The 56934-nt window shown below is 68.0% G+C and carries 55 protein-coding genes and 2 pseudogenes (1 of these 57 only partly in view); 44 read left to right on the top strand and 13 right to left on the bottom strand.

Annotated features, from left to right (window positions below):
• Positions 1-202: 202 nt before the first annotated feature.
• Both DMB80_RS15400 and dprA read left to right on the top strand, forming a co-directional pair.
• Positions 203-1525: pseudogene (locus tag DMB80_RS15400) on the top strand (YifB family Mg chelatase-like AAA ATPase); the annotation flags it as partial.
• On the top strand, positions 1522-2670 hold the full coding sequence (gene dprA / locus DMB80_RS15405) for a DNA-processing protein DprA (protein ID WP_111510654.1): 1149 nt from the start codon (positions 1522-1524) through the stop codon (positions 2668-2670). The pseudogene DMB80_RS15400 and the gene dprA, both read left to right, overlap by 4 nt.
• Before the next feature lie 21 nt (positions 2671-2691).
• Here the strand turns inward: dprA and DMB80_RS15410 are convergent.
• Positions 2692-3233 (bottom strand): annotated as a pseudogene (locus DMB80_RS15410) (glycine-rich domain-containing protein).
• Between the two features lie 660 nt (positions 3234-3893).
• On the opposite strand from DMB80_RS15410, the gene DMB80_RS15420 reads away from it, so the two are divergent.
• From DMB80_RS15420 to DMB80_RS15445, 6 genes are all read left to right on the top strand, one after another.
• The gene (locus tag DMB80_RS15420) at positions 3894-4280 is read left to right on the top strand and encodes a hypothetical protein (RefSeq protein ID WP_162938546.1); all 387 of its coding nucleotides are present in this window, start codon (positions 3894-3896) and stop codon (positions 4278-4280) included.
• Positions 4281-4319: 39 nt separating this feature from the next.
• Positions 4320-4652, top strand: coding sequence for an MGMT family protein (locus tag DMB80_RS15425; RefSeq protein ID WP_111510657.1), 333 nt, complete (start codon positions 4320-4322; stop codon positions 4650-4652).
• A 104-nt stretch (positions 4653-4756) separates the two neighbouring features.
• Positions 4757-5221: a VOC family protein gene (locus DMB80_RS15430; protein ID WP_111510658.1), complete on the top strand. Its 465-nt coding sequence runs from the start codon at positions 4757-4759 to the stop codon at positions 5219-5221.
• 206 nt (positions 5222-5427) lie between these two features.
• On the top strand, positions 5428-6273 hold the full coding sequence (locus DMB80_RS15435; RefSeq protein ID WP_111510659.1) for a siderophore-interacting protein: 846 nt from the start codon (positions 5428-5430) through the stop codon (positions 6271-6273).
• A 72-nt stretch (positions 6274-6345) separates the two neighbouring features.
• Positions 6346-7506 carry a lactate 2-monooxygenase gene (locus tag DMB80_RS15440; protein WP_111510660.1) on the top strand — a complete coding sequence of 387 codons (1161 nt, stop codon included), beginning with the start codon at positions 6346-6348 and terminating at the stop codon, positions 7504-7506.
• 33 nt (positions 7507-7539) lie between these two features.
• Positions 7540-8442, top strand: a complete 903-nt coding sequence (locus DMB80_RS15445; RefSeq protein ID WP_111510661.1) for a tyrosine recombinase XerC — start codon at positions 7540-7542, stop codon at positions 8440-8442.
• A 3-nt stretch (positions 8443-8445) separates the two neighbouring features.
• Here the strand turns inward: DMB80_RS15445 and DMB80_RS15450 are convergent, their stop codons facing one another.
• Positions 8446-8949 (bottom strand): M23 family metallopeptidase, encoded by a 504-nt coding sequence (locus DMB80_RS15450; protein WP_111510662.1) that lies wholly within the window; start codon positions 8947-8949, stop codon positions 8446-8448.
• A gap of 290 nt (positions 8950-9239) precedes the next feature.
• Here DMB80_RS15450 and rpsB point away from each other — a divergent pair, with 290 nt between their 5' ends.
• The 9 genes from rpsB (at position 9240) to DMB80_RS15495 (ending at position 20354) form a co-directional block, all read left to right on the top strand.
• Entirely contained in the window at positions 9240-10097 is an 858-nt protein-coding gene (gene rpsB, locus DMB80_RS15455) for a 30S ribosomal protein S2 (protein ID WP_048425327.1), read from the top strand.
• A gap of 10 nt (positions 10098-10107) precedes the next feature.
• A complete protein-coding gene (gene tsf, locus DMB80_RS15460; protein WP_046363452.1) occupies positions 10108-10923 on the top strand; it encodes a translation elongation factor Ts in 816 nt (271 codons plus the stop codon).
• Positions 10924-11313: 390 nt separating this feature from the next.
• The gene (locus DMB80_RS15465) at positions 11314-12804 is read left to right on the top strand and encodes a sugar transferase (protein ID WP_240431213.1); all 1491 of its coding nucleotides are present in this window, start codon (positions 11314-11316) and stop codon (positions 12802-12804) included.
• A 51-nt stretch (positions 12805-12855) separates the two neighbouring features.
• Positions 12856-14262, top strand: a complete 1407-nt coding sequence (locus DMB80_RS15470; RefSeq protein WP_111510663.1) for an amidase — start codon at positions 12856-12858, stop codon at positions 14260-14262.
• A 123-nt stretch (positions 14263-14385) separates the two neighbouring features.
• On the top strand, positions 14386-15561 hold the full coding sequence (locus DMB80_RS15475; RefSeq protein ID WP_240431214.1) for an ABC transporter permease: 1176 nt from the start codon (positions 14386-14388) through the stop codon (positions 15559-15561).
• The gene (locus tag DMB80_RS15480) at positions 15558-16124 is read left to right on the top strand and encodes an FtsX-like permease family protein (RefSeq protein ID WP_111510664.1); all 567 of its coding nucleotides are present in this window, start codon (positions 15558-15560) and stop codon (positions 16122-16124) included. The genes DMB80_RS15475 and DMB80_RS15480 overlap by 4 nt, the downstream gene beginning before the upstream one ends.
• Before the next feature lies 1 nt (position 16125).
• On the top strand, positions 16126-16815 hold the full coding sequence (locus DMB80_RS15485; RefSeq protein ID WP_111510665.1) for an ABC transporter ATP-binding protein: 690 nt from the start codon (positions 16126-16128) through the stop codon (positions 16813-16815).
• 15 nt (positions 16816-16830) lie between these two features.
• Positions 16831-18342, top strand: coding sequence for an APC family permease (locus tag DMB80_RS15490; RefSeq protein WP_046363457.1), 1512 nt, complete (start codon positions 16831-16833; stop codon positions 18340-18342).
• Positions 18342-20354, top strand: coding sequence for a primary-amine oxidase (locus DMB80_RS15495; protein ID WP_111510666.1), 2013 nt, complete (start codon positions 18342-18344; stop codon positions 20352-20354). Before DMB80_RS15490 ends, DMB80_RS15495 begins: the two co-directional genes overlap by 1 nt.
• A gap of 17 nt (positions 20355-20371) precedes the next feature.
• Here the strand turns inward: DMB80_RS15495 and DMB80_RS15500 are convergent, their stop codons facing one another.
• On the bottom strand, positions 20372-20797 hold the full coding sequence (locus tag DMB80_RS15500) for a MarR family winged helix-turn-helix transcriptional regulator (RefSeq protein WP_111510667.1): 426 nt from the start codon (positions 20795-20797) through the stop codon (positions 20372-20374).
• A gap of 37 nt (positions 20798-20834) precedes the next feature.
• On the opposite strand from DMB80_RS15500, the gene DMB80_RS15505 reads away from it, so the two are divergent.
• From DMB80_RS15505 to rlmN, 5 genes are all read left to right on the top strand, one after another.
• Positions 20835-21521 carry a class I SAM-dependent methyltransferase gene (locus DMB80_RS15505; protein WP_111510668.1) on the top strand — a complete coding sequence of 229 codons (687 nt, stop codon included), beginning with the start codon at positions 20835-20837 and terminating at the stop codon, positions 21519-21521.
• Between the two features lie 107 nt (positions 21522-21628).
• Positions 21629-22381, top strand: a complete 753-nt coding sequence (gene pyrH, locus DMB80_RS15510; protein ID WP_111510669.1) for a UMP kinase — start codon at positions 21629-21631, stop codon at positions 22379-22381.
• A 55-nt stretch (positions 22382-22436) separates the two neighbouring features.
• Positions 22437-22994: a ribosome recycling factor gene (frr, locus tag DMB80_RS15515; RefSeq protein ID WP_046363462.1), complete on the top strand. Its 558-nt coding sequence runs from the start codon at positions 22437-22439 to the stop codon at positions 22992-22994.
• Between the two features lies 1 nt (position 22995).
• Complete coding sequence (locus DMB80_RS15520; RefSeq protein ID WP_111510670.1) at positions 22996-23877, top strand: phosphatidate cytidylyltransferase; 882 nt, start codon at positions 22996-22998, stop codon at positions 23875-23877.
• A 16-nt stretch (positions 23878-23893) separates the two neighbouring features.
• Positions 23894-25003 (top strand): dual-specificity RNA methyltransferase RlmN, encoded by a 1110-nt coding sequence (gene rlmN / locus DMB80_RS15525; protein ID WP_111510671.1) that lies wholly within the window; start codon positions 23894-23896, stop codon positions 25001-25003.
• Positions 25004-25005: 2 nt separating this feature from the next.
• Here the strand turns inward: rlmN and DMB80_RS15530 are convergent, their stop codons facing one another.
• Together DMB80_RS15530 and DMB80_RS15535 are read right to left on the bottom strand one after the other, a co-directional pair.
• Positions 25006-26019 carry an NADP-dependent oxidoreductase gene (locus DMB80_RS15530; RefSeq protein WP_111510672.1) on the bottom strand — a complete coding sequence of 338 codons (1014 nt, stop codon included), beginning with the start codon at positions 26017-26019 and terminating at the stop codon, positions 25006-25008.
• Between the two features lie 46 nt (positions 26020-26065).
• Positions 26066-26863: an acyl-CoA thioesterase gene (locus tag DMB80_RS15535; RefSeq protein WP_111510673.1), complete on the bottom strand. Its 798-nt coding sequence runs from the start codon at positions 26861-26863 to the stop codon at positions 26066-26068.
• 108 nt (positions 26864-26971) lie between these two features.
• Here DMB80_RS15535 and DMB80_RS15540 point away from each other — a divergent pair, with 108 nt between their 5' ends.
• Positions 26972-28396, top strand: coding sequence for a WS/DGAT/MGAT family O-acyltransferase (locus tag DMB80_RS15540; RefSeq protein ID WP_111510674.1), 1425 nt, complete (start codon positions 26972-26974; stop codon positions 28394-28396).
• Between the two features lie 21 nt (positions 28397-28417).
• On the opposite strand, the gene DMB80_RS15545 is transcribed toward DMB80_RS15540, so the two are convergent.
• Positions 28418-28672, bottom strand: a complete 255-nt coding sequence (locus DMB80_RS15545; protein ID WP_046363468.1) for a DUF2631 domain-containing protein — start codon at positions 28670-28672, stop codon at positions 28418-28420.
• 61 nt (positions 28673-28733) lie between these two features.
• Here DMB80_RS15545 and DMB80_RS15550 point away from each other — a divergent pair, with 61 nt between their 5' ends.
• Positions 28734-29582 (top strand): mycofactocin-coupled SDR family oxidoreductase, encoded by an 849-nt coding sequence (locus DMB80_RS15550; RefSeq protein ID WP_111510675.1) that lies wholly within the window; start codon positions 28734-28736, stop codon positions 29580-29582.
• An 8-nt stretch (positions 29583-29590) separates the two neighbouring features.
• Here DMB80_RS15550 and DMB80_RS15555 read toward each other — a convergent pair whose 3' ends face one another.
• The 5 genes from DMB80_RS15555 to DMB80_RS15575 form a co-directional block, all read right to left on the bottom strand.
• Positions 29591-30934, bottom strand: a complete 1344-nt coding sequence (locus DMB80_RS15555; protein WP_111510676.1) for a cryptochrome/photolyase family protein — start codon at positions 30932-30934, stop codon at positions 29591-29593.
• Positions 30935-31042: 108 nt separating this feature from the next.
• Positions 31043-31621, bottom strand: a complete 579-nt coding sequence (locus DMB80_RS15560; protein WP_111510677.1) for a fasciclin domain-containing protein — start codon at positions 31619-31621, stop codon at positions 31043-31045.
• Positions 31622-31659: 38 nt separating this feature from the next.
• Positions 31660-32343, bottom strand: coding sequence for a fasciclin domain-containing protein (locus tag DMB80_RS15565; protein WP_111510678.1), 684 nt, complete (start codon positions 32341-32343; stop codon positions 31660-31662).
• A gap of 120 nt (positions 32344-32463) precedes the next feature.
• The gene (locus DMB80_RS15570; RefSeq protein WP_240431215.1) at positions 32464-32868 is read right to left on the bottom strand and encodes a nitroreductase family deazaflavin-dependent oxidoreductase; all 405 of its coding nucleotides are present in this window, start codon (positions 32866-32868) and stop codon (positions 32464-32466) included.
• A 53-nt stretch (positions 32869-32921) separates the two neighbouring features.
• The gene (locus DMB80_RS15575) at positions 32922-33752 is read right to left on the bottom strand and encodes an NAD(P)H-binding protein (RefSeq protein ID WP_111510680.1); all 831 of its coding nucleotides are present in this window, start codon (positions 33750-33752) and stop codon (positions 32922-32924) included.
• Positions 33753-33841: 89 nt separating this feature from the next.
• Between DMB80_RS15575 and sigI the strand changes: the two genes are divergently transcribed.
• From sigI to DMB80_RS15630, 11 genes are all read left to right on the top strand, one after another.
• Positions 33842-34717 carry an RNA polymerase sigma factor SigI gene (gene sigI, locus DMB80_RS15580; protein ID WP_111510681.1) on the top strand — a complete coding sequence of 292 codons (876 nt, stop codon included), beginning with the start codon at positions 33842-33844 and terminating at the stop codon, positions 34715-34717.
• A gap of 4 nt (positions 34718-34721) precedes the next feature.
• The gene (gene dxr, locus DMB80_RS15585; protein ID WP_205538704.1) at positions 34722-35876 is read left to right on the top strand and encodes a 1-deoxy-D-xylulose-5-phosphate reductoisomerase; all 1155 of its coding nucleotides are present in this window, start codon (positions 34722-34724) and stop codon (positions 35874-35876) included.
• A gap of 29 nt (positions 35877-35905) precedes the next feature.
• Positions 35906-37150 (top strand): M50 family metallopeptidase, encoded by a 1245-nt coding sequence (locus DMB80_RS15590; RefSeq protein WP_111510683.1) that lies wholly within the window; start codon positions 35906-35908, stop codon positions 37148-37150.
• A 10-nt stretch (positions 37151-37160) separates the two neighbouring features.
• Positions 37161-38330, top strand: coding sequence for a flavodoxin-dependent (E)-4-hydroxy-3-methylbut-2-enyl-diphosphate synthase (gene ispG, locus DMB80_RS15595; protein WP_111510684.1), 1170 nt, complete (start codon positions 37161-37163; stop codon positions 38328-38330).
• 50 nt (positions 38331-38380) lie between these two features.
• On the top strand, positions 38381-39244 hold the full coding sequence (locus tag DMB80_RS15600) for a GNAT family N-acetyltransferase (RefSeq protein ID WP_046363476.1): 864 nt from the start codon (positions 38381-38383) through the stop codon (positions 39242-39244).
• Positions 39244-39921: a GNAT family N-acetyltransferase gene (locus DMB80_RS15605; RefSeq protein WP_111510685.1), complete on the top strand. Its 678-nt coding sequence runs from the start codon at positions 39244-39246 to the stop codon at positions 39919-39921. The genes DMB80_RS15600 and DMB80_RS15605 overlap by 1 nt, the downstream gene beginning before the upstream one ends.
• Before the next feature lie 130 nt (positions 39922-40051).
• Positions 40052-41887, top strand: coding sequence for a penicillin-binding transpeptidase domain-containing protein (locus DMB80_RS15610; RefSeq protein WP_111510686.1), 1836 nt, complete (start codon positions 40052-40054; stop codon positions 41885-41887).
• A gap of 43 nt (positions 41888-41930) precedes the next feature.
• Positions 41931-42509, top strand: coding sequence for a DUF1707 SHOCT-like domain-containing protein (locus DMB80_RS15615; RefSeq protein WP_046364913.1), 579 nt, complete (start codon positions 41931-41933; stop codon positions 42507-42509).
• A 42-nt stretch (positions 42510-42551) separates the two neighbouring features.
• On the top strand, positions 42552-43409 hold the full coding sequence (gene map / locus DMB80_RS15620) for a type I methionyl aminopeptidase (RefSeq protein ID WP_111510687.1): 858 nt from the start codon (positions 42552-42554) through the stop codon (positions 43407-43409).
• 20 nt (positions 43410-43429) lie between these two features.
• Positions 43430-44086 (top strand): hypothetical protein, encoded by a 657-nt coding sequence (locus tag DMB80_RS15625; RefSeq protein ID WP_111510688.1) that lies wholly within the window; start codon positions 43430-43432, stop codon positions 44084-44086.
• Positions 44087-44148: 62 nt separating this feature from the next.
• On the top strand, positions 44149-44712 hold the full coding sequence (locus tag DMB80_RS15630; RefSeq protein ID WP_111510689.1) for an alpha/beta fold hydrolase: 564 nt from the start codon (positions 44149-44151) through the stop codon (positions 44710-44712).
• A 40-nt stretch (positions 44713-44752) separates the two neighbouring features.
• Here the strand turns inward: DMB80_RS15630 and DMB80_RS15635 are convergent, their stop codons facing one another.
• Both DMB80_RS15635 and DMB80_RS15640 read right to left on the bottom strand, forming a co-directional pair.
• Positions 44753-45520: an SDR family NAD(P)-dependent oxidoreductase gene (locus tag DMB80_RS15635; protein ID WP_240431216.1), complete on the bottom strand. Its 768-nt coding sequence runs from the start codon at positions 45518-45520 to the stop codon at positions 44753-44755.
• Complete coding sequence (locus DMB80_RS15640; RefSeq protein WP_111510690.1) at positions 45517-46290, bottom strand: IclR family transcriptional regulator; 774 nt, start codon at positions 46288-46290, stop codon at positions 45517-45519. The genes DMB80_RS15635 and DMB80_RS15640 overlap by 4 nt, the downstream gene beginning before the upstream one ends.
• A gap of 146 nt (positions 46291-46436) precedes the next feature.
• Between DMB80_RS15640 and DMB80_RS15645 the strand changes: the two genes are divergently transcribed.
• The 9 genes from DMB80_RS15645 to DMB80_RS15685 all read left to right on the top strand — a co-directional run.
• A complete protein-coding gene (locus DMB80_RS15645) occupies positions 46437-47399 on the top strand; it encodes a radical SAM protein (protein ID WP_111510691.1) in 963 nt (320 codons plus the stop codon).
• 21 nt (positions 47400-47420) lie between these two features.
• Positions 47421-48362: an acetaldehyde dehydrogenase (acetylating) gene (locus tag DMB80_RS15650; protein WP_111510692.1), complete on the top strand. Its 942-nt coding sequence runs from the start codon at positions 47421-47423 to the stop codon at positions 48360-48362.
• Entirely contained in the window at positions 48359-49375 is a 1017-nt protein-coding gene (gene dmpG, locus DMB80_RS15655) for a 4-hydroxy-2-oxovalerate aldolase (protein ID WP_111510693.1), read from the top strand. Before DMB80_RS15650 ends, dmpG begins: the two co-directional genes overlap by 4 nt.
• 95 nt (positions 49376-49470) lie before the next feature.
• Positions 49471-51024, top strand: coding sequence for an APC family permease (locus DMB80_RS15660; RefSeq protein ID WP_162938547.1), 1554 nt, complete (start codon positions 49471-49473; stop codon positions 51022-51024).
• 94 nt (positions 51025-51118) lie between these two features.
• Positions 51119-51691, top strand: a complete 573-nt coding sequence (locus tag DMB80_RS15665; RefSeq protein WP_111510695.1) for a TetR/AcrR family transcriptional regulator — start codon at positions 51119-51121, stop codon at positions 51689-51691.
• 35 nt (positions 51692-51726) lie between these two features.
• Positions 51727-53163, top strand: coding sequence for an aminobutyraldehyde dehydrogenase (locus DMB80_RS15670; RefSeq protein ID WP_111510722.1), 1437 nt, complete (start codon positions 51727-51729; stop codon positions 53161-53163).
• Position 53164: 1 nt separating this feature from the next.
• Positions 53165-53491 carry a hypothetical protein gene (locus tag DMB80_RS15675; RefSeq protein ID WP_111510696.1) on the top strand — a complete coding sequence of 109 codons (327 nt, stop codon included), beginning with the start codon at positions 53165-53167 and terminating at the stop codon, positions 53489-53491.
• A 1-nt stretch (position 53492) separates the two neighbouring features.
• Positions 53493-55223 (top strand): phytoene desaturase family protein, encoded by a 1731-nt coding sequence (locus DMB80_RS15680; RefSeq protein WP_111510697.1) that lies wholly within the window; start codon positions 53493-53495, stop codon positions 55221-55223.
• Positions 55220-56934 carry the 5' portion of a dihydroxy-acid dehydratase gene (locus DMB80_RS15685; RefSeq protein WP_111510698.1) on the top strand. Its footprint extends 25 nt past the window's final position, so 1715 of the gene's 1740 nt are visible here — the first part of the coding sequence; its start codon is at positions 55220-55222; the stop codon falls past the right edge of the window. The genes DMB80_RS15680 and DMB80_RS15685 overlap by 4 nt, the downstream gene beginning before the upstream one ends.

Here is a 56934-nt window from a genome sequence, read left to right on the forward strand (position 1 = left end):
CGTGCGGGGGTCTGTGGGGGCGGGGCGGCGGTGGGGTGTGGTTTGGTTGTGTAGCGTGTGGCGTCCGGTGGCCGGGGGCGTGCGCGCGGCGGCGTGACGCGGGCGGCAGGCGCCCGCACGGGCGCCGGGCGTCGGAGGCGGTGGTGCGCGAGCGGCCGGGGCGGGGGCGGTCGCGCGAGGGGCGCGGCCGCGGCGTTGGGGCCGGCTGACGCTGGCGCTGTCACCGGCGACGCTGCCGAAGATGGGATCGGTCTATGACCTGGCGCTGGCGACAGCGGTGCTCGCGGCCGAAGGCAAGAAGGGATGGCCGAAGTTGGAGAAGGCGGTCCTGCTGGGGGAGTTGGCGCTCGACGGTCGCGTGCGGCCGGTCAAAGGGGTGCTGCCTGCCGTGCTGGCGGCGCAGCGTCACGGCTGGCCGACGGTGGTGGTGCCGGTGGAGAACCTCGCGGAGGCCAGCCTGATCGACGGTGTCGACGTGTGGGGTGTGAGCACGCTGGGCCAGCTGCACGCGTGGCTGGCCGGCAAAGGTGATTTGCACGCCCGCATCGACCACCCCGATCAAGCGCCGGAAGTGTCGATCGACCTGGCCGACGTCGTCGGGCAACCGCAGGCGCGCCGGGCCGTCGAGGTGGCCGCGGCGGGTGGCCACAACCTGGTGATGACGGGTCCGCCCGGGGTGGGCAAGACCATGCTCGCGCAGCGGCTGCCCGGGCTGTTGCCGCCGCTGTCGCAGCCCGAGGCTCTGGAAGTCACCGCGATCCACTCGGTCGCCGGGCTGCTGACCGGAGAGGCTCCGTTGATCACGCGACCACCGTTCGTCGCGCCGCACCACACCTCCAGCGTGGCCGCGCTCGTCGGCGGCGGCTCGGGAATGGCGCGGCCAGGTGCTGTCAGCCGGGCCCACCGCGGCGTCCTGTTCCTCGACGAATTCGCCGAGATCAACAGCTCCGCGCTCGAAGCGTTGCGAACACCGTTGGAAGACGGCGTGATTCGGTTGGCTCGCCGCGAGGGCGTGGCGAGCTATCCGTGTCGGTTCCAGCTCGTGCTGGCCGCCAACCTGTGCCCCTGCGCACCGCCCGATCCCCGCGACTGCGTGTGCGCGTCGGCCGACCGGCGTCGCTACCGCAGCAGGCTGTCGGGTCCGCTGCTGGACCGCGTGGATCTGCGGGTCGAGATGCATGCGTCGCGGGCTGGGACGTTCGCCGACGACGCCGGCGAGTCGACGTCGGCGGTGCGGGAGCGGGTGTGGGCGGCCCGGGCGGCGGCGCAAGAGCGGTGGCGCCCACACGGGGTCAGTACCAACGCCGACGTGAGCGGCTCTCTGCTGCGCCGGAAGTTCCGCTTGGGCGCCGATGCGATGAAGCCGGTCAAGACCGCAGTCGACCGCGGGTTGCTGAGCATTCGGGGCATGGATCGCACGCTGAGAGTTGCGTGGACTCTGTGTGATCTGGCGGGTGGGGTGTCGCCGACGCGGGAGCACGTGGTGTCGGCGTTGTCGTACCGGCAGGTGGGGGAGCGGTCATGACCGAGGAGGAGAGACGGGCCTGGGCGTATCTGTCTCGGGTGGCCGAGGCGCCGAATCCGCGGGTCGCTGTTCTGGTGGAGACGGTGGGGGTGCTGGAGGCTGCTGAGCGGGTGCGCCGCCGGGACCTGCCGGATGCGAAGTTGCTGTCGGCCACCGAGGCTCGGCACGGTATCGACTGTGCACGTGAAGATTTGGAGGTGCTGGATCGGCTCGGCGGGCGGTTGGTGACTTTTCTCGACGAGGAATGGCCGGGCACGGCGTTCGGCAGCTTCGACGGGGTGGACAAGGCCAAGAGGCCGCAGGGGTATGCGCCGCTGGCACTGTGGGTGGTGGGCCCGTCGTCATTGGTCGATGTTGCTGCGCGGGCGGCGGCGTTGGTCGGTACCCGGGCGGCGAGCGATTACGGCGAATTCGCGGCCGCGGATCTGGCGGCGGGTCTGGTGGAGCGGGATGTGGCTGTGGTGTCGGGTGGGGCGTACGGCATCGACGGTGCCGCGCATCGGGCAGCGCTGTCGTGCGACGGGGTGACGGTGGCGGTGGTGGCCTCCGGTGTCGATGTGCCGTATCCGTCCGGGCATTCGGCGCTGTTGCATCGGGTGGCCCGTCATGGGGTGGTGGTCAGTGAGTATCCGCCGGGTAGTCGCCCCTGCCGGCGTCACTTTCTGGCGCGCAACCGGTTGATCGCTGCGCTGTCGGGGGCGACCGTGGTGGTCGAGGCGGGGATTCGCAGTGGTGCGGCGAACACGGCGGCGTGGGCGAAAGCGTTGGGTCGCAATGTGTGTGCGGTTCCCGGACCGATCACGTCGGCGGCGTCGGTGGGGTGCCACGAGCTGCTCAAGAACGACAAAGGGGCACATCTCGTCACCCGGGCCGACGAGATCGTCGAGTTGGTGGGCAATTACGGGGAGCTTGCCGCCGAGCCGCCGCGGCCGCGCAGCGAGGTGGACGGGTTGAGTCCGGAGGAGCTCACCGTGTACGAGGCGCTGCCTGGTCGCGGATCGCGGTCGGTGGATCAGATCGCGGTTGCGGCCGGAATGCCCGAGACCGACGTCATCGGACAGCTCACCATGCTCGACATTCGCGGATTGGTCACGCAGCAGGATGGTGAGTGGAAGCTGCTGCGACGTAACTCTTCTGGTTGCTGATGAGCGCCAATGCCACGCAGATCACCGGTAACCCGTGCGGATCGAGGGCGAGGCTTTACGTCGACCGTCCGCGATGAGTCTCGTCATGGTGGCCTGGATGGCGGCGACTCGGTCGGAGTCGATACCCCAGGGGTCGTCAACACCCACGACGTGGTCGAGGTCCCACAGCACGCAATGCTCGTCAGGCATGGCAACCAGTGACCATGCGACCACGGTTCGTCCGAGCTGATCCTCGATGGCATCGTTGGCTCCCGGCATGTCGGCGGGTGCTGCGCCATCGGGATGGTGGTGGAGATACCGACCGTAGGCGTTGGCGCAGAATGCGGAATACCTAGTTGTGCAAAGGATGAAGCCGTGCCACGCTTCGTCGACCGCCCGCGAAGGCATACCGATCACCTGGCTGTCCCGAAGCGCGGGTGCGCAGCAACGGAGCCACTGCCGCAGACCGGTATCGATGAGTGCAGCGGCTGCCACGGGCATGTCTTGAAGACGGCCGGGGGGAGCTCTACGCTCGCCGCCGCAGCACGTGCTCTTTCGATCCAATCTGCGTGCCTGCGCCGCACGATGTCACTCTATGCGGCGTGACGGAAGCGGCGTAGCCTGATCGGATGATGGCCGCGATCGTGGTGGTCGGAGTTGTACTGGCGACAATCGTCGGGATTGCCGCATTCATTCGGGTGCGCCGCCGATCGGCCGGGGACCCGTGGGACGACTGTGGTCAAAGCCTCCGCGACCTCAAAGCGTTGCAGGCGTCGAGGAAGGCCCGTGGCTCGAGGTATTGGGCCGCAGGAACAGCGGGCGCGACCGGTTTCTGGGGCGTCGGGGCCAACGGCGGCGGAGGAAATTTCGGCGGCGGAGATCCCGGCAGCGGAGACTTCGGCTGCGGAGGCGGAAGTGGTTGCGGCGGAGGCGGTTGCGGCGGCGGTTGATCCACCCGCCTTCGATCTCAGATCAGCGTTTGACGCAGACGCATTGTCAGCCGGAACAACTGTGGCCCGGTGATTTCGCGTCATCTGCATCAGGGAAAGCGAGCCTTTCCCCGCCTCACCAGCGTGCGATCCGATAGGCACATTCGGCAGTTCTCCTGACGAGGTCCGACGTTTTAGAGACCATGGGGGTAATGCGGCCGACGGCGGCCACGACGTTGGGATCGGTAGCGCCATGCCGATCCGAACATGGACGACATCGGTGCCACAGCGTGGCAGGGCAGAAGAGGACCACTGATGACACGAACATTCACAGCGGTGGCGTCGGCCGCGGTGCTCTCCGGCGGGTTCGGCCTGGCAGCACTCGGCTTCGCAGTGGCGCTGAGCGCTCCTGCGGCACAGGCCGATTCCACCTGCTCACCCGGAGAAGCCACGACGCCGGAATGCGCACCACCCGAGGGTATGCCTGCCTGCAACGGTTTGGGTCAGTGCGGTCAGATCTGGTGCCCCGCATCCGGCATGACCCCCGTGGCGGGGTGGGATCTGTCGCGGTGCCACACGTTCTACTTCGACCCCAACTCGCCGGACACCAAGCCCGTGATGATCTCGGGCAATCCTCCGGGGCCGCCACCACCTCCTCCGCCGCCGTGCATTCCGCTGATCAACTGCCTGCCCGGCTTGTGACGCACCCCTGACGTCGCGACGCGGCAGTAAAATTCTGCGGTGAACGACGCCCAGGAGCAGTTCGCCGCCGAGGTACTCGAGGTCGTCGACCACATCCCCGCCGGCCGCGTGATGACCTACGGCGACATCGCCGAATACCTGCAGCGGGGCGGACCGCGAGGCGTAGGCGGCGTAATGGCCCGCGACGGGGCGGCGGTCACCTGGTGGCGAGTCGTTCGCGCCAACGGGACGCTGCCGACGCATTTGATGATCGAAGCGCAGACGAAATGGCACCACGAGGGGACTCCGCTGCGGCGGGGGATCGTGGACGTCGCCGCGGCGCGGTGGTGGCCGGATGCGACGACGCGGGGTGAGACTCCTCCACCGAGTTGACCCAGGTCGACACGGTGGGCTACCCCGCCAGCAGGGAGGATCCTCCTGCACGCAGCGTCGACTTGTGGCGGTGAGTTTCGTGCCGTCTGGAAGTCGGAACCGTCATGTCCGACCAACCCGCACCCGTCACCGAAGTCCCCACCGATCACTCGCAGATCCCTGCGCGTCCTGAGGATTCGTCGGTGCCGGCCGGCGCGCTACTTTTGGAGCTAGTGCCGATACCGGTGTCTGACGTCGACCGCGCACTGAGTTTCTACCGCGATCGTCTCGGCTTCAGGCTCGACGTCGACGTGACTCCGGCTCCGGGCGTCCGGTTCGTTCAGCTCACCCCGCCCGGGTCTGCATGTTCCATCATGCTTTCCGTCGGCGTCGCCCCGGCAGACTCGCCCGCGGGCACGATCCGGGGATTGCACCTCGTGACCCGCGATATCGTCGCGGCGCGCGCCGAACTAGTCGAGCGGGGAGTCCCGGCGGGAGAGATCGAGGACGTCGGAGGTGGCGTTCTCTACTCCCACTTCGCAGACCCCGACGGCAACACCTGGTGCCTGCAGCACATGCCGTGGCGGTGAGCGCGAACTAAGGGAGCGGATCGCCGAGATCGGCGACGGTGAACTGGCGGCGGGTAGTCGACCTGATCATCACGACGGTGCTGCGGCACCGCTGCGCCGTTATGGAGCTGCTGGCGGGAGGAGCACCCCTGCCCGCCGCGTAACGCTCGTATAGTCGGTTCTCGGAGACGGGAGCGCCCACAGCGCGCGGAACGGAAGGCGGTCAGGTGGCAGGACGTCCGGTACACACCTTCGAAGTCGTGCGGACCGAGCAGCTCAGCCCGCACGTAGTGCGAGTCGTACTCGGCGGCAAGGGTTTCGACACATTCTCGCCGAACGACTACACCGACGCCTACGTCAAGCTCGTGTTCGTCGACGACGATGTGGACGCCGAAGCGCTCGAGCAACCCCTGACACTGGACAGCTTCTCGGCGCTGCCGCCCGCGCAGCGGCCGACGGTCCGCACGTACACCGTGCGCCGCGCCGACGCTGAGAAGCGCGAGATCACCATCGACTTCGTCGTCCACGGCGAGCACGGCGTCGCGGGACCCTGGGCGGCATCGGCCCGACCCGGCCAACGGCTGTTCGTGATGGGACCCAGTGGCGCTTACGCTCCGGACCCGGCCGCCGACTGGTACCTGTTCGCCGGCGACGAGGCCGGGCTGCCGGCAATCGCCGCGGCGCTGGAAGCGTTGCCCGACAACGCGATTGGCCAGGCGGTCATCGAGGTGGCGGGCCCTGAGGACATGATCGAACTCACTGCGCCCGAGAGCGTGGACATCCGATGGGTGTTCCGCGGCGGGCGGGCCGACCTCGTGCTCGAGGACCAGGCCGGCGATCACGCTCCACTGATCACCGCCGTCAAGGAAGCGCCGTGGCTACCCGGACAGGTGCAGGTGTTCATCCACGGCGAGGCGCAGGCCGTCATGCACAACCTCCGGCCCTACATCCGCAAGGAACGTGGCATCGACGCCAAGTGGGCGTCGTCGATCTCGGGATACTGGCGCCGCGGCCGCACCGAGGAGACCTTCCGCGAGTGGAAGCGCGAGCTGGCCGCCTCAGAAGCTGGGTAGCCGAGGTGGCGGCCGGGTGACCGGTTGGCCAAACACCGCTACCGGCCCGGACGCCGATGGCAGGGTGGGGCCATGACTTTCGGTAACTACCAGTACGAGATCTATCTGCAGGGCCTCTCGGGCGTGCAGCCCACCCTGCCCATGGACTACGCCGGCTGGGAAGCCAAAGCCGAAGTCGCCATGCCGCCGTCGATCTGGTCCTACGTCGCCGGCGGTGCCGGTGACGAGAACACCCAGCGGGCCAACCGCACCGCCTTCGACCGCTGGGGTCTGATGCCGCGCATGCTCGTCGGTGCGACGGAGCGCGACCTCTCGGTCGACCTGTTCGGGCTGAGCCTGCCCTCGCCGCTGTTCATGGCGCCCGTCGGCGTCATCGGCATCTGCGCCCAAGACGGGCACGGCGATCTCGCCGCCGCCCGCGCCGCGGCGCGAACCGGCGTACCGATGGCGGTGTCCACCCTGACCGAGGACCCCCTCGAAGACGTCGCCGCCGAGTTCGGCGACACCCCCGGGTTCTTTCAGCTCTACACCCCGACCGACCGGGACCTGGCCGCCAGCCTGGTCCAGCGTGCAGAGAAGGCCGGATACAAGGCGATCATCGTCACCCTCGACACCTGGATTCCCGGGTGGCGGCCGCGTGACCTGTCGACGTCGAACTTCCCGCAACTGCGTGGCCGCTGCCTGGCCAACTACATGAGCGACCCGGTGTTCCGCGCCGGCCTGGCCCAGCCGCCCGAGGAGAACATGCAGGCCGCGGTGCTCAAGTGGGTCGGGTTGTTCGGTAACCCGCTGACCTGGGACGACCTGCCCTGGCTGCGCTCGCTGACCGATCTTCCGCTGGTGCTCAAGGGGATCTGTCACCCCGACGACGTGCGCCGAGCCAAGGACGGCGGCGTGGACGGCATCTACTGCTCGACCCACGGCGGCCGCCAGGCCAACGGCGGGCTGCCCGCCATCGATTGCCTGCCCGACGTCGTGGCCGCCGCCGATGGCCTGCCGGTGCTGTTCGATTCGGGCATCCGCAGCGGCACCGACATCGTCAAGGCGCTCGCGCTGGGCGCCACCGCGGTCGGGGTCGGGCGGCCCTATGCCTACGGGCTGGCCATCGGTGGAGAGGAGGGCTTGGTGCACGTTCTGCGTTCGCTGCTGGCCGAGACCGACCTGACGATGGCCGTCGACGGTTATCCGACACGGGCTGATCTCACTCCGGACACATTGCGGCGCGTCCTGTAGAGCCAGAACCCCTTCGATGTCACCGTGACGTGCGTGGAGGCGATTCTCGAGGAGTTCGACACCTACCTCGCGCTGGAACGTGGCCGCTCCGAGCACACCCGGCGCGCCTACCTGGGTGATCTGCGCTCACTGTTCGACTTCCTTTCCCGGCGTCACTCCGACGCGGGTCTGCGCGGGCTGACCCTGCCGGTGCTGCGCTCGTGGTTGGCCGCGCAGGCGTCGGCGGGGGCAGCGCGGACCACGCTGGCGCGGCGCGCATCGGCGGTCAAGACGTTCACGGCGTGGGCCGCCCGCCGCGGCCTGCTCGACGAGGACCCCTCGGTGCGGTTGCAGGCGCCCAAGGCACGTCGCACGCTGCCGTCGGTGCTGCGTCAGGACCAGGCCGTCGACGCGATGGACGCCGCCAGCTCCGGCGCCGAGCAGGGTGATCCCGTCGCCCTGCGTGACCGGTTGATTGTCGAGATGCTCTACGCCACCGGTATGCGAGTCAGCGAGCTGTGTGGGCTCGACATCGACGACATCGACACCTCCCGGCGGGTGCTGCGGGTCCTCGGCAAGGGCAACAAGCAGCGCACCGTCCCCTACGGACGTCCGGCGCACACGGCGCTGATGTCCTGGCTGACCGACGGGCGGCCGGCGTTGGCGACGTCGGCCTCGGGCCCGGCATTGCTGCTCGGGGCCCGCGGCGGTCGCCTCGACCCCCGGCAGGCGCGCACCGTCGTCCACCAGACGGTGGCCGCCGTCAGCGGCGCCCCCGACATCGGCCCGCACGGGCTGCGGCACAGCGCGGCCACCCACCTTCTCGAAGGCGGCGCTGACCTGCGCGTCGTGCAGGAACTCCTCGGTCACTCCACGCTGGCCACCACGCAGCTCTACACCCACGTCACCGTCGCCCGGCTGCGCGCGGTACACGACCAGGCACATCCCCGGGCGTGACGCTCAGCGCAGCGGTTTGAGCCGGATCGGCGTCGTCACCACCAACGCCACCGGGTCCACGTAGTCAGCGCGCGCCGCCGGGCCCCACATGGCGCCCCAGTGCAGGCAGGCCGGCGCCGCGCATCCCGCGTGCCCCGGCTGGAGCGCACCGATCACGGACCCGGCGCTGACCAGCTGCCCCGCCCGCACCGCGGCCTGCACCGGCTCGTAGCTGGTGCGCAGCCCACCCGGATGCGCGATCGAGACCACCGGCCGGCCGGCGAGTTCCCCGGCGAACACCACCGTGCCGGCCGCCGCAGCCTGGACGGCCTGGCCCACGGAGCCGGCGAGATCGACACCGCGGTGTCCGCGCTGCCAGTTCCGCTCCGGAGCATCGAACGCCCGAACCACCGCCGGGCGCGGCCGCAACGGCCATTCCAGCCGGGTACCGTCGGCCGCTGCGGGTACCTGGGCAGACGCGCCCACAACCACGGCGCAGAGAAGTAGTAGTACGGCCAGGATGCGCATCGCAGCCAGTGCACCGCGACGCGGTGAACCGTTCCAGGCCCACTTCGGCGGCTGGGGATGGCTGCTCGGCGTCCTGATTAGCGTGGTCAAACCACCTCGGCCGGGCGTGTAAACTTCTCACCGCAGCTCGCTTGCGCGGGCTGACTTCGCGCGTCTGCACGAGCCCCTCGCGGTTCGTCACCTGTATGCCGGGCGGTCCCGATTTCCTCGGGTCCGGCATCGAAGCAGTCGCCAGGGTCCGGCTCACCCGATGCCGGACGACAACCGACAACTGAAGGTACGGAACAACCATGGCTGTTGTGACCATGAAGCAGCTGCTCGACAGCGGCACCCACTTCGGGCATCAGACCCGACGCTGGAACCCCAAGATGAAGCGGTTCATCTTCACCGACCGCAACGGCATCTACATCATCGATCTGCAGCAGACGCTGACCTACATCGACTCGGCCTACGAGTTCGTCAAGGAGACCGTCGCCCACGGCGGATCGATCATGTTCGTCGGCACCAAGAAGCAGGCGCAGGAATCCATCGCCGAAGAGGCGACCCGCGTCGGCATGCCGTACGTCAACCAGCGCTGGTTGGGCGGCATGCTCACCAACTTCTCCACCGTGCACAAGCGCCTTCAGCGGATGAAGGAGCTCGAGGCCATGGAGCAGACCGGTGGCTTCGAGGGTCGCACCAAGAAGGAAATCTTGATGCTGACCCGCGAGAAGAACAAGCTCGAGCGTTCGCTCGGCGGTATCCGCGACATGCAGAAGGTGCCGTCGGCGATCTGGGTCGTCGACACCAACAAGGAGCACCTCGCCGTCGCGGAGGCGCGCAAGCTCAACATCCCGATCATCGCGATCCTGGACACCAACTGCGATCCCGACGTCGTGGACTACCCGATCCCGGGTAACGACGACGCCATCCGCTCCGCCGCCCTGCTCACCAAGGTCGTTGCGGCCGCGGTGGCCGAGGGGCTGCAGGCCCGCTCGGGTGCCGGCAAGACCGAGGCCGGCCAGGACGGCGCGGCTGCCGAGCCGCTCGCCGAGTGGGAGCAGGAGCTGCTCGCCGGCGCCACCGCCTCGCCGACCGCTGCCGGTGCCGCGCCCGGGACGCCCGAGGCCGACATCCAGACCGAACCCACCCCCGCACAGAATCCCTAGGAACACATCTATGGCTAACTACACCGCTGCCGACGTCAAGCGCCTGCGGGAGCTGACCGGCGCCGGAATGATGGACAGCAAGAACGCGCTCGTCGACGCCGAAGGTGACTTCGACAAGGCCGTGGAGCTGCTGCGCATCAAGGGCGCCAAGGACGTCGGCAAGCGTGCCGAGCGTGCGACCGCCGAAGGTCTGGTGGCCGCCAAGGACGGTGCGCTGATCGAGCTCAACTCCGAGACCGACTTCGTCGCCAAGAACGCCGAGTTCCAGGCCGCGGCCGATCAGATCGTGGCCGCCGCCGCCGCGGCCAAGGCGACCGACGTGGATGCGCTCAAGGCCGCTCAGGCCGGTGACACCACGGTCGAGCAGGTCATCGCCGATCTGTCGGCGAAGATCGGCGAGAAGCTCGAACTGCGTCGCGTCGCGTACTTCGACGGTCAGGTGGAGACCTACCTGCACAAGCGCGCGGCCGACCTCCCGCCGGCCGTCGGTGTGCTGGTCGAGTACACCGGTGACGACAAGTCTGCTGCGCACGCGGTCGCACTCCAGATCGCCGCGCTGAAGGCGAAGTACCTCACCCGCGAGGACGTGCCCGAGGACATCGTCGCCAACGAGCGTCGTATCGCCGAGGAGACGGCCCGCAACGAGAACAAGCCGGAGCAGGCGCTGCCCAAGATCGTCGAAGGTCGCGTCACCGGGTTCTACAAGGACGTCGTGCTGCTCGACCAGCCGTCGGTGTCCGACAACAAGAAGACCGTCAAGGCTCTGCTCGATGAGGCCGGCGTGACCGTGACGCGGTTCGTCCGGTTCGAGGTCGGTCAGGCCTGACCCAGCACGACCCCAGCGCCACCACACGGCCCCCGGAACACTGTGTTCCGGGGGTCGCGTGCGTTGTGGGCGAGTTCCGGCGACGTCACAGCACGAGAACCGAAGCGACGACGGCAACCGCTCGCACCCCGCCGGATGTTTGCCACGATCGCAAAAATCAGTCAAGAAGTTGCGTTGGCGACAATAACGCGGTGCTCCACCCGTTGCCGGTAGCTGTGAGTCCGGACTTCGCTGCTTTGCCGCCGCCGCCGGCCGCCGTGGCGCAGCAAATTCTCCGATGGCATTGGCGAGGTTGTCTATACGCTGACGTTGACGCCAAATGCCGCGGTGGAACCGGTAAGAGAGTTAATCTCTACTCGTGGAGCACGGCGCAATCGGGGGAGGTCAGCGATGACCGGTGTGATGGATGCTCCACCAACGGCAAAGGCTGATGCCGGACTCCGCCAGTTGGAGCTGCCGATGCTGACCGAAGTGGTACCGGCTCGACGCCGCAAAGCATGGTCGCCTCTGATCGCCATGGCGATCGATCTGGCCACGGGGTCGGCGGCAGTCGCGATCGGCATGACGGTAGCCAACTACAGCCACAACCAGTTGCCGCCGTGGCAGATGATGTGCTTCTTCGCGCCGACGGTTGTGGCGCTGTTCGCCATCCGCGGCCTCTACAAGCGGTCACTTAACCGCTCGTTCCTCGACGAGTTGCCGAAGATCGAATCCCTCACCGCCGTTGCGGCGATGCTGCTGTTGAGCGGCCTGGTTCTCAACCCGACCATCGACGGCTCGCGCAGTAAGGCAGTCGCCCAGGTGTGGGTGTGCGCGGCGGTGCTGATCCCGCTGGGTCGCCTCGTCTGGTACGCCGTCCGGACGCGTATGTTCCACCGCGACAAGATGATCGCGCCGACACTCATCGTCGGCAACGGCAGGATCGCCGCCAAGGTGGTCGAGCGCCTCGAGGTCAGCCCCAACTACGGGCTGCGGCCCATCGGGCTGATCGACGACGATCTGCCCTCGATGGGGCTGGATCGCGACAAGCCGTCGACCATCCCGTATCTGGGCAAGCTGGACAACCTCGAGCAGGCCATCAACGCCACCCACGCGCAATGCTTGATCGTCGCGTTCTCCCGCACCCGCGACGAAGCCATGACCGCGGCCGTCAAGGTCGCCCACCGGCACGGGATGGCCGTGTGGATCGTGCCGCGCATCTTCGACACCATCGGCGTGCACGCCACCATCGACCACATCGGTGGCCTGCCACTGATCTCGGTACCGAGCACGGACCCGCGCGGCTGGCAGTTCGCGGTGAAGCACTTCTCGGATCGACTGTTCGCCTGCATCGGACTGGCGCTGATCTCGCCTCTGTTCCTGTCCCTGATGCTGGCGGTCCGCCTGAGCTCACCGGGACCCATTTTCTTCGGCCAGGCCCGGGTGGGTCGCGACGGCCGCGTGTTCGACTGCCTCAAGTTCCGTTCCATGCGACCGCCGAGTGTCACCGATGCGTCCTTCGAGCGGCGCTCAGACAGCGCGCCGGGCGGGGTCGAGGGGGAGGACCGCCGCACGGGGATCGGAAAGATCATGCGGGCCACCTCACTCGATGAGTTGCCACAGCTGATCAATGTGATCAGGGGTGAGATGAGCCTGGTCGGTCCACGCCCCGAGCGGCCGGAGTACGTCGACCTGTTCAACGCCCAGATCGCACGCTATGGCGACCGGCACCGGGTCAAGGCGGGCATGACCGGGTGGGCCCAGGTGCACGGCTTGCGCGGCCAGACCTCGATCGCCGACCGCGCCGAGTGGGACAACTTCTACATCGAGAACTGGTCGTTGTGGCTGGACTGGAGAATCCTGGCGATGACCGTGGGGGCGGTGCTGCAGCGCGCTGAATGAGGACGATGTGACCGTCCGAGCGGCGCCGGTACGCTCTGGTACCGTCGCGCCATGACCCGCATCGACGCCTTCACCGACGACGCCCTCGGCACGCTGGACGCGGTGGGCGCCGTGGCTGCCCTACGTGCGGGCACGGTCTCGGCGGCCGAACTCGTCGACGCGGCCATCGCGCGCACCGAGGCGGTCAACCCTGCGCTCAACGGCCTGGCCCATGAGGCGTTCGACCGGGCGCGCACGCGCGCGCGGCTCGCCTACCCCTACGGCGGTCATTTCGACGGCGTGCCCACGTTCATCAAGGACAACGTCGCCGTCGCCGGCATGCCCACCCGGGAGGGGACGGACGCCTGGCAGGCGCGCATTGAAGCGAACAACGGCGATTTTGCGCGACCGTACCTGGCCACCGGGCTGATCCCGATCGGCAAGACGCAGCTCTCGGAATTCGGCTTCAGCGCGTCGGCGGAGCATCCGCGGCTGGGAGCGGTGCGCAACCCCTGGCATACCGACCACACCGCGGGTGCGTCGTCGTCGGGTTCCGGCGCGTTCGTCGCCGCCGGTGTCGTCCCGATCGCCCACGCCAACGACGGCGGCGGCTCGATCCGCATCCCAGCCGCCTGCAACGGTCTGGTCGGCCTCAAACCCTCGCGGGGTCGGTTACCACTGGATCGCAACGTGCGTCAGATGCCGTTGCAGATCGTGCACAACGGGGTGCTCACCCGTTCGGTGCGCGACACCGCAGCCTTCTACCGCGAGATGGAGCGCACCGTCGCCCACCCGAAGCTGCCCCGCATCGGCGACATCCGGGGCCCGGGCGCCGCCCGCCTGCACATCGCGGTGTGCACGCAGTCGATCGCACGGGACTCCGCACCGGAGATCGCCGACCTCACGCTGCAGACTGCCGCGCTGCTCGAAGAGCTCGGTCATCGAGTCACCTTGGTGGACAACCCGATACCGCGACGGTTCATCGACGACTTCCTTCTGTACTGGTCGTTCCTCGCGTTCGCGCTGGTGCGCGGCGGCCGCCGCACGTTCGGTGAGACATTCGACCGCACCCGGCTGGACAGCCTCACCCTCGGGCTCGAACGGCACGCCGCGCGCAACCTCGTGCGTCTGCCCGCCGCACTGGTCAGGCTCGCCCGCACCCGTCGGATCACGGAGCGACTGCACTCCACCTACGACCTGCTGCTGACCCCCACCCTGGCCGACGTCACTCCGCGCATCGGACATCTGGATCCGACGGCTGACTATCAGCAGGTGATCGAGCGGCTCATCGACTGGGTCGCGTTCACGCCGCTGCAGAACGTGACCGGCGAGCCGGCGATGTCGTTGCCGCTGGCGCGCTCGGCGTCGGGGCTGCCGATCGGCATGATGTTCTCCGCACCTCTCGGTCGGGACGCGCGGCTGCTCGAGCTCGCCTACGAACTCGAGGCCGCGCGACCGTGGCCGACCATCTCTGGTTGACGGTTCGGCAACGAAATCCGTTGCGTCCGGTACACCCTGCCGTAACCGGGCCGCTGGCGTATTAACACCGACGACACCACCGGTGGCGCTGAGCGTTACGTACGGCTCCCACCATCTTGTCTCGTGGAGACCAGTCAGGTCGGCGAATCGTCGGCGGTGATGCGCTCCGAACGGCTGCCCGTCGGCTCGCAGAACACCGTGATGTGCCTCATCCGGTTCGCGCTGGCCAACATCCGGCGCCGGCCCGAACGCTTCATCCTGTCAGTGCTCGGGATCGCGCTGGCGATCGCGTGCGTCACGGTGGTGCGTACCGTGTCGGCGAGTTTCGCTATCACAGGCCAAGATTCGGTCACCGATGTGCTCGACGGCGGCGCCCTGTGGGTGGTGCCTGCGGCCGGTGTGCACTACGACCCCGACGTCGAAGCGCTCGTCGCCGACGGGCCTGCCCCCGACATCGACGTCCCGGTCGGATGGCCGGCCACCCGAACCTTGTCCGGCGTCACGGAGGTGAGCGGCCAACCGGTGTCGCTGCGCGGACGCGACGACATAGCCACCGGGGAGGCGGCGGTGTCGACCGGTGCGGCCGAGCGCCTCGGTCTGGCTGACGGTGACCGGGTCACCATCGGGGGGCAGGCTCTGCAGGCCCGCGTCGGGGGCGTCGGCGAATCCATCGTCGTGCCCACGTCGGTGGCAGAAAGCGTTGTCGGACAGAGTGGTTGGTGGATCGTGTCGGCGCCCGCCGGGTCCGAGAAGCGCCGCGATCTGGCGCAGACGTTCGCCGCGGAGGTGGGGTTGCCCGCCACCCCCGATCCGTCCGTGCGCCCCGATCCCCAGGGCAGGGGAGTCGTCTACGACACTGTCGGCGGTTCTGGTCCGCTGACCTTCGAGCAGAAGTTCTCGGCTCTGTTCTCCGGCAAGGTGACCGGGTCGACTCTCGGTCTCATCTCCACCATCGGCCTCGCGTTGGGTTTCGTCATCGCCGTGTCGTCGTTCCTGGCCTCGGTCACCGAGCGCCGTCGCGAGTTCGGCATCATGTCGAGTATCGGCTTGGCAGACGAAGTGCTGTACTTCTTCCTGGTCGAGTCGGCGATCGTGTTCCTGGCGGCCTACGTTGTGGGTATCACTGCTGCGGGAATCGCTGTGGCTCTGGTCATTCCGGGGATCGCCACGGTGACGGCCTGGCTGCAGGGCATCGCCATGACTGCGATGTTCCTACCCGCCATGGCCATCGTCGGCGCGCTGGTACCGGTACACCGGTTGCTCCAGCACCGGCCGGTCGAGCTCTTGGGTGCGCGATGATCACCAGGGGTCTGGCCTACGGATGGCTCGCCGCCCGCCGGCGCGTGCGGGACATGGTGCTCCCGGCCGTCACCACCGCCACCGGCGCCTTTCTCGTGGTTCTCGTCTTCGGGATGAGCGACGGAATCCGCAGGCAGTCAGCGGTGCTCGGGCACGCCGACGAGATCGGTCACGCGGTGACGCTGATCGCCGTGACCGTGCTGCTGGTCGGCGTCGCCGAGGTGGCGGTCGCGACCACCAGAACGGTCACGCAACGCACCCGGGAACTCGGCGTGCTGGGCGCCAACGGTGTTCCGCGCCCACCGGTCGTCGCCGCGCTCCTCGTCGAACCCGCGATCGCTGCGGTGGTGGGTGCTCTCGCCGGAGCGTCCCTGGCGGCCCTGACAGCCGTGGTCCTGGCGATGGCCGGGCTGGTCGGCACAGGTGTGTCGCTCGCGGGCACGGCGGTCGGTGCCGCGGTGGCGATCGGCGTCAGCATCGTGGCCGCCCTCGTCACCAGCATCGCGCCGACGTGGAAAGCGGCGTCACGCCCTCCGATTCGATCGCTGACCGAAGGAAGCTGACATGACCGCACCCGCGCCCGCCCCCGTCATCGAGATCTCGGATGTCTGGAAGCTGCACAAGCTCGGCGACGAAGTCGTCAAGGCGTTGATGGCGGCCGATCTCACCGTCATGCCGGGCGAGTTCGTGTGCCTGATGGGTCCGAGCGGAAGCGGTAAGTCCACGCTGCTCAACATCATCGGCGGGCTCGACAGGCCGACCAAGGGCACCGTGACCGTGGCCGGCAAAGACACCGCGACCCTGACGGAAAGCCAGTTCGCCGCGCTGCGCCACGACAAGGTCGGCTTCATCTTCCAGAGCTACAACCTGATCCCCTTCCTGTCGGCGGTCGAGAACGTCGAGCTGCCCCTGATGTTCGAGCCGTACGACCGCGACGCGTTGCGCCAGCGGGCCATCGAGCTTCTCGAACTCGTCGGCCTCGGCCACCGAATCCATCATCAACCGACCAAGATGTCTGGCGGCGAACAGCAGCGCACCGCGATCGCCCGGTCGTTGATCAGCAACCCTGCACTCGTACTGGCCGACGAGCCGACCGCGAACCTGGATCACCGCACCGGTGAGACCGTGGTGCGCCTGCTGCGCGAGCTCTGTTCGACGATGGGCGTGACCGTCGTCGCCAGCACCCATGACTCCACGGTGGCCGACGAAGCGAGCCGTGTCGTCCGGATGAAAGACGGACAGATCGTCAACTGAGTTGGGAGACAACGTATGACGCAGACCGAGCCGGCGCCGCCCGTGGGGCGCGACGCCTTGATGACCACCGAACTGGTTCCTGAACAGATTTTGCCCAAGGTGATGACGACGTTCGGGCTCACCGCGGCCTACGTGTTCATCATCTGCTGGGTCACCGGATCGTCGGTGATGGCCGCCGGCGGGTGGACCGCCATCCCGATGTGGGTGCTGGGCATCCTGACCTTCCTGATTCCGGCCGGCATGGCGGTCGTGGAGCTGGGCAACCTGTGGCCCGGTCAGGGCGGGGTGTACATCTGGGCCACCCGCACCATGGGCGAGACCTGGGGATTCATCGGCGGTTACCTGTCCTGGGTTCCCGTGATCCTGAACGCCGCATCCTCACCGGCGGTGGTGCTGCAATTCCTGCTGCTCGCCTTCCACACCGAACTCGGTCTGACCACGAGCATCATCCTGCAGCTGGTGATCCTGTGGACGGTGATCGGCCTCGCTCTCGCGAAACTGGCTGCCAATCAGAAGATCATGAACATCGTCTTCGTGGTGTACGGCGTCCTGACGCTGACGATCTTCGTCTGCGGACTGCTCTTCGCGGTCAACAACGGCTCGGGCACGCCGTTCAGCTGGGCCGAGGCCACCGTGCCGAACTTCGCGGTCGCCGGGTTCCTCTATGGCACGGTGCTGCTGTACCTGCTCGGAGTCGAGACGCCCTACAACATGGGCGCGGAGTTCCTGTCGGTGCGCAAGAGCGGGCCCAAGATGATCCTGTGGGGATCGGCCGCGCTCGTCGCGATCTATCTGCTCACCACGCTGGGCACCATGATGGCGCTGCCCAGCGACGAGATCGATCCGGTGACCGGCGTGATCGGCATGCTCGACGTGGCCGGATTCCCCGGCCTCATGGAGGTCTGCGCGGTCGTGCTCGCGTTCATCATCATCGTCGCGCTGATGACCTACCAGGTGGCGTACTCCCGGCTGATCTTCGTATCCGGTCTGGAACGGCATCTGCCGCGCCTGTTCACCCATCTCAACCCGCGCACCCGTAACCCGGTGACCGCGATCCTGATCCAGGGCGTCATCTCGTCGCTGATCCTGGTCGGGTTGTACTCGCAGAGCAGCATGGCCAACGTGACGATCTACCTGCAGGGCGGGCTGTCGACGGTGTGGTTGCTGTCGGGCTTCTTCTTCCTGTTCCCGGTGATCATCGCCCGCCGCAAGTACGCCGATCGCTATGCCAATGAACAGTTCTGGCGCATCCCCGGCGGCATGGTGGGTGTGTGGATCACCGTCGTGGTGGGCACGGTGGCCACGATCGGCGGCGTCTACTACTCGTTCGTCACCCCGTGGATCGACGTGCCGTCGGCGACGTGGATGACCTGGGTGGGCGGCATCAGCCTGGGTATGTTCGCGCTGGGCCTGATCGTCTACGTCTTCGGGCGGCGTTCGGCGCACAAGGTCTCCAAGGAGGATTCGCTGGCGCACCTCGCCGTCTTCGACCTCACCGACAAGGACAAAACAGAAGGGGCCGTCTGATGACGATGGAGGACACCCGCACGCGTGCCGACGATGGTGCCGCGGTCGGCCGTTATCCGCTCGATCCGCTCACCGGCGCCGAGATCGAGGCGGCCGCTGACATCGTGCGGTCGAGCGAATATGGCACGCCGACACTGAAATTCGTGATGATCTACCTCGCGGAACCGGCGAAGACGCCCACGCTGACCTTCGCGGACATCGAGGTTGCCCGGTGCGCGTTCGTCTCGATGTACGACGCCGCGGCCAAGATGGTGTACGAGGCGGTGGTCAATCTGGGCGCCCGTCTCATCGAATCGTGGACGCCTGTGCCCGGCCGGTTCCCGTCCTACCTCGTCGAGCACATGACGGGTGTCGAGGAGAAGGTCCGGGAGGATCCGCGCTGGCAGGACGCGATGCGCAAGCGTGGCGTCACCGACTTCAGCCTCGCGATGATCGATCCGTGGCCGGCCGGCTATTACGGCAGCGCAGACCATTACGACAACTCGGCGCTGATCTGCCGGCCGCTGACGTTCATGCGCGCCGCGCCCTCGGAACACGGATACGCCCGCCCGGTCGAGGGGTTGATCGTCACGTTCGACCTCGACGCCATGACGGTGCTCGACGTGGAGGACCACGGGGTGGTGCCCATGCCGCCGACGGCGGGCAACTACTCCGAGCAGTTCATGTTCGACGCCAACAACCGACCGGCGTTCACACAGTTCCGTGACGACGTGAAGCCGATCGAGATCACCCAGCCGGACGGGCCGAGCTTCACCGTCGACGGCTGGAACGTCACCTGGCAGAAATGGTCGCTGCGCATCGGCTTCAACCCGCGTGAGGGCGTCACACTGCACGAGGTGACCTATACCGACCGCGGCGTCACGCGGCCGATCCTCTACCGCGGATCGCTGTCGGAAATGGTTGTGCCCTATGGGGACACCTCGCCGACGCACTGGAACAAGAACGTCTTCGACATGGGTGAAGTGGGGATGGGGTTCTCCGCGAACCCGCTGACGCTGGGCTGCGACTGCCTGGGCGAGATCTTCTACTTCGACGGCACGGTCAACGATTCCGCCGGCAACGCGGTGACGATCCCGAATGCGATCTGCATGCACGAGGAGGACTACGGGATCTCCTGGAAGCACACCGACTTCCGCACCGAGGAGGTGGAGGTCCGGCGGTCGCGCCGGCTGGTGATCTCGATGATCTGTACCGTCGGCAACTACGAGTACGGGTTCTTCTGGTACCTGTACAACGACGCCTCGATCGAGGTCGAGGTGAAGCTGTCCGGGGTGCTGACGACCGGTGCCGTCGCCGAGGGCGAGACTCCCCGGTGGGGCAAGATGGTCGCTCCTGGCATCTACGGTCCGAATCACCAGCACTTCTTCAACTTCCGACTCGACATGAGTGTGGATGGCCCGAACAACAGCGTGTACGAGGTGGATTCGATCCCGGAGCCCGATCCGGAGCTCAATCCTCATCACAACGCGTGGATCGTGCGGGACACCCTGGTGGAGTCGGAAGCCGACGGTGCGCGGGACTGGAACTGGTCGACGGGCCGGTACTGGAAGGTGGCCAACCCGGAGAAGGTCAACGAACTCGGCAGCCCGGTGGCCTACAAGCTGGTGCCCAAGGACATCGTGCCGGTGATGGTGCAGGAGGGTTCCTACATCTACGACCGCGCGCGGTTCGTCCAGCACAACCTCTGGGTGACCCGCTACGACCCCAAGGAGATGTTCGCGGCGGGCGACTACATGTACCAGTCCGCGGACATGCAGGGCCTGCCGGAGTTCATTGCCGACGATGCCCCGCTGGAGAACACGGATGTGGTGCTCTGGTACACCCTCGGTGCCCATCACGTGGTGCGGCCGGAGGACTGGCCGGTGATGCCGTGTGCCTATGCGGGCTTCCACCTCAAGCCGATCGGCTTCTTCGACGGCAACCCCGCGTTGGACCTGCCGCCGTCACCACCCAAGGCGTGCCACATGAACCACAGCGGGCTGCCGGTGGCCGAGCGCGCGATGGAGTCCTGAGCCCGCCGGAGATGCCGTCAGCTCAGCGCCGAGAGGATGCGGCGCAGCTCACGCTGATCACGCTCTGACAGCGACCCCAGGACCCGCTGCTCGGCGTCCCGAATCCCGTCGTCGGTGCGCGCGAGCAGGGTCCGCCCGTCGCGGGTCAGCTCGGCGGGCAGCGCGCGGCCTGACGTGACCGCGGTCGGCCGCGAGACGAGGCCGCGTTCCTGCAGGCTGCGCACCACCATGTTCATCGCCTGTGGGGAGACCATCACGTCGCGGGCCAGATCGGCGTTGGACAGGCCGGGCTGCCGTGACAGGAGCCGCATGCAGATGTATTGCGGGAAGCTGAGATTCAGCGGCTCCAGCACAGCGGTCGTCACATCGGCGCGCAGCGCCGAGGCCAACCGGTGCAGCAGATAGCCCAGCGGGATGCCGTCGCGCTCGCCCATGTCAACCATCTTGACGCATATCAATCTAGTTGATACCAAGGATGGCATGACGAACCCCAGCGACAGGATGTTCGACGCCGCCTACCGCGGCGAAGCCGAGGAGATGGCCGGCGCCCGGCCACCGTGGAGCATCGGTGAGCCGCAGCCCGAGATCCGCGCGCTGATCGACGCCGGCATCTGTCATGGTGATGTGCTCGACGCCGGCTGTGGCGAAGCGGCGGTGTCGATGTACCTCGCCGAACGGGGCTTGCGCACCGTCGGTCTGGATCAGTCGCCGACGGCCATCGAGCTCGCGCGCGCCGAGGCGGCCCGCCGCGGCCTGCGTGACGCCACCTTCGACGTGGCCGACATCAGTGCGTTCACCGGCTATGACGGCCGGTTCGGCACGATCATCGACTCGACGCTGTTCCACTCGATGCCGGTGGAACTGCGCGACGGCTACCAGCAGTCGATCCTACGAGCCGCGGCCCCCGGGGCGACGTACGTCGTGCTCGTCTTCGATCGGGCCGCGATGCCCGCCGGCGGCCCGGTCAACGCGGTCACCGAGCCCGAGTTGCGCGAGGTGGTCGGCCGGTACTGGACAGTCGACGACATCCGCCCCGCCCGCATCCACGCCAACGTGCCGGAGTCTTTCGCCGCGCACTTCGCGGCGTTCGCCGGCGCGGACATCCGCGACGAGGCGTCAGGGCGCACGTCGGTGGGCGCCTGGCTGCTGACCGCGCACGCGGGCTGACACACCCGGGCGCCCCTGAACGACGCGCGCGGCCTGCGATGAGGCAGGATGGGGGAGCCGTCCGCGGCACTCTCGGGGGCGGCCAAGCGCGAGCGAGAAGGAGTCGGATGGCGGACGGTACAGCCAACGGGGGCCCGGCATCGGTCTACAGGCCCGCCTATACCCGCGTACTGCTCAAGCTGGGCGGTGAGATGTTCGGCGGCGGCCAGGTCGGTCTCGACCCCGACGTCGTCGCCCTGGTCGCGCGTCAGATCGCCGAAGTGGTCCGTAGTGGCGTTCAGGTGGCGGTCGTGATCGGCGGAGGAAACTTTTTCCGCGGCGCCCAGCTGCAGCAGCGGGGTATGGAGCGCACTCGCTCCGATTACATGGGCATGCTCGGTACCGTCATGAACAGCCTTGCGCTGCAGGACTTCCTGGAGAAGGAAGGCATTGCCACGCGCGTGCAGACGGCCATCACCATGGGGCAGGTGGCCGAGCCATACATCCCGTTGCGCGCACAGCGGCACCTGGAGAAGGGCCGCGTGGTGATCTTCGGCGCCGGCATGGGGTTGCCGTACTTCTCCACCGACACCACCGCTGCGCAGCGGGCGCTGGAGATCCGGGCGGAGGTCGTGTTGATGGCCAAGGCGGTCGACGGGGTGTTCACCGCCGACCCGCGCACCGATCCCGATGCCAAGCTGCTGACGACCATCACGCACCGCGAGGTCATCGACCGCGGCCTGGCGGTGGCCGACGCGACGGCGTTCAGCCTCTGCATGGACAACAAGATGCCGATCATGGTGTTCAACCTGCTCACCGACGGCAATATCGCCCGTGCCGTCGCAGGTGAGAAGATCGGCACATTGGTCACCACCTCGTGATCAGTGGTGTGATCAGTGATGTGATCGGCGAGCGACGCGACGGGAGAAGATTCAGGTGATCGACGAGACGCTCTTCGATGCCGAGGAGAAGATGGAGAAGGCGGTGTCGGTGGCCCGGGACGACCTGGCGGGCATCCGTACCGGTCGCGCCAACCCCGGCATGTTCAACCGGATCAGCATCGACTACTACGGCGCCGCCACCCCGATCACGCAGCTGTCGAGCATCAACGTCCCCGAGCCGCGGCTCGTCGTCATCAAGCCCTACGAAGCCAACCAGCTGCGCAACATCGAGGACGCGATCCGCAATTCGGATCTGGGCGTCAACCCGTCCAACGACGGCAACGTCATCCGCGTCTCGATCCCTCAGCTGACCGAGGAGCGCCGCCGCGATCTGGTCAAGCAGGCCAAGGCCAAGGGGGAGGACGCCAAGGTCTCCGTGCGCAACGTTCGCCGCAAGGCGATGGAGGAACTGAGCCGCATCAAGAAGGACGGCGACGCCGGCGAGGACGAGGTGACCCGGGCGGAGAAGGACCTCGACAAGACCACCGCCCAGTACACGAGCCAGATCGACGACCTGGTGAAACACAAAGAAGGCGAGCTGCTGGAGGTCTGAGGTGACCGATCAGCAACCGACTCCTGTGGCAGACCAGCCGACCGACGTTCCACCGACGCAGAAGAAATCCCGCGCCGGCCGTAACCTGCCCGCCGCCATCGCGGTGGGTGTGGTGCTCGGCGCGATGGCGATCGGCATCCTGCTGTTCGCCCCGATCTGGTGGTTGCCGCTGCTGGCCGCGGCCATGGCAATCGCGACCCACGAGGTGATCCGGCGCCTGCGCGAGCACGGCTACGTGCTGCCGGTGATCCCGCTGCTGGTCGGCGGCCAGGCGATGATCTGGCTGACGTGGCCCTTCGGTGTGGCAGGTCTACTCGGCGGCTACGGCGGCACGATCGTGGTCGCGATGGTGTGGCGGCTGCTCAAGCAGGGCCTGAACAGCCAGCCGGTCAACTACCTGCGCGACATCGCTGCCACCGTGCTGCTGGCCACCTGGGTACCGATGTTCGGTGCCTTCACGGCGCTGTTGATCTTCGCCGACGACGGTGGGGTGCGGGTGTTCACGGTGATCGCGACCGTGGTGTTCGCCGACATCGGCGGCTACGTCGCGGGTGTGCTGTTCGGAAAGCATCTGATGGCGCCCGCGATCAGCCCGAAGAAATCCTGGGAGGGGCTGGGCGGTTCTCTGGTGTTCGGCGTCGCCGCCGCGGTGGTGTCGGTCACGTTCCTGCTCGGGAAGCCGGCCTGGGTCGGCGTCCCGCTCGGCCTGATGCTGGTGATCACCGGAGTGCTCGGTGACCTGGTCGAATCGCAGATCAAGCGCGATCTCGGCATCAAGGACATGGGCACGCTGCTGCCCGGTCACGGCGGTCTGATGGACCGCATCGACGCGATGCTGCCGTCCGCGGTGGCCGGATGGATCGTTTTGACGCTGTTGGCCTGAGATACTGGCTGCAGTCATGTCTGGTTCTGCCGGGGCTCCGTTGCCCCTTGTCTTCGATGCCCCGCGCCGCGCGATGCCGCCGCGGCACTTCGCCGATCTCGACGAGGCCGCGCGGGGGGCTGCGGTCGCCGAGCTGGGTCTGCCGGCGTTCCGCGGGAAACAGCTGGCCAATCAGTACTACGGCCGGTTGATCGCGGATCCGACACAGATGACGGATCTGCCCGCCGCGGTGCGCGAGCAGGTGGGCCAGACGCTGTTCCCGACGCTGTTCTCCGCGGCCCGGGAGATCGAGTGCGATGCGGGCGAGACCCGCAAGGTGTTGTGGCGGGCGGTGGATCAGACGACGTTCGAGTCGGTGCTGATGCGCTACCCGGATCGCAACACGGTGTGCATCTCCTCGCAGGCCGGCTGCGGTATGGCGTGCCCGTTCTGCGCCACGGGTCAGGGCGGTCTCAAGCGCAATCTGTCGACGGCCGAGATTCTCGAGCAGGTGCGGTCGGCGGCCGCGGAGCTGCGGGAGCGGGACGGCTCGCGGTTGTCCAACATCGTGTTCATGGGGATGGGCGAGCCGCTGGCCAACTACAACCGCGTCGTCGCCGCGGTGCGGCGCATCACCGCGCCCCCGCCGCAGGGGTTCGGGATCTCCGCGCGGTCGGTGACGGTGTCGACCGTCGGGCTGGCGCCGGCGATCCGCAAGCTCGCCGACGAGAAGCTCAACGTCACGCTCGCGCTGTCGTTGCACGCTCCCGACGACGAACTGCGCGACACCCTGGTGCCGGTGAACAACCGGTGGAAGGTCGGTAAGGCGCTCGACGCGGCGCGCTACTACGCCGACGCGACGGGTCGCCGCGTGTCGATCGAGTACGCGTTGATCCGCGACGTGAACGACCAGCCGTGGCGTGCCGATCTACTCGGGAAGAAACTGCACGGCGCGCTGGGGCCGCTCGCCCACGTCAACCTGATCCCTCTGAACCCGACGCCGGGCAGCAAGTGGGACGCCAGCCCGAAGCCTGCCGAGCGCGAATTCGTGCGCCGCGTCCGTGAGCGCGGCGTCTCGTGCACGGTGCGCGACACCCGGGGCCGCGAGATCGCGGCTGCGTGTGGCCAATTGGCCGCGCAGGGCTGACGTCAGCCGAGGCGGACCAGGGTCTTGCCGATGTTCGCTCCGGTGAAGAGCCCGTTGAGCGCGTCGACGCAGGACTCGATGCCCTCGTAGACGTGCTCGCGGTGCACCAGCAGGCCCTCGGCGTCCCAGCGCCGCAGTGCGGCGAACGCCTCGTCGAATCGTCCCCACTCGTCCAGGGCGTTGAAGCCCTGCATCAGCGCGGTCTTGGCGAGCAGGTTGACGTAGTTCGCCGGCCCCGGATGCTCACCGGTCAGGTAGCTGGAGATGACCCCGCAGAGCACCACCCGCGCCTCGTGCGCCAGTCTGCCGAGCACCGCGTCGAGGATGGGCCCGCCGACGTTGTCGAAGTACACGTCGACGCCGCGGGGGCAGTGCGTCTTCAGTGCTGCGGGCAGGTCGTCGTTGCGGTAGTCGATGCACGCGTCGAAACCGAACTCCTCGACCACAGCCCGGCATTTCTCCGGTCCGCCCGCAATGCCCACCACGCGGGCCCCGGCGATACGGGCGATCTGCCCCGCCACCGAACCCGTCGCCCCGCCTGCTGCGGACACCACGACGGTCTCCCCGGGCGCGGGCTTGCCGATACCGGTCATGCCGAAGTACGCGGTCGCGCCGGTCGGCCCGTAGAGCGACATCACCGCGCGCTGGTCGACCTGCTCACCCGGCCCCGGTACCGGGGTGGTGAACAGGTCGTCGCGCACGATCGTGTACTCGGAGAACCCGGTCAGCGTCGTCACCACATCGCCGACCGAATAAGCCGGACAACGCGATTCGACGACGACGCCGATGCCGGCGGCTCGGATCACCTCGCCGATGGCGACCGGTGGCAGGTAGCTCGGTTGGTCGTCGAGCCAGGTGCGGGCCGCGGCGTCGATGCCGACGTAGGTGGTGCGGACCAGCGCCTCCCCGTCGGCGGGGGTGGGCGCACTGGTCTCGACGAGTTCTGTGTCCTCCGGCGCAACGAGCCCGTGCGGTCGGCGGCGCAACACGATCTGGCGGTTCGTCAGCGTCGGCACGTCGGTAGAACCTACCGAAGGAGCGGCCGCGGCGGACCCGGTTGCGTCAGGGCCGCCACAGCGCTTCCTGTGTCGTCGACGCGACCAGCACCCCGTCCCGGTCGTAGAGCGAGCCCATCACCAGCCCCCGCGAGTCACTGTGGTTGCGCTGCACGACGTCATAGAGGTGCCAGTCGTGCGGGGCGAACGGGCGGTGGAACCACACCGAGTGGTCCAGGCTGGCGGCGTAGCCGGTGCCTCGCGCGAGCGTGACACCGGACGGTCGGGCCACGGGGACGGGTCCGATGTCCGAGAGGAAGGTCAGCGTGCACGCGCGCACCAGCGGGTCGTCTTCGATCCGGTCGCGCGAGCGAATCCAGAACGGCGGCAACGCGAACCCCGTGTCGTCGGCGGAGATGGTGCGGATGTCGAACGGGTCGAGGAACTCTAGGTCCACGATCTTCGGTTGGGCGTCGGCGAAGGCCAGTGACGCCGGCGCGACGGGCTGCTCGTCGGCCCCCGGTTCGGCGACGTGGAACGAGGCGATCATCTCGAGGATCACCGCACCCGCCTGGACGGCGGTGACCCGGCGGGTGTCGAAGGACCGTCCGTCCCGGGTGCGCTCGACGCGGAATTCGAGGGGCTCGCGGTAGCGGCCGCCGCGCACGAAGTACACGTGGAGGGACTGCGGCAGTTTCTCAGGCGAAACGGTGGCGCCGGCAGCGGCGAGCGCTTGCGCGGCGATCATCCCGCCGAACAACGTCGGGTTCGGTCCATCGGGCGGCGCTGCCACGGTGAAGACGTCACCCTCGCGGTGATCGAAGGTCAGCAGTTCGGCGATCCAGCTTTTCTCGACACGTGTCATCAACGGTGAACGCTATCGTGAGGTGCCGAAATCGCAGGGAATGGGTACCAGGTCCGGCAGTGCAGCGACGGGTTGGAGCGGGATGGCGAGCGTGGCAGGGGTGGGACAGTGAAGCGGCTCAACGGTGTGGACGCCATGATGCTGTACAGCGAGACACCCGAGATCCACATGCACACCCTCAAGATCGGGGTGCTCGATGTGTCCCAGATACCTGGTTACGATTTCGACCTCTTCCGGAAGCTGGCGCTGCCCCGGCTGCACGCGCTGGCGCCGCTGCGATGCCAGCTCGTCGACATCCCTTTCAAGTTGCACCATCCGATGTGGGTGCAGAACGCGGAGATCGACGTGGATTACCACATCCGCCGGGCCCGCGTCCGCGCCCCGGGTGGGCGCCGTGAACTCGACGAGTTGATCGGTGAGATCGCGAGTACGCCGTTGGACCGCTCGCGGCCGCTGTGGGAGATGTACGTCGCAGAAGGGTTGCCGGACAACAAGATCGCGGTGATCCACAAGGTGCACCACGTGCTCGCCGACGGGATGGCCTCGGCGAACCAGATGGCGATGGTCATCGGGGCCGAGGAGCCCGATGTCCGGGGCGCGCTGGCCGAGGCGCCCCCGGACTCGACCGCTGCGCTCAACTTGCTGCGCGCCGCGGGGCGTGACCATGCCCGCGGGCTGCGCAGGCTGCCCATGCTGCTGCGCGAGACCGCCGCGGGTGTGGCACGCGTGCGGCGCAGCGCCCGCGAGCGCGGGCCCCACCCAGACCTCGCGCGCAACTTCGCCCCACCGCCCACGTTCATCAACCACGTCGTGTCGCCGGTGCGGCGCTTCGCCACCGCGCCGTTGTCCCTGGCCGACGTCAAGGACACCGCGCGCCACCTCGGCGTGACGCTCAACGACATCGTGCTGGCGACGGCAGCCGGAGCGTTGCGATCACTGCAGCTGCGCTACGACGGCGCCGCCGAGGCGCCGCTCATCGCGGGCGTACCGGTCAGTGTCGACACGTCGCCCACGCGCATCATGGGTAACGAATTCACCTACATCACACCGTCTTTGCCAGTTCACATCGCGGATCCGCTGGAGCGGGTGCGGCTGACGGCGACAGCCACGGCGATCGCCAAGGAGAACCACCGACTGCTCGGGCCGACCCTGTTGCCGTCCTGGCTGTCGTATCTGCCGCCGGCGACGACGCCGCACATCTTCCGACAGCAGGCCCGACGGCTGGAGTCGTCATTGGTGATGAATTTGACGATCTCGAACGTGCCCGGTCCGCGTGAACGCGGACTCGTGCAGGGCGCGACCGTGAGCGAGATCTATTCGGTGGGGCCGATCGTCGCGGGTAGCGGCATGAACATCACGGTGTGGAGCTACGTCGATCAGCTGTCCATCTCGGTGCTCACCGACGATCGCACCCTCGACGATCCGCACGAGGCGACCGACGCGCTCTTGGCCGCATTCGCCGAGATCCGCGCGGCGGCCGGGTTGTCGGAGACATTGACGCCGGTGGCCAGCGCGCTGCCGCTGGCGGTCTGACCGCCAGCGCATGTCCCTGGTCTAGCGGGTGTCCTTGTTCCGGTGCAGGTACCAGCTGCGCGCGACGTAGCCGAACAGCAGGAAAGCGCCGACGATCAGGAAGTAGTCCTCGACGTGACCCTGGTGGTTACCGTGGGTCATCAACAGCAGGAAGAGCCCGGCGAACACCCCACCGATCTGCTGGAGCCGGGGGTTCTCCTTCGACCAGCCCCACTCGGCGGACGGCACGTCCTCGACGTCGACACCTGTGTGTCGCTCCACCTCGGTGCTTGCCACGGCTGCTCCTCCGGTCTCGTGTGTTGGGGCCATTCTGACACAGCCCGTAGGCTGCCCGTCCATGGCAACCCAGCAGCCAGACGGGCCCTTCGTCGACCGGGTGGTGTTCATCACCGGCGCGGCCCGCGGGCAGGGCCGTGAGCACGCGGTCCGCTTCGCCGAGGCGGGCGCCGACATCATCGCCGTCGACCTGTGTGAGCAGCTAGACAGCGTGGCCTACCCGATGGCCACCCCGGAGGATCTCGCCGAGACCGTGGCGCTGGTCGAGAAGACGGGCCGCCGCATCGTCGCCGAGCATTGCGACGTCCGGGACCGGGACCTGATGGCCGCGGTCGTCGCACGTGGTGTCGACGAATTGGGCCGGCTGGACTTCGTGCTCGCCAACGCCGGGATCATGCCCGCACCGGGAGAGCAGGGTCGCGAGATCGGTGCGTACACCGACGCCGTCGACATCATGCTCAACGGCGTGTACTTCACCGTCGACGCTGCGCTGCCGGCGCTGCTGGCCAACCCCGACGGCGGTGCGATCGTGATCACCAGTTCGGCGGCCGGGCTCAAGGCCGTCAGCACCGACCTCGCCACCATGACCCACGGCGCAGCCGGCTACACCGCCGCCAAGCACGGCGTCGTCGGGTTGATGCGGCACTTCGCCACCTCGCTGGCCGCACGCAACATCCGGGTCAACTCCGTGCACCCCGGCGGTGTCGCGACGCCGATGGTCATCAACGAGGCGATGGCCGAATTCGTCACGGAGAACCCGTCTTTCGGGGAGTCTCAGATGCCGCTGATGACGCTGCCGATGATGGAGTCAGCCAGCGTGACCGACGCGATCATGTTCCTGTGCGGCCCGTCCGGGCGCTACATCACCGGCGTCGCGCTGCCGATCGACGCCGGGCTGCAACTGCGCTGAGCGGTTGCTCACCCGAGGCTGCTGTAGCGACGCAGCGCCTCCTGGCGTTCCTGGCCGTGGTCGACGATCGGCTCCGGATAGTCGTCGGGCCGGTTGGCGTCGAGTTTGTGGACGTTGTCGACGTCGGCCAATTCGGGCACCCAGCGGCGGATGTAGTCCCCATCCGGGTCGAACTTGGAGCCCTGCGTGGTCGGGTTGAACACGCGGAAGTACGGCGCCGCGTCGGTGCCGCAGCCCGCCGCCCACTGCCATCCGTGCTGGTTGTTCGCCATATCGCCATCGACCAGCTGCTCGAGGAACCACCGTGCGCCCCACTGCCAGGGCAGATGGAGATCCTTGACCAGGAATGACGCCACGATCATCCGCACCCGGTTGTGCATGAACCCGCTCTCGGCGAGTTGACGCATGCCGGCGTCGACGATCGGGAAACCCGTCCGCCCCGCCTTCCACGCCTCGAACGCGGCCTCCGCCTCTTTGCCCTCGTCCACCTCGATCGCGTCGAACGCGGAGTTGAAGTTCCACCAGACGCTGCGCGGCCATTCCCACACCACCGAGGCATAGAAGTCGCGGAAAGCGAGCTCCCGCAGATACGCCGTGGCGCCCTTGCCGCGGCCCAGGTCGGCGGCCATCGTGCGCGGGTGGATGGTGCCGAACTTCAGGTGGGCCGACATTCTGCTGGTGGCCGCCAGATCCGGACGGTTGCGATCGTCGTCGTACCCGGACACCCCGTCGGCGAGGAACTCTTTCCATTGGTCACTCGCGGCCTTCTCGCCGGCCGGCAGGTCGATCTCCGCTCCGTTCTTGGGACCCGTCGGGATCTGCACGGTCTTCGCGCCCTTGACGTCGCCGGGATCGATCCAGCTCGCGCTCTTCGCGCTGGAGTCCGCCGGCTTGCGCCAGCCGTGCTTCTGCCAGGCCGTGAAGAACGGCGTGAACACCTTGTAAGGACTGCCGTCGCCCTTGGTGACGCGGCCGGGTGACACCAGATACGGCGACCCGGTGGCGACGAGCTCGATGTCGCCGAGCGCGTCGCGCACTTTCTCGTCGCGCGCCCGGCCGAACGGGGTGAAGTCGTCGGAGACGTGCACCGCGGTCGCGCCGACGGCCTTGGCCAACTGGGGGATTCGCGCGTGCGGTGCCCCGCGGGTGACCAGGAGCCTGCCGTCGAGACTCTGCTGCAGGTCCCGCAGCGCGTCGTAGAGATAGCGGAGCCGGCGCGGGCCCGCGGACTTCTCGAGACGGGGATCGAGGACGTAGCAAGCGAGCACGTCGCCATCGTCGTCGGCGGCGGCGAGCAGGGCGGGCAAGTCGGCGAGCCGCAGGTCGCGGCGGAACCACAGGACGGCGGGCATGGTCTAGATGCTGCCCTGTGCGGCTGCACCGGAAACGGAAACGACGTTGACGGATCGGTGACGCGAACGGGCCCCCGCCACAGCGGCGGGGGCCCGGACGCGATCAGGTCATGCCGGCGGCATCAGAACCGTATCGATCAGGTACACGGTCGCGTTGGCGGTCTTGACCCCGCCACACACCACCGATGCGTTGTTGACCATCAGATGGTCAGGCGTACCCGTCACGGTCAGGTCGGCGCCCTGAACCGTCTTGTGGGTCCCCGCCACCTGCGCGGGATCCGCCTGGCCCGGCACCACGTGGTACGTGAGGATGCTGGTCAGCAGCGGCGCGTCGGTCTTCAGCTTCTCGAGCGTCGCCGGGTCGACCTTGGCGAAGGCCTCGTCGGTCGGTGCGAACACGGTGAACTCACCGCCGTTGAGCGTGTCGACAAGGTTCACCTGCGGGTTGAGCTTGCCCGACACAGCTGCGGTGAGTGTCGTGAGCATCGGGTTGCTCGCCGCCGCTTCGGCGACGGGCGCCATCGACATGCCCTGAACCGAACCCGGGCCGACGGGATTCTGCTCGGCGTAGGCAGCGCAGCCGGGACCGGCCGGCTGGGCGGCCGCCGACGGGGCGGTACCCAGGATCAGGGCGGCAGCAGCAGCCGCGGTGAGGCCCAGCGTTGCTGCGTGTCGTGCTGTGGTCATGACGGTGTACTCCTGTTCTGTTCTGTCGATCCGACGGGTCAGGCAGCCGGGGGCATCAGGACGGTGTCGATCATGTAGACGGTCGCGTTGGCGGTCTTCACCCCGCCGCAGACCAGTCCGGCGTCGTTGACCTTGAGGTCGTTGCCGGCGCCTGTCACGTTGAGGTTCGCGCCCTGCACGGTCTTGTGCTCGCCGGCGACCGCATCAGGCGCGGCCTGGCCGGGCACCACGTGGTAGGTCAGGATGCTGGTCAGCAGGTTGGAATCGGTCTTCAGCTTCTCGATGGTCGCGGGATCGATCTTCGCGAACGCGTCATCGGTGGGCGCGAAGACCGTGAACTCCGAGCCGTTCAGGGTGTCGACGAGGTTCACGTTCGGGTTGAGCTGCCCGGACAGCGCCTGGGTCAGCGTCTTGAGCATCGGGTTGTTCGACGCGGCGACGGTGACCGGATCGGCCGACATACCGGCCACCGAACCCGGGCCCGAGGGCACCTGCTCGGCGTAGGCGGCGCAGCCCGACCCGATGAGGTTGGCGGCCGGATCGGCAGCGGCGCTCGTCGGCGAGGTCGAGCTGCCGGTCGCGGATTCGACGGCCGACGAGGCGGCGCTGGTTGCCGACGACGCGGTGCTGGCGGCTTCCTCACTGGAGCACGCTGCTGCTCCGAAGATGGCCACGGCGGCCAGGCTCGCGGCGGTGACGGTCTTGCGCTTGACGGTGATCATCACTTGTTCCCTTCGGTTGGGCGGGCGTCGGTGCCCGTCCTTGACTGACGGGGGTTATTCACCGCTGTTCGCTTTTCGGATCGGTCGGGGCGCCTCCCGTCACACTTGCGTCACAGACAGTCAGTTCACAGAATCGGGACCGTCGGGGTCGAACCGAAACACCGCGAGCCGACCGGCGAGAGCGGCGAACTCCTCGGGCGAGCCCACGTCGACCAGGCCAGATCGTCGCGAGAATGCCACTCCGACAGGAACTTTCATAGCGAAGGCTCGCAACACCGGCCTCGACTGCTCGGCGTCGAGTTCCACGATGCGCACCTGTCTCGAGCGGCGGCCGTGGCGAAGCGTGCCGGTTCCCGCCGCTCTCGCGTTCGCTGCCCAGTCACTGCTGGGGTAGTCGGCGACGACGCAGAGGTGGCCGTCATGACGGAACGGTGTCATCGGTGTGCTGCGGGGCCGACCGGTGCGTCGTCCGGGGATGGTGAGCACCATGGCGGGGCCAGGGCGCAGGCCCACCCGTACAGCCATAATGAGTACTCGGTTCATCGGCTTGAGCCAGCGGGGCGGTCGAGGATCGGCACTCACCGGGACCCCAACCCTGCGGCGCGTACGGCTGCGGCGAACGTCGTCGCGGCGCAGCCGGTGATGCGCTGCACCTCGTCAGTGACAGTCGCCGTCGTGCCGACCGCGTCGGCCAGCATCGCAAGGTAGGCGTCGGCGAACTCGACGGCGAATCCCCGGTCGACGAACCGTTGTCGGACCGCGGATGCCTCGATCTCGCGGTACTGCACTCGTCGTCCCGTGACGTCGGCGATGACCGACACCATCTCGGTGTTCGTGAGCGCCTGCGGACCGGTCAAGAGGATCTTGTGACCCACCAGGTCGTCGTTCAGCAGCGCGCGCACGGCGACGGCGGCGATGTCGGTCTCGACGATCGGCGCCAGCGACGCGTCCGCGAACGGTCCGGCGACGACACCGGATTCCAGCTGAGGTGTCCACATCGCGAGGAAATTCGTGACGAAGACGCTCGGCCGCAGGCTCACCCACTCCAGTCCAGAGTCGACAGCCGCTTGTTCCGCCTCGCGGTTGCGGTCACCGCGAAATCGAGACGGCTGGCGCGTGTCGTCGTCGTCGACGTTGATCGCCGACAGTGCTACCAGCCGGCGTACGTCGGCGGCTCGCGCAGCGGACACCACCTCGTCCAGCTGGGGGCCCAGCGCGCGGGAGTTGAGGAACACTGCGTCGGCCCCGGCGATGCCGGCGTACACGTCCCTCACCGCCTCGACCCCGGGAGGGAACGGCGGGGTCGGGTTGCGGGTGACCGCACGGACCCGAACGTCATGGGTGGAGAGCAGATCGACGAGAGGCCGACCGACGTTGCCGGTGGCGCCTGTGACGAGAATGGTTGTCATGTCTTCACGACGGGGCAGGACCCGAGAATGTGACGGCGTGCGGCCGGGAAGGTGGGTAACAATCCGGGCGGGCGCACCGTCCTAGAGCTATGACCGACGACTTCACGGCCGACTTCACCACGCAGTGGCGCGCGCATCGTGCCTACCTCGTCAATGTCTGCTACCAGATGCTCGGCGACCTTGGGGACGCCGAGGACGTCGTGCAGGAGTCCTTTGCGCGGTTGTCGCGTACGCGCGACGTCGAGGACGCGCGCGGTTGGCTGACCGTGGTCGCCGGCCGACTCTGCCTCGATGTGCTGCGGTCCGCGCGGGTGCGTCGTGAGGAGGTGGCCACCGACGGGTTCGACGACCGCCTCTCCGGTGAGTCGGATCCCGCCGACCGGGTCACTCTCGACGACGAGGTCAGCGGAGCCCTGTGGGAGGTGCTCAGCCGCCTGACTCCCGGCGAGCGGGTGGTGTTCGTCCTGCACGACGTGTTCGGCACGCCCTTCGACCAGATCGCCGAGACAGTGGGCCGGCCCGCAGGTACCTGCCGTCAACTCGCGCGAAGGGCCCGGCTGAAGTTCGCCGGCGCCCCGTCTCGACTCGCCCAGATTGACCAGTCTGCGCATCGGAAGCTGACCCAGACGTTCATGGATGCCTGCGCGCACGGCGACCTCGCCGCCCTGTCCGCGCTGCTCGACCCGTCGGTGTGGGGTGTCGGCAGGATCATCGGTCCCCAAGCGCCGCCGCCCCAGATCAACCACGGCCCCGACCAGGTGTCGGTCAATCTGTTGCGCTATCTAGGTCCCGATACGACGCTCGTCGCCGCCACCGCGAGCCCCCGTGTCGTCATTGCGTCACGGCGTCGCCGAGTGTTCGCGGTGATTCACCTCACCGTACGCGCCGGCCTGATCTGCACGGTCGAGGCGAGCGTCGACGCAATCGCGGCTTTTCCTGATCCACCCACCGGCACGGCACAATGAACCCGTGACGCGACGCGTTCTGATCCTCGGCAGCACCGGATCGATCGGCACCCAGGCCCTCGACGTGATCGCCGCCAACCCCGATCAGTTCGAGGTCGTCGGGCTGGCTGCCGGCGGCGGCAACGTCGACCTGCTCGCCGAGCAGCGGGCGCGCACGGGCGTCACCAACATCGCCGTCGCCGACCCCGCTGCGGCCGAGAAGCTCGGTGATGTCACCCACAGCGGGCCGGACGCGGTGACCCGCCTGGTGCGCGAGACCGAGGCCGACGTCGTGCTCAACGCGCTCGTCGGCGCCCTGGGATTGCAGCCGACGTTGGCGGCCCTGGACACCGGCGCCCGATTGGCGCTGGCCAACAAGGAATCACTGGTCGCCGGAGGGCCGCTCGTCGTCAAGGCCGCCGCTCCCGGGCAGATCGTGCCCGTCGACTCCGAGCATTCGGCGCTGGCGCAGTGCCTGCGCGGGGGCACCCCCGACGAAGTGGCGGCGCTGGTGCTCACGGCATCGGGCGGCCCGTTCCGCGGCTGGTCCGCCGATCAGCTCGAGGCGGTCACCCCGGAGCAGGCGGGGGCACACCCGACCTGGTCGATGGGTCCGATGAACACGCTGAACTCGGCATCGCTGGTGAACAAGGGCCTCGAGCTCATCGAGACCCACCTGCTGTTCGGCGTCGCCTACGACCGCATCCAGGTGGTCGTCCACCCGCAGTCGATCGTGCACTCGATGGTCACGTTCACCGACGGCTCGACGCTGGCCCAGGCCAGCCCGCCGGACATGAAGCTGCCGATCGCCCTGGCGCTGGGCTGGCCGTCCCGGGTGGCCGGCGCCGCCGCTGCCTGCGACTTCACCACGGCGTCGACCTGGGAGTTCGAGCCGCTCGATGACGAGGTGTTCCCCGCGGTGGCCCTGGCCCGTGAGGCCGGCCGGCGGGGCGGCTGTCTGACCGCGGTCTACAACGCCGCCAACGAAGAGTCGGCTGCGGCGTTCCTCGACGGCACGATCAGCTTCCCCTCGATCGTGCGCACCATCGATCACGTGCTGCGCGCTGCCGACCAGTGGGCCGCCGAACCAGCTACCGTGGACGATGTGCTCGACGCGCAGGACTGGGCGCGGATGCGCGCCCGTCGCGCCATCGAGCACGATTTCGCAGGTACCAGCTAGGAGTAGGCGCAGACAGGGATGTTCAGACGATGATGTTCGCGGTCGGCATCGTGCTCTTCGCACTGGCCATCCTGCTCTCGGTGGCTCTGCACGAATGCGGACACATGTGGGTCGCACGTGCCACGGGCATGAAGGTGCGCCGGTACTTCGTCGGCTTCGGCCCGACGCTGTGGTCCACCCGACGACCCAACCGGCTCGGCTCGACCGAGTACGGCGTCAAGGCCGTCCCGCTGGGGGGCTTCTGCGACATCGCAGGCATGACTTCGGTCGAGGAGCTTGACCCCGAGGACCGCCCGTACGCGATGTACCGGCAGAAGACGTGGAAGCGAGTCGCGGTACTCGCGGCCGGCCCGGGGATGAACTTCGTGATCGGCTTGGTGCTCATCTACGCGATCGCCGTCATCTGGGGACTGCCAAACCTGCACCAGCCCACCAACGCGATGGTGGGGCAGACGTCGTGCGTCAAAGACGAAGTGACGCAAGGCAACCTGGGGGAGTGCGTGGCGGCCAGCCCCGCCGCGGCCGCAGGCATCCAGGCCGGAGACGTCATCGTCGCAGTCGGGGGCACCCCGGTGGCCAACTTCGACGAGATGTCCACTGCCGTACGCAAACTCAACGGTCCGACCGAGCTCACCATCCAGCGTGACGAGAACGGGCAGACCCGCGAGTTCGTCACGACGGTCAACGTCACCCCAAGCCAGCGCTACATCAAGGGCGGTGCACAGGACGGGGCCGAGCCGACACCCACGCAGGTCGGCACGATCGGCGTGGCCGCAGCCAGTTTCGGTCCCACCCAGTACAACCCGCTCTCCGCGGTCCCGGCGACCTTCGCCTTCACCGGCGATCTGGCCGTCGAACTGGGCAAGTCACTGGCCAAGATCCCGACCAAGGTCGGGGCACTGGTCCAGTCGATCGGCGGCGGCGAACGTGACCCGGAGACCCCGATCAGTGTGGTGGGCGCCAGCATCATCGGCGGTGACACCGTCGAGGCCGGGCTATGGGTGGCGTTCTGGTTCTTCCTCGCTCAGCTGAACTTCGTGCTCGGCGCGGTGAACCTGGTGCCGCTGCTGCCGTTCGACGGCGGCCACATCGCTATCGCGCTGTACGAGAAGATGCGCAATCTGTTCCGGACGGCGCGCGGCAAAGTGGCCGCCGCGCCGGTGAACTACCTCAAGCTGATGCCGGCCACCTACGTGGTGCTGGTGTTGGTGGTCGGCTACATGCTGCTGACCGTGACCGCCGACCTGGTCAACCCGATCAGGTTGTTCCAATAGGAAAGCTCTGATGACCTCTATCGGTTTGGGAATGCCGGCCGCGCCGGCGCCGGTTCTGGCTCCGCGCCGCACGACCCGTCAGCTCAAGGTCGGCGACGTCGGCGTGGGCAGCGACTCGCCGATCTCGGTGCAGTCGATGTGCACCACCAAGACCCACGACATCAACGCCACGCTTCAGCAGATCGCTGAGCTGACCGCGTCCGGATGCGACATCGTCCGCGTCGCCTGTCCCCGTCAGGAGGACGCCGACGCGCTGCCGATCATCGCCAAGAAGGCCAACATCCCGGTGATCGCGGACATCCACTTCCAGCCGAAGTACATCTTCGCCGCGATCGACGCCGGATGCGCCGCGGTCCGGGTGAACCCCGGCAACATCAAGGAGTTCGACGGCCGGGTCAAGGAGGTCGCCAAGGCGGCCGGCGCCGCCGGCATCCCGATCCGGATCGGCGTCAACGCGGGTTCGCTGGACAAGCGGATGCTGGAGAAGTACGGCAAGGCCACCCCGGAGGCGCTGGTCGAATCCGCGCTATGGGAAGCCTCGCTGTTCGAGGAGCACGGCTTCGGCGACATCAAGATCAGCGTCAAGCACAACGATCCGGTGATCATGGTGGAGGCGTACGAGCAGCTGGCCGCCCAGTGCGACTATCCGCTGCACCTCGGCGTCACCGAGGCGGGCCCCGCCTTCCAGGGCACGATCAAGTCGGCCGTGGCTTTCGGCGCACTGCTGTCGCGCGGCATCGGCGACACCATCCGGGTGTCCCTGTCCGCGCCGCCGGCCGAAGAGGTCAAGGTCGGCACGCAGATCCTGGAGTCGTTGAACCTGCGGCCCCGCGGTCTGGAGATCGTGTCGTGCCCGTCGTGCGGGCGCGCACAGGTCGACGTCTACACGCTGGCGAACGAGGTGACCGCGGGCCTGGAGGGCATGGATGTGCCGCTGCGGGTCGCGGTGATGGGGTGTGTGGTCAACGGGCCGGGCGAGGCGCGCGAGGCCGACCTGGGTGTGGCATCCGGCAACGGCAAGGGCCAGATCTTCGTCAAGGGTGAGGTGATCAAGACCGTGCCCGAGGCGCAGATCGTCGAGACACTGATCGAGGAAGCCATGCGGTTGGCGTCGGAGATGGGGGACACGGCCCAAGGATCCGAGGATGCCAGCGGTTCGCCGATTGTGACCGTAAGCTGAGCGCACGGTCCTGTTAGGGCTGCACAAGGGTCGTCGCAGAAAGAGTCCAGATGTCGGCTCCTCCGCTTTTTCGCCTCGTTGACGAGCGAAGGGTGTCGGTGGTGCGCGACATCCGTGACATGACCGCCGTTAGACAGGTCCTCGACGACGATCCGGTCGCCTCCTGCATGGTGGCGTCGCGGGTCGCCGAGCACGGCATCGAACCGTCGGCCATCGGTGGCGAGCTGTGGACGCGCCGGCGGGCCAGCGAATCCCTCTGCTACGCCGGAGCCAACCTGATCCCGCTGCGCGGAGCTGCGGGTGATCTGAATGCGTTCGCGGACAAGGCGATGAGCACCTCACGGCGGTGCTCGTCACTGGTCGGGCGCGCAGAGCTGGTGCTGCCGATGTGGCAGCGGCTCGAGCCGGTCTGGGGTCCGGCCCGTGACGTTCGCGCTCACCAGCCGTTGATGGCGCTGGGCACCGCACCCTCGTGCGCGGTGGATCCGGCCGTCCGGCAGGTGCGGATGGACGAGCTCGACGCGTACCTGGTCGCCGCGATCGACATGTTCATCGGCGAGGTCGGCATCGATCCGCGCATCGGTGACGGCGGCCGCGGGTATCGCCGCCGGGTCGCCGGACTGATCGCCGCCGGGCGGGCGTGGGCCCGCTTCGACCGCGGACAGGTGGTGTACAAAGCCGAGGTGGGTTCTCAGTCACCGGCCGTCGGCCAGATACAGGGCGTGTGGGTGCACCCGGACCTGCGCGGCCGCGGCATCGGCACCGGGGGTACGGCGACCGTCGCTGCCGCCGTCGTGGCGAGCGGGCGTATCGCCAGCCTGTACGTGAACAGCTTCAACACGGTCGCGCGCGCCACCTACGCGCGCATCGGCTTCACCGAGGTCGCCTCCTTCGCCACGGTGTTGCTGGACTGATGGCCGATCAGGACACGGCGCGGCGCACGATCGTCGCTGACGCAATGGTGCGCGCGTTGGAGCGCCGCCACGACGTGCTCGACGCGGTGGTGGCCTCCGAGGACTACGACGCCGCGATCGAAGCGCTGTCCGATCTGCTCGACACCACCGCCGAGGCGGCCGAGGCGGTGCTGCGGTTGTCGTTCGATCGGCTGACCCGGGTGTCGCGGCGCCGCATCGCCGCGGAGTTGGACAGTCTGACCAGTCAGCAGTCGGTGCGTGCACCGGCCGAGCAGACGCCGGGCTCGGCGCGCCGGCTGCGGCTGCGGCCGTTCTGCGCGGATCTCGATCAGGACATCTTCGCCGCCAGGACCGACGACGTCCGCGCAGCCGGGGACGGCACCGACGCGCCTCCGCGCGATCTGGCCGACGAGATCCGCGACGCGGTGCGCAGGGTCGCGGCCGAGGAGGCGGCGTGGCTGGTCGCCGAGGTCGGCAGTACCAGATCGGGCACCGTCAAGGTCGGCATGGTGTTCGGCGAGTTGTCCGGCGGCGAGGTCGACGTGCGGATCTGGATTCATCCCGACCACCGCAAGCAGGGGTACGGCACCGCGGCGCTGCGGACGTCGCGCTCGGAGATGGCGGCCTACTTCCCGGCCGCGCCCCTCGTGGTGCGGGCCCCGGCCGCCGGCGCCTGACCTCGCCCTCGTCGAGACGGACGAAATGGTCGATTTCTCTCGCGCTTTTGCGCCCACACGTCGGTTTGGGCGGTTGTGACGCGGTGCGCCTGCGGCGATATCGGATCGTTACTTCATAACATCAGTCCCAATGGTCACAAGAGTCTCTTCCGCATCACGGGCTGGCTCCCGGCTCGCACGACTGACGGCCGTCGTCGGCGTCGTCGTCCTGGTTCTGACGCTCGGTGCGTGCACCCCGCGGCCCGACGGACCCGAACCCACCGCAGAAGCGTTCTTCGCCGCGCTCGCCACCGGCGACACCAGCGCCGCTGCCGCGCTGGCCGACCGGCCCGACGCGGCCCGCGAGGCGCTTAACGAGGCGTGGGCGGGCCTGCAGGCCAAAGCCCTCGACGCGCAGATCCTCAGCGCCAAATACGCCGAGGACACCGGCAGCATCGCCTACCGCTACACCTGGCACCTGCCCAAGGACCGGAGCTGGACCTACGACGGCCAGCTCAACATGATCCGTGAAGAGGGCCGCTGGCAGGTGCGGTGGACCGCCACCGGGCTGCATCCGCGCCTCGGCGAGAACCAGACGCTGGCCCTGCGCGCGGACGCGCCGCCGCGGGCCTCGGTCAACGAACGCAGCGGCACCACGGTGCTGGTCCCGGGCTACCGCTACGGGTTCGCTCTCGACGCCAAGGCGGCGGGCGAGCAGCTGATGCCGACGGCGCGTGCGGTCGCCGACGCGCTGCGTCCTTTCGACAACACCCTCGATCCCCAGCGGCTCGCCGAGCAGGCCAGCTCGACGGCCGGACCACTGAACCTGGTGACGCTGCGTCAGGCGGACCGCGACGCCGTCGCCGGGGCGATCGGGGCCCTGCCCGGAGTCGTGATCACTCCGCAGCCCGAGATGGTGCCCACCGACGACCATTTCGCGCCCGCCCTGATCGACGAAGTGAAGAAGACGGTCTCCGACGAACTCGACGGAGCGCCGGGCTGGCGAGTGGTCACGGTCAACCAGAACGGCGTGGACGTCGACGTCCTCAACGAGGTGCCGGGTACACCCGCTCCGTCGATCAACATCAGCCTGGACCGGGCCGTGCAGAACGCGGCGCAGAACGCGGTGGACTTCACCGGCAAGCAGGCCATGATCGTGGTCATCAAGCCGTCGACGGGCGAGATCCTCGCCGTCGCCCAGAACGGCGCCGCCGACCGCGAGGGCCCGCTCGCGACGATGGGTCTCTACCCGCCGGGGTCGACGTTCAAGATCGTCACCGCGGGCGCGGCGATCGAGCGGGACATGGCCACCCCCAACACGCTGCTCGGGTGCCCCGGTCACCTCGACATCGGGCACCGCACCGTCCCCAACTACGGCGGCTTCGACCTGGGCACCGTCCCGATGTCGCGGGCGTTCGCGAGCTCCTGCAACACCACGTTCGCCGAACTGGCCAGCCGTATGCCGCCGCGCGGGCTCACCCAGGCCGCCTCGCAGTACGGCATCGGCCCGGATTACAAGATCGCCGGGCTGTCCACCGTCAGCGGCTCCGTGCCCCCCACGGTCAATCTCACCGAGCGCACCGAGGACGGCTTCGGCCAGGGCAAGGTGCTGGTCAGCCCGTTCGGCATGGCGCTGGCGGCCGCGACAGTGGCGGCCGGGCACACGCCGGTGCCGCGGCTGATCGCCGGCCGCGAGACCGAGATCAGCGGCGACCGCCAGCAGATCCCCGCGGGCGTTGTCGACAACCTGCGGCCGATGATGCGGCTCGTCGTCACCAACGGCACCGCGAAGGACCTGCAGGGCGCGGGCGACGTCCGCGGCAAGACCGGCGAGGCCGAGTTCGCGGGCGGCTCGCACTCCTGGTTCACCGGCTATCGGGGCGACATGGCGTTCTCGGCGCTGATCGTCGGCGGTGGGAGTTCGGAGTACGCGGTGCGCATGCTCAAGGGCATGCTCGACTCGTTGCCGCCCGACTACCAGGCCTGACGGCAGCGCCGCAGACGTGGCCCGGCGGTACGGTGGATCCGTCATGACCGATATCGAGATGCGGATCTCCGACGCCGACCGCAACGGCACCCTGCGCCGACTGCACAACGCTGTCGCGCTCGGCCTGCTCGACATCGACGAGTTCGAAGAGCGCTCGGCGATGGTGTCGCGGGCCCGGTTGCCGTCCGACCTCGACGCCCTCGTCGGTGATCTGCCCGGCCCGGGGGCGATCGTGGCCTCGGCTGCCGACCGCGTGGAGCTGCGCGGGGTGTTCGGCTCGCTGAGGCGGCAGGGCGAGTGGGTCGTGCCGACCCGGCTGGCGCTGTACCGGCGGATGGGCTCGGTGGAGCTCGACCTCACCAGAGCGCGGTTCGCCGGACCGATCGTCATCATCGAGCTCGACATGAAGTTCGGCGGTCTCGATCTGCGACTGCCCGATGGCGCCAGCGCCTCCATCGACGACGTGGAGGTCAACGTCGGCAGCGCCACCGACCACCGCAAAGAAGCTCCCGCGGAGGGCAATCCGCATGTGGTGCTGACCGGCAAGGTGGTGTGCGGTTCGGTCGACATCCGCGGGCCGCAGAAGTCCTGGCGGGTCGGCCTGCCCCGGCGCGGCCACTGATCAGCAGACGTGCGGGGATCTCCCGGCGTCTAGCATTGATGCATGTCTGTTCGGACCGCCCTGCGTCCCGGTACCGTGTCGCCGACACTTCCGGTGCCCGCCTCTGTGCCCCGTCCCGAGTACGTGTGGAAGCCGACGGCGAAAGAGGGCACCGAACCGTGGGTGCAGACGCCCGAGGTGATCGAGAAGATGCGGGTGGCCGGCCGGATCGCCGCCGGTGCGCTGGCGGCCGCCGGTGAGGCCGTCGCGCCGGGGGTGACCACCGATCAGCTGGACCGGGTCGCCCACGAGTACATGATCGACCACGGCGCCTATCCCTCGACGCTGGGTTACAAGGGCTATCCGAAGTCGTGCTGCACGTCGCTCAACGAGGTCATCTGCCACGGCATCCCGGATTCGACGGTGATCGAGGACGGCGACATCGTCAACATCGACGTGACCGCCTACATCGACGGGGTGCACGGCGACACGAATGCGACGTTCCTGGCCGGTGACGTCTCCGAGGAGCACCGCCTGCTGGTCGAGCGCACGCACGAGGCGACCATGCGCGCGATCAAGGCCGTCAAACCCGGTCGCGCCCTGTCGGTGGTCGGGCGGGTCATCGAGGCCTACGCAAATCGGTTCGGCTACAACGTCGTTCGAGATTTCACCGGGCACGGCATCGGCACCACCTTCCACAACGGCCTCGTGGTGCTGCATTACGACCAACCGTCGGTGCAGACCGTGATCGAGCCAGGTATGACGTTCACCATCGAACCGATGATCAACCTGGGCAGCCTGGACTACGAGATCTGGGACGACGACTGGACCGTGGCGACCACGGACAAGAAGTGGACCGCGCAGTTCGAGCACACCCTGGTGGTCACCGAGTCCGGCGCAGAGATCCTCACGCAACTCTGAGGCGTCGGTAGCCTGTTGCCATGATCAGGAGCGCCGCCCTCGCGATCGTCGCGGTGCTGGTCGGTGGGTGTGCGCCGACGGTGTCCGGAACGGCGACGTGGCCGGGCGCGCGGCTGGACCGGGCTCTGCTCACGGCGGCTGACTTCCCGCCCGGCGTGCACTACGAGCGGGTCGAGAAGGAGCCGGGCACCGCGGACGGCGCAGGCGGTCCGCCACCGATGTTGTCCAAGCCGGAGGGGTGCACCGATGGTCTGACCAAAGACATCGCCGCCACCGCCCAGCGTGGACCCGGGAGCGCCGCCGAATACGTGGCGGCCTACAACGGAGCGCGCATGGTCATCACGGTGCTGACGTGGCGGCTGGATCTGGGCCGGCTGGCCGCCACCGCCGAGCGCTGCGCCACGTTCGAGACGTTCTTCGCTCCCAGCGATCCCGGTATTCCGATGACCACCACCCGGCTGCAGACCGACCGTGCCGACGCGCTGGTCTACGAGCAGACGATGCATCTCTCCGGCGCCGACAGCACGGTCTACTTCTCCTTCGAGAACATCGGTGCCACAGCGGTTTTCGGCATCGCATTCCCGACCCGCGATCCGTCGATCCCGGTGGCGGGCACGCTGCCGCAGACCTTCCTGGACACGATCGCGCGCCAGGCGGAACGCGCGGCGGCGGCATGACGCATGCGTCAACCGCAGGCAAATCGGCCCGCCGAATCGGCTGTGGACGGTAGCGTGGCGCAATGCCCGCTCCCATGATCACCGTCGACGGCGTCGGGGTGCCCGTCGAGGTCGCCGGTCCCGAGAACGGTTCGGTCGTGGTGTTGCTCGGAGCCGCCCAGAAGGCGCCCGCCGCCTACGAAGCCGTCTGCCAGCGCCTGCACACCGCGTCGCTGCGCACGGTGGTCATCGGGCCCGATCCGCGGCTCACCGCGAAGTCGGTGATCGACATCCTCGACAAACTCGACGTGCGCTGGGCCCTGCTGGTGGGGGACCGCCTCGGCGGTGAGCTGGCCTGGGAGTTGGCGGCGACGCGGCTGGATCGTTTCATCGGGCTGGTCGTCATCGATCGTGGGCACCCGCGGGTGCCCGATCTGGCGGGCGCAGTGCGTGACGATTCCTGCCCGCCGGTCGAACTCAACACCACCGCGTTGGTGAGCACCCCTGCGGCGCGCGCGGTGGCGAAGGCGAGCCAGCGGTTCGTCTACGGCGAGTACCGGATCGTCGACCTGCTGGGCCGCCGCCAGGCCGCCGACTCGACGGCCCAGCTCGCGGCTGAGATCGTGATGCGCACCAGCACCTGGTGACGCGCGGTGCCTACCCACCGGCTGTCCTGGTCGGTGCGGGTCACCGCGCGGTGTAGCCCCCGTCCACGGCGATCGTGGTCCCTGTCACGTATTTGGCGTCGTCCGAGGCGAGGTAGGCCACGGCTGCCGCCACATCCTCCGGAGTTGCCAAGCGTCGCAACGGGATATCGGCCAACACCTCGGCCTCGGTGCTCTCGCCGCCTGGAATGCGGGCGAGCCATTCGTCGTAGAGGGGAGTGCGCGTCATCCCTGGCGCGACATCGTTGACGCGAATTCCGCGCGGTGCGAGTTCGATCGCCACCGAGCGCGTCAGTGCGTGAATCGCACCCTTGGACGCCGCATAGATGCCCATCGTCGGCACGCCCACCGTGGCCAGCCGCGAGGTCACGTTGACCATCGCCCCGCCGGCGCGCATGACGCGTGCCGCGCTCTGCATCATCGCGACGGTCGAGAAGGTGTTGATCTCGAACACCTGCCGGACAGAGTCCATGGAGCTGGTCGCGAAGTCGCCGGTGTGGTCGAGGCCCGCGTTGTTGACGAGCACGTCCAGCGCGCCGAAAGACTCGAGACACGCCCCGACGAGCCGGTCGGCGGTACCAGGATCGGTGAGATCAGCGGCAACGAATACTGTTCTCGCGCCCAGGGATTCGACGAGGTCGCGCCCGCGCCCGGGGTCGCGACCGGTGGCCAGGACCCGCGCGCCCTCGGCATGCAGTCGGTGCGCGATCGCCAGGCCGATGCCCGACGTCGCTCCGGTGACCACCGCGGCGCTGCCGTCGAAGCGGCCCGGCGCCTGCACGGCCGTCACGGAAGCTTCTTGGCGATCTCCTGCGCCCCCGCGATCACCTGGGCGCCGGCATGCTCGAGGCTCTCAGGGGTCAACCGATGCGTCAGGAAGCTGATGCTGAGCGCATAGCGGGACGCGCCGCCGTCGGAGGTCGGGATCGCCGCGGCCACGCACGTCAGTTCCTCGGCGGCCTCCTCCCGGTCGACCGCGAAGCCCAGCGTGCGGATCTCCTTGATCTCCGCGTCCATCTTCTTCATGGTCGTGATGGTGTGGGGCGTGAGCTCCGGAAGGCCTGCGGAGGCGACGATGTCGCGCCAGACACTGTCGGGCATGGTGGCCAGAAGCGCTTTTCCCAGCGCGGAGGCGTGCCAGGGATCGGACTGCCCGACATCGCTGACCTTCTTGACCGCGCGGCGACCCTCGACGACCTCGAGGATGACCACGCTGCGCTCTTTGTGCGCCGCGAAGTTCACGGTCTCGTTGAACTCGTGCATCAACCGCTCCATGGTCGGCAGGACCGCTTCGGAGGGCACCTGGCCGGAGAACGCGCGCTGGCCGAGTCGGAACACCTCCCAGCCGAGCCGGTACTGGGTCGCGTTGAAACGCTCGATGTAGCCCAGCGCCGCGAGGCTGTTCAGATACCGCAACACCGTGGCCTCGTTGAGCTCGGTTCGACGCGAAATCTCGGTCAGATTACCGACATTCGCGTCGGCGACCGCGCTGAGCACCCGGGCGGTGCGCTCGACGCCGATCAGGGTCGAGCTCTTCTCCGGACGTTCTTCGGTTTTCACCCAGTGAAGGTTACCAGCACACAGTGCTGGACCAGCCTGGTGGCGCGTCCTGTTGACGGAGCGGTTGGCCTGCGTTAGATTTCATTCAGCGCATAAGTACTTCACTGAGTGAAAATTGCGCAATCACTGATCCTGAAGGAGACGCAATGCCCACCGCAGCCGACATCCGCTCATCGAGGGTCGACGGGGCCGCCATCCTGGCGTCCCAAGGCCTTCTGTCGGCCGATGACTACTCGCTTGCCACGTCGACCAAGTCGTTCGACGACGGTGGGCAGTACCGCCTCGAAATCTCTGGCGTGGAACGTCTTTCGACGCTAGAGGTGATGCTGGACGAGGCCGCGAAGCAGGACGTCTTCATTCACCGCGTGATCGCCTTCGGCGGCGGCACCACGCTGCTCAACACCAGCGAACTCAGCGATGTGGCGGCGTTGGCCGCCGAGAACCACATCGAACTGATCGCCGTTCCCGGGCCGCGTACCGGGTGGGATCTCGGCCGCCAGGCGCTGAGCACCGAAGGGACGGCCGGTGGCCGCCGCGTCCGCGGTCTGGACAACGTGCGCTACTTGCTCGACGACTACCTGCGGATCTTCTCCACCGGCATCCGCGGCGTCCTGGTGTGGGACGAAGGAGTCCTCGACATCCTCAACAAGGCGCGCGACGCCGGGCACATCCCGGCGGATGCCAAGTTCAAGATCTCGGTCTACGCAGGACACGCCAACCCCGCCTCGATCCGGATTCTCGCCGATCTCGGTGCAGACAGCGTGAATCCGGTGGGAGACCTGAGCCGCCCGATGCTCGCCGCCATCCGCCGCGCGGTCGATGTGCCGCTGGACGTGTGGGCCGAGACGTTCGAATCGTTCGGCGGGATGAATCGGCTGTGGGAAGCCGGTGACATCGCCCGCGTCGCGGGTCCGGTCTACTTCAAGATCGAGCCGGGCGAATCCGAAGCCGTCATGTACAACGGCTGGGTGCGGCCGGAGTTCCATGAGGAGCTCATCCGCCACAAGGTGCGCCACGCCGCGATTCTCAACGAGCTCGCCCGCTCGAGCAGCCCCGACGTGGTCGTGTCCCCGCGGCCCCGTGCCGCCAGCCCCGCACTCGCCAACTGACATCGACGGCGACCAGTCACCATGAGATACCACGCCGCCGTGATCGGCTCCGGCAACATCGGAACCGATCTGATGCTCAAGTTGCGGAGATCGGCCGTGCTGGACATCACCGCGATGGTCGGCATCGACCCGGACAGTGACGGGCTCGCTCGCGCGGCCGACCTCGGTGTGGCGGTCACGGCAGATGGGGTGACCGGCCTACTGGCCATGCCCGCCTTCGACGACGTCGCCGTCGTCTTCGACGCAACCAGTGCAGCGGCCCACCGCCACAACGATGCTGCGCTGCGCGGCACGGGTCGCCTGATGGTGGACCTCACCCCGGCGGCCATCGGCCCCTTCGTGGTACCCGCGGTCAACATGGCTGAGCTGACCGGGCAGCGCAACCTCAACATGGTGACCTGTGGTGGGCAGGCGACCGTTCCGATCGTCGCCGCGCTGTCGTCGGTGACCAGGGTGCACTACGCAGAGATCGTGGCCTCGATCTCGTCGCGGTCGGCGGGCCCGGGCACTCGCGCCAACATCGACGAGTTCACGCAGACCACCGCGCGGGCGATAGAGACTGTCGGTGGCGCGGCACGCGGAAAGGCGATCATCATTCTCAACCCGGCGGAACCGCCGATGATCATGCGGGACACCGTCAGTGCCCTGGTGTCGGCGGGAGACCAGGCGGTGATCGCCGCTGCGGTGGCCGACATGGTCGGCGCGGTGGCTCAGTACGTTCCCGGCTACCGGCTGCGCCAGCAGGTCCGGTATTCGACTGTGCCGCAGGATGATCGGCGTCGGCGGCTGATCGGTACCACCGTGGCCGCCGACCTGGCGCAGGTGACCGTGTTCCTCGAGGTCGAGGGAGCCGGCGATTACCTGCCCTCCTACGCAGGCAATCTCGACATCATGACCGCCGCCGCGGTCCGGGTGGGCGAACGGGCAGTCACGGCCGGGCATCTCGCGCAGGCGGCGCTGTGAGCACCGGGGGCGCCACCGAGGTCTATGTCCAGGACGTGACGCTGCGTGACGGCATGCACGCCGTCGGACACTCGCTGAGCCTGTCCGACACCCGGGCGATCGCCCGCGCGCTGGATCAGGCTGGTGTGTCCGCCATCGAGATCGCGCACGGTGACGGCCTGGCCGGCGGCAGCCTCACCTACGGCGCCGGAGCGCACAGCGATGCGGAGTGGATCGCGGCGGCCGCCGACGTCATTCGTACCGCTCGGCTCACGACGCTGCTGATCCCCGGTATCGGCACCCTCGACGATCTGCGTGCCGCCATCGACGTCGGCATCACGTCGGTGCGGATCGCCACCCACTGCACCGAAGCCGACATCGCGCGCCAGCACATCTCCACCGCGCGCAGCCTGGGCCTCGACGTGGCGGGGTTCTTGATGATGGCGCACATGACCGATCCTGATCATCTTGCGGCGCAGGCCAAGATCATGGAGGAGGCCGGAGCGCTGTGCGTCTACGTCACCGACTCCGGTGGCCGACTCACCATGACCGAGATGCGTGACCGCGTTCGGGCTTACCGTGATGTGCTCGCGCCGACCACGACGATCGGGGTGCACGCTCATCACAACCTGGCGCTCGGTGTCGCCAATTCCGTTGTCGCGGTGGAGGAAGGGGTGCACCGCGTGGACGCGTCACTGGCCGGCCTGGGTGCCGGTGCGGGGAACTGCCCCCTCGAGGCGTTCGTGGCGGTCGCAGAGCTCAACGGGTGGACGCACGGCTGTGACCTGTTCGCGCTGATGGACGCCGCCGACGACCTGGTGCGACCGCTGCAGAAGCGGCCCGTGCGGGTGGACCGGGAAACCCTCACCCTCGGGTTCGCCGGGGTGTACTCGAGTTTTCTCCTGCATGCCGAGCGCGTCGCGGCCGAGGTCGGCATCGAGACGCGGGACCTGCTCGTCGAAGCCGGCCGCCGTTCGATGGTGGGCGGTCAAGAAGACCTGCTCATCGACCTCGCACTGGATCTGAGGGGGTGAACAGTGATCTACCGAAGCGTTCGACCGTTCTCGGTTCGGCGCCTGGACACGACGTGCCCTCTTCAGACATCGTGACTCACGAGAGACGGAACACCATGGAAAACCTCCCCACGCTTTCGCCACCCCCGCGGCGTCTCGGCATCCGCCGGCCCGCCACCTCGGCTGCCGCTCCTGCGGCGGGCAGTCGACGCCTCAACCACGGGCTGAAGAAGAACAGCCTCGGGGTTCCGAGCATCTTCTTCTACATCATCGCCGCCGCCTCGCCGCTGACTGTCGTCGTCGCGCTCTACCCGATCATCATCGGGGCAGGCAACGGCGTCGGTATGCCCGGTGCGTTCGTGATCGCGGCGGTCGTGCTCATGATCTTCGCTGTCGGATACGTGGCGATGAGCCGTCACGTCACCAATGCCGGGGCGTTCTATGCCTACGTCACGCTGGGTTTGGGCCGGATCACCGGGCTGGGCTCGGCGTCGCTGGCCATCTTCGCCTACAACGCCATCCAGGCCGGCCTGTACGGGGGTTTCGGATACTACGCGAGCGAGCTGCTCAATCCTCTTCTCGGCGTGACGATCCCATGGTGGGTGTACGCGTTCGTGGCACTGCTGGCGTGTCTCGGACTGGGGGTGCAAGGAGTGCACTCCGGCGCCAAGGTGCTCGGCGTGTTCATGACCCTCGAGGTCACGATGATCACCGTGCTGAGCGTGTTCAGCCTGTTCGGCGGCAACGAACCGGTCTCGCAGTTCTCCTTGGAGCCGTTCGCGCCCAGCGTCGTGTTCGGCGGCGCGCTCGGGGTGGCGTTGATGTTCGCCCACGCCTCGTTCATCGGCTTCGAGGGATCGGCCATCTACGGCGAGGAGGCGCGCGACCCCGCGCGCACGATTCCCCGGGCCACCTATCTGTCGATCGCGTTCATGGGCACCCTCTACGCGATCTCCGGCTGGCTCATCATGAATGCGCTGGGCCTGGACAAGGTGGTCTCGATCGCCACGGACACCGGTGGCAACTTCATCTTCGCGGCCAGCGACACCATCATCGGCCACAACATCTCGGTGCTGTTCCAGGTCCTCATCGTCACCGCGACGTTCGCGGCGATCGTGACCTTCCACAACAACGTCTCGCGATACCTGTTCTCGCTGGGCCGCCAGGGCCTGGTGTGGAAACCTCTGGGTTGGACGCTGCCGCGCCGTCAGACGCCGTGGGTCGCGTCGATCGTCCAGAGCGTCATGGTCGGCATCGTCATCATCGCGTTCGCCGTCGCCGGCCTCGACCCGTTCGCCACCCTGTTCACCTGGGCCACGGGTATCGGCACCATCGGGGTGATCTTCTCGCAGCTCGTCGCCGGCGTGGCGATCTTCGTGTTCTTCCGGAGGTCCGATGTCGACAAGCGGCGGTGGAACACCGTGATCGCGCCGATCCTGGCGGTCATCGGTCTGAGTGCCTTCTTCGTCTTGACGTTGAACAGCCTCGACATCCTGCTGGGTGTGCAGGGCGCGGTGGCGGCGGTCATGGTCTCGCTGGTGTTCGTCGCGCTGTTCGCCGGAATGGCCTACGGCGCCTACCTGCGGTTCGTCGCACCGGAGAAATACGAGCTCGTCGGAAAAGCCCTCAACGAACGTGAATTGGATGAACCCGCCCCTGAGGCGATGTAGATCGATCTTCGAAGAAGGCGCGCGCGGCTGGGCATTGATAGGTACGTTTGTCCTTATCGATACGTACGGCTGTTCTTTACGGAAGGGCGAGTAGATGGCTCCCGGTACCCGGCGCGCGCGCCGACACGACCCCGACAGAAAGGAACGCATCGTGGAGGCGGCGTTGGCAGTCCTGGCCCGTGACGGGGTCGCCGGCATCACCCACCGTGCCATCGGCGAGGCCGCCGACGTCCCGCTCGGCTCCATCACCTACCACTTCGCCACCCTCGACGACATCGTCAACCAGGCCTTTCAGGCGCACGTGGAGAAGCTCGCGACGCGCTTCGAAGATCGACTCGCCTCCTGTGATGCGGGCGGCGACCTGATCGAGTGCATCGTCTCCGCAGTCACCGACGACCTGGCCGCCAATCCGAACGAACTCGCGGTCACCTACGAGCTCTACGGCGACGCGGTGCGACGGTCCGACAACAAACGCATCACCCAGCGATGGATGGAGCGCGCAGAAGACGCCCTGTCACAGCACTTCGACCGGGCCACCGCGCGGCTGCTCGACGTGGTCATCGAAGGCGTGATGGTGCACATGTCCATCGCGGCGCAGCCGATGGCCAAGGACGCGGTGCGCGCGCTGCTGATTACGGCCGCCAATGCCGGCGCCGCTGACAACTGAATCCTTTGTTCGCTTCCCGAGAATTGGAGTACGACATGACTTTTCACAACGAGATGTTCATCGACGGCGATTGGGCCCCGTCGTCGAGCGGCGCGGTCGATCAGGTGCCCGCACCCGCCACCGGTGAGGCGTTCGCCGAGATCGCCCACGGGACCGTCGACGACGTCGACCGCGCAGTGGCCGCCGCCCACGCGGCGTTCGGAAACTGGGCCCGCACGCCGGCAGGCGAACGTGCCCGAGCCTTCCTCAAGCTCGCCGACCGCATCGAAGAAGACGCCCGCACACTCGCCGAGATCGAATCGCGCAATGTCGGCAAGCCGATCGGGTTGGCGCTGGAAGAGATGGAGATGATCCCCGATCACCTGCGATTCTTCGCCGGGGCCGCCCGCACCATGGAAGGCCGCGCGGCGGGGGAGTTCGTGCCGGGCAAGACCAGCATCATCCGGCGGGATCCCCTCGGCGTCGTCGGCTCGGTCGCGCCCTGGAACTACCCGCTGCTGATGGCGATCTGGAAGATCTCGCCGGCGCTGCTGACGGGAAACACCCTGGTGCTCAAGCCTTCTGAGCACACACCCTTCTCCGTGTTGCGCCTGGCCGAGCTGGCCGCCGACCTGTTCCCCGCCGGGGTGTTCAATGTCGTCACCGGTCACGGCGAGGATGTCGGCGCGCGGCTCGTCGCCCACCCGCTGGTGCGGATGTCGTCACTGACCGGGTCTGTCGACACCGGGCGGGCACTCATGCGCGCCTCGGCGGACACCAACCTCAAGCGGCTGCACCTCGAGCTGGGCGGCAAGGCGCCGGTGCTGGTGTACCCCGATGCCGACATCCCGCTGACGGTGTCCAAGATCATGGAGGGCGCGTTCTGCAACTCCGGACAGGACTGCATGGCGGCGTCGCGGGTCTACGTGCACGACTTGGTACACGATGAACTGGTCTCCGGACTCGAAAAAGCGGTCAAGGCCATGGATCTCGGCGACATCGCCGACGAGAACACCGCGATGGGACCGGTGATCACCGCGGAGCACCGCGACCGCGTCGAGGGCTTCGTCGAGCGCGCCAAGCAGACCGGCCACACCGAGTTGATCCAGGGCGACAACCCCGGCACCGGCTTCTACACCGCGCCCACCGTGGTCGTCGGGGCGCGCCAGGGCGACGAGATCGTGCGCACCGAGGTGTTCGGTCCGGTCACCTCGGTGACCCGGTTCGGCGACAGCGACGACGTCGTGGCCTGGGCCAACGACACCGAATACGGCCTGGCCGCTTCGGTGTTCACCCAGGAGATCGGCCGAGCCATGACCGCATCGAGCGAGCTGCAGTTCGGCACCGTCTGGGTCAACGACCACCTGCCGGTGACGCCGGAGATGCCGCACGGCGGATTCAAGCAGTCCGGTAACGGCAAGGACATGTCGGTCTACGCACTCGAGGAGTACACCGAGATCAAGCACGTGATGATCAATCGCGAGAGTGCCTGACATGGTTGTCAGCGCGATCAACATGTTCCGGCTGCGGCCCGGGGTCGCGCTGGCCGAGTTCGAACGGTTCTCCGCCGAACTCGACCGGCCGGTCTGCCTCGCCTTCGACGTGGTGCTCTCGTTCGACGTCTTCTTCGTCGACGATCCCGGGCCCGGCGGGGCCGACGTCATCGAGGTCATGACAGTGACGTCGTGGCCGGGGTGGCAACAGCTTCTCGCCGAAGCGCCCGAATTCGAACCCGTGTTGGCCCGGTTCGGCGAGCTCGTCGACCCCGACAGCGTCACCACCATTCTCACCCGTCCTTCCGCACTACCCCAGGAGATCTGACATGCCCGACAACACCGGGCCGGACTACGACGCCGTGATCATCGGCGCCGGCCACAACGGACTGGTCACCGCCAACTACCTGGCCCGCGCAGGCAAGCGCGTCCTGGTCCTCGAAGCCCGCGAGGTGGTCGGCGGTGCCTGCGTCACCGAAGAACTGATCCCGGGCTCGAAATGGTCGTCGTGCGCGTTCATCGCCGGCCTGCTGCGCCCGGAGATCATCGCCGAGCTGGAACTGGAGAAGTACGGTCTCGACCTGTATCAGGGAGATGCACTGTCGTACAGCCTGTTCCGCGATGGCACGTCCTTCACGATGTGGAAGGAGACCGACCGGACCCTTCGCGAACTCGAGAAGATCAACAAGAAGGACGCCCAGGCGTTCCTCGACTTCGGGGTGCGGCTGCAGCGGTTCGCCGGACTGGTGACGCCCTATCTGCTCCAGCCCCCACCCGAGCGCTCCGAAGTGTTCGCCGCGTTCGAGGCTGCGGGGGAGCAGACGCTGCTCGACGAGTTCACCCTGCTGTCCGTACGGGATCTGCTCGACCGGTACTTCGAGGACGAGCGACTCAAGAGCATGCTGACGTTCTTCGGGATGGTGTCCATCTTCGGCGGACCGTCGACACCCGGCACCGCCTACACCTACGGACACCACTCGTGGGGTGAGTTCAACGGCAACTTCGGGCAGTTCGGCCTCGCCCGTGGCGGCATGGGTGCGATCAGCGAGGCGCTCGCGGCGGGGGCACGCGCTCACGGTGCGACGATCCGGACCTCGGCTCCGGTCGACACCGTTGTCGTCGAACGTGGGGTGGCCACTGGCGTGCGGTTGGCCGACGGTTCGATTGTCACCGCAGCTCAGGTGTTCTCGAACGCCGACCCGAAACGTTCGTTGCTCAAGCTTCTCGAACGCGGCGTGTTGCCGGCGCGGCTGGTGCGTGACGTCGAGAACATCGACACGCGCGGCTCGATGGCTCGAATCCATCTTCTGATCGACGAACTGCCGCAGTATCTTCCGTTCGCCGACGCGTCGGAGGGGCCTCAGCACCACGGACATCAACTCCTCGGTCCGAGCCGCGAGGCGTTCGAGGAAGCCTACGAGGCGCAACGGCGCGGCACGTTCCCGAGTACCTTCGTCATCGAGGCCGTCACCCAGTCGGTGACCGACGATTCGCTGGCGCCGCCGGGACTGCACACCATGACACTCGGCATCCAGCAGCTCCCGTCCGAGCTGACGGGCACCACCTGGGCTGCGGAGAAGGAGAAGTGGGCCGACCTCGTGCTGGAGGATCTGTTCACCTATGCGCCGAACCTGCGCGAGCACATCGTGGACCGGGTGGTCATCACCCCCGACGACCTCGACAACGAGTACTTGATCACCGACGGCAACATCTTCCACGGGTCGATGATGCTCGACCAGTTGTTCGGTGCCCGACCGCTACCTGAGCTCGCGAATTACCGGACGCCGGTGCGCAATTACTATCTGTGCGGCTCCGGCACACACCCCGGCGGCGGGGTGATGGGCGCCAACGGCCACAACGCCGCCAAGGTGGCGCTCGCCGACGCCGCGGGGGTTCCGGCCGCCGCGGGCCGGGCCCCGGTCAGCGCCGCCCGGGTGCCCTGGCAGCAGCGGATGGTGGGCACGTTGATGTCCACCCGACCGGGCCGCTGGGTGGGATACCGGGCCGCGCGGCAACCCGCCCTACGCAAGATCACCGCATACGCCGCACGCGTCCGATGACTCTGCGCAGCGCCAAATGGTTCGCCGGCCAGAACGTCCCCGGCTTCGTCCACCGGTCCGCCATGCGGGCATCAGGGTTCTCCCGGATGGCCTTCGAGGGCAGGCCGATCGTCGGGATCTGCAACTCGTGGTCCGAAGTCGTCAACTGCAACATGCACTTTCGCGGTCTCGCCGATTCAGTGCGGCGTGGAGTGCTGGCGGCAGGCGGCTTCCCCCTCGAATTCCCGACGATGTCACTCGGCGAACAGTTGATGAAGCCGACGACGATGCTGTTCCGGAACCTGATGGCGATGGACGTCGAGGAATCGATCCGCGCGTACCCCTTCGACGCGGTGGTGTTGCTGGGTGGTTGTGACAAGACGGTGCCTGCTCAGCTGATGGGCGCGGCGAGTGCGGACGTGCCGGCCATCGTGCTGACCGGCGGGCCCGCCGCACCCGCGGTGTTCCGCGGCAAGCAGCTCGGCGTGGGCACCGATCTGTGGGAGTACATCGACGACGTCCGGGCCGGACGCATGTCGATGACCGACTACGAGCGTCTGGAGGCGGCCGCCGGCCCGTCACGAGGCCACTGCCCGGAGATGGGCACGGCATCGACGATGGCCACCATCGTCGAAGGGCTCGGCATGACTCTGCCCGGCGCTGCGGCGGTGCCCGCGATGGACTCGCGCCGCATGCAGGTCGCGGAGGAGGTGGGCGCCCGCGCGGTCGGTCTGGCCGCCGAGGGCGTGCGACCGTCTCAGGTGCTCACCGCCGACGCCTTCGACAACGCCATCACGCTGATGCTGGCGGTCGGTGGCTCGACCAACGCGATCGTGCACCTGCTCGCCATCGCCGGGCGCGCCGGAGTGCCCTTGACCCTCGACCGCTTTCACGAATTGTCCGCCCGCACACCGTTGCTGGTGAACGTGCGACCGGCGGGCGAGCACCTCGTGGAACACGTCTTCCACGCAGGCGGTGTTCCCGCGGTGATGAAGTCGCTGGAGTCGTTGCTGCACACCGATGCACTGACCGTCACGGGCAAGACCGTCGCCGACAACCTGCCCGCACAGCCGGTCGCCGACACCGAGGTGATCACCTCACTGGACCGGCCCTTCCAGCCGCCCCAGGGCCTCGCCGTGGTACGCGGCAACCTCGCCCCGAACGGCGCGGTCATCAAGTGTGCTGCCGCGAGCCCCGATCTGCTGGTCCACCAGGGACCGGCCGTGGTGTTCGAGAACATGTGGGACCTGTTGGCGCGCTTCGACGATCCCGACCTCGACGTCACCGCCGACTCGGTGCTGGTGCTGCGCAGCGCAGGGCCACGCGGCGCACCGGGCATGCCCGAATGGGGTCAGCTACCGATCCCGAGCAAGCTGCTCCGCCAGGGAGTCACCGACATGGTGCGGATCTCCGATGCGCGGATGAGTGGAACCGCCTACGGCACCTGCGTGCTCCACATCAGCCCGGAGTCGGCGGCGGGCGGTCCGCTGGGGCTGGTGCGCGACGGCGACCTCATCTCCCTGGACGCGCACGCAGGCGTGCTGAACGTCGAGTTGACCGACGCCGAGCTGGCCGAACGTCGCGCGGCACTGGACCCGACACCACCGGTGCGGCACCGCCGCGGTTATGCGGCGATGTACGTCGATCGTGTGCTGCAGGCCGACCGCGGCTGCGACTTCGACTTCCTGGTCGGCCGGTCCGAACATCCCGAGAACGAACCCGACGCCGTCTT

This window comes from Mycobacterium kyogaense (assembly GCF_003254575.1).
Classification (GTDB): domain Bacteria; phylum Actinomycetota; class Actinomycetes; order Mycobacteriales; family Mycobacteriaceae; genus Mycobacterium; species Mycobacterium kyogaense.

Coding starts and splice junctions, on each gene's coding strand:
- DMB80_RS15670 (WP_111510722.1), top strand. CDS start 51,727: ATGACTTTTCACAACGAGATGTTCATCGACGGCGATTGGGCCCCGTCG.
- map (WP_111510687.1), top strand. CDS start 42,552: ATGTCTGTTCGGACCGCCCTGCGTCCCGGTACCGTGTCGCCGACACTT.
- DMB80_RS15650 (WP_111510692.1), top strand. CDS start 47,421: ATGAGATACCACGCCGCCGTGATCGGCTCCGGCAACATCGGAACCGAT.
- DMB80_RS15645 (WP_111510691.1), top strand. CDS start 46,437: ATGCCCACCGCAGCCGACATCCGCTCATCGAGGGTCGACGGGGCCGCC.
- DMB80_RS15535 (WP_111510673.1), bottom strand. CDS start 26,863: ATGACACGTGTCGAGAAAAGCTGGATCGCCGAACTGCTGACCTTCGAT.
- DMB80_RS15430 (WP_111510658.1), top strand. CDS start 4,757: ATGTCCGACCAACCCGCACCCGTCACCGAAGTCCCCACCGATCACTCG.
- tsf (WP_046363452.1), top strand. CDS start 10,108: ATGGCTAACTACACCGCTGCCGACGTCAAGCGCCTGCGGGAGCTGACC.
- DMB80_RS15680 (WP_111510697.1), top strand. CDS start 53,493: ATGCCCGACAACACCGGGCCGGACTACGACGCCGTGATCATCGGCGCC.
- DMB80_RS15560 (WP_111510677.1), bottom strand. CDS start 31,621: ATGACCACAGCACGACACGCAGCAACGCTGGGCCTCACCGCGGCTGCT.
- rlmN (WP_111510671.1), top strand. CDS start 23,894: ATGTCTGGTTCTGCCGGGGCTCCGTTGCCCCTTGTCTTCGATGCCCCG.
- DMB80_RS15660 (WP_162938547.1), top strand. CDS start 49,471: ATGGAAAACCTCCCCACGCTTTCGCCACCCCCGCGGCGTCTCGGCATC.
- pyrH (WP_111510669.1), top strand. CDS start 21,629: ATGGCGGACGGTACAGCCAACGGGGGCCCGGCATCGGTCTACAGGCCC.
- DMB80_RS15600 (WP_046363476.1), top strand. CDS start 38,381: ATGTCGGCTCCTCCGCTTTTTCGCCTCGTTGACGAGCGAAGGGTGTCG.
- DMB80_RS15610 (WP_111510686.1), top strand. CDS start 40,052: ATGGTCACAAGAGTCTCTTCCGCATCACGGGCTGGCTCCCGGCTCGCA.
- DMB80_RS15500 (WP_111510667.1), bottom strand. CDS start 20,797: ATGGTTGACATGGGCGAGCGCGACGGCATCCCGCTGGGCTATCTGCTG.
- DMB80_RS15625 (WP_111510688.1), top strand. CDS start 43,430: ATGATCAGGAGCGCCGCCCTCGCGATCGTCGCGGTGCTGGTCGGTGGG.
- DMB80_RS15605 (WP_111510685.1), top strand. CDS start 39,244: ATGGCCGATCAGGACACGGCGCGGCGCACGATCGTCGCTGACGCAATG.
- rpsB (WP_048425327.1), top strand. CDS start 9,240: ATGGCTGTTGTGACCATGAAGCAGCTGCTCGACAGCGGCACCCACTTC.
- DMB80_RS15485 (WP_111510665.1), top strand. CDS start 16,126: ATGACCGCACCCGCGCCCGCCCCCGTCATCGAGATCTCGGATGTCTGG.
- DMB80_RS15615 (WP_046364913.1), top strand. CDS start 41,931: ATGACCGATATCGAGATGCGGATCTCCGACGCCGACCGCAACGGCACC.
- DMB80_RS15575 (WP_111510680.1), bottom strand. CDS start 33,752: ATGACAACCATTCTCGTCACAGGCGCCACCGGCAACGTCGGTCGGCCT.
- DMB80_RS15470 (WP_111510663.1), top strand. CDS start 12,856: ATGACCCGCATCGACGCCTTCACCGACGACGCCCTCGGCACGCTGGAC.
- DMB80_RS15420 (WP_162938546.1), top strand. CDS start 3,894: ATGACACGAACATTCACAGCGGTGGCGTCGGCCGCGGTGCTCTCCGGC.
- dprA (WP_111510654.1), top strand. CDS start 1,522: ATGACCGAGGAGGAGAGACGGGCCTGGGCGTATCTGTCTCGGGTGGCC.
- DMB80_RS15450 (WP_111510662.1), bottom strand. CDS start 8,949: ATGCGCATCCTGGCCGTACTACTACTTCTCTGCGCCGTGGTTGTGGGC.
- DMB80_RS15675 (WP_111510696.1), top strand. CDS start 53,165: ATGGTTGTCAGCGCGATCAACATGTTCCGGCTGCGGCCCGGGGTCGCG.
- DMB80_RS15630 (WP_111510689.1), top strand. CDS start 44,149: ATGCCCGCTCCCATGATCACCGTCGACGGCGTCGGGGTGCCCGTCGAG.
- DMB80_RS15590 (WP_111510683.1), top strand. CDS start 35,906: ATGATGTTCGCGGTCGGCATCGTGCTCTTCGCACTGGCCATCCTGCTC.
- DMB80_RS15505 (WP_111510668.1), top strand. CDS start 20,835: ATGACGAACCCCAGCGACAGGATGTTCGACGCCGCCTACCGCGGCGAA.
- DMB80_RS15480 (WP_111510664.1), top strand. CDS start 15,558: ATGATCACCAGGGGTCTGGCCTACGGATGGCTCGCCGCCCGCCGGCGC.
- DMB80_RS15490 (WP_046363457.1), top strand. CDS start 16,831: ATGACGCAGACCGAGCCGGCGCCGCCCGTGGGGCGCGACGCCTTGATG.
- DMB80_RS15570 (WP_240431215.1), bottom strand. CDS start 32,868: ATGGCTGTACGGGTGGGCCTGCGCCCTGGCCCCGCCATGGTGCTCACC.
- DMB80_RS15440 (WP_111510660.1), top strand. CDS start 6,346: ATGACTTTCGGTAACTACCAGTACGAGATCTATCTGCAGGGCCTCTCG.
- DMB80_RS15555 (WP_111510676.1), bottom strand. CDS start 30,934: ATGCCCGCCGTCCTGTGGTTCCGCCGCGACCTGCGGCTCGCCGACTTG.
- DMB80_RS15665 (WP_111510695.1), top strand. CDS start 51,119: ATGGCTCCCGGTACCCGGCGCGCGCGCCGACACGACCCCGACAGAAAG.
- ispG (WP_111510684.1), top strand. CDS start 37,161: ATGACCTCTATCGGTTTGGGAATGCCGGCCGCGCCGGCGCCGGTTCTG.
- DMB80_RS15565 (WP_111510678.1), bottom strand. CDS start 32,343: ATGATCACCGTCAAGCGCAAGACCGTCACCGCCGCGAGCCTGGCCGCC.
- DMB80_RS15550 (WP_111510675.1), top strand. CDS start 28,734: ATGGCAACCCAGCAGCCAGACGGGCCCTTCGTCGACCGGGTGGTGTTC.
- sigI (WP_111510681.1), top strand. CDS start 33,842: ATGACCGACGACTTCACGGCCGACTTCACCACGCAGTGGCGCGCGCAT.
- DMB80_RS15495 (WP_111510666.1), top strand. CDS start 18,342: ATGACGATGGAGGACACCCGCACGCGTGCCGACGATGGTGCCGCGGTC.
- DMB80_RS15465 (WP_240431213.1), top strand. CDS start 11,314: ATGACCGGTGTGATGGATGCTCCACCAACGGCAAAGGCTGATGCCGGA.